The organism is Amycolatopsis echigonensis (assembly GCF_014174495.1).
GTDB classification, from domain to species: domain Bacteria; phylum Actinomycetota; class Actinomycetes; order Mycobacteriales; family Pseudonocardiaceae; genus Amycolatopsis; species Amycolatopsis echigonensis.
On the sequence record NZ_JACJHR010000017.1, the window covers coordinates 56,579 to 114,249 of the forward strand.

General features: G+C 70.9%; 41 protein-coding genes (2 of these 41 running past the window's edge). 16 read left to right on the top strand and 25 right to left on the bottom strand.

The window, feature by feature from the left end:
- Positions 1 to 1,035 carry the 5' portion of an epoxide hydrolase family protein gene (locus H5411_RS14430; protein WP_183124069.1) on the bottom strand. The gene continues 120 nt to the left of window position 1, outside the view, so only the first 1,035 of its 1,155 coding nucleotides appear in the window; the start codon lies at positions 1,033 to 1,035; its stop codon lies off the left edge, out of view.
- An 82-nt stretch (positions 1,036 to 1,117) separates the two neighbouring features.
- Between H5411_RS14430 and H5411_RS14435 the strand changes: the two genes are divergently transcribed.
- The 4 genes from H5411_RS14435 (at position 1,118) to H5411_RS14450 (ending at position 4,264) form a co-directional block, all read left to right on the top strand.
- Entirely contained in the window at positions 1,118 to 1,690 is a 573-nt protein-coding gene (locus H5411_RS14435; RefSeq protein WP_183124070.1) for a CGNR zinc finger domain-containing protein, read from the top strand.
- A 328-nt stretch (positions 1,691 to 2,018) separates the two neighbouring features.
- Positions 2,019 to 2,813, top strand: a complete 795-nt coding sequence (locus H5411_RS14440) for a helix-turn-helix transcriptional regulator (RefSeq protein WP_183124071.1) — start codon at positions 2,019 to 2,021, stop codon at positions 2,811 to 2,813.
- 33 nt (positions 2,814 to 2,846) lie between these two features.
- The gene (locus tag H5411_RS14445) at positions 2,847 to 3,962 is read left to right on the top strand and encodes a WD40/YVTN/BNR-like repeat-containing protein (RefSeq protein ID WP_183124072.1); all 1,116 of its coding nucleotides are present in this window, start codon (positions 2,847 to 2,849) and stop codon (positions 3,960 to 3,962) included.
- Positions 3,959 to 4,264: a MoaD/ThiS family protein gene (locus H5411_RS14450; RefSeq protein WP_101439031.1), complete on the top strand. Its 306-nt coding sequence runs from the start codon at positions 3,959 to 3,961 to the stop codon at positions 4,262 to 4,264. The genes H5411_RS14445 and H5411_RS14450 overlap by 4 nt, the downstream gene beginning before the upstream one ends.
- A gap of 629 nt (positions 4,265 to 4,893) precedes the next feature.
- Here the strand turns inward: H5411_RS14450 and H5411_RS14455 are convergent.
- Complete coding sequence (locus tag H5411_RS14455; RefSeq protein WP_101441225.1) at positions 4,894 to 5,238, bottom strand: DUF3140 domain-containing protein; 345 nt, start codon at positions 5,236 to 5,238, stop codon at positions 4,894 to 4,896.
- Positions 5,239 to 5,243: 5 nt separating this feature from the next.
- Positions 5,244 to 6,026: a FadR/GntR family transcriptional regulator gene (locus H5411_RS14460; RefSeq protein WP_101439030.1), complete on the bottom strand. Its 783-nt coding sequence runs from the start codon at positions 6,024 to 6,026 to the stop codon at positions 5,244 to 5,246.
- Between the two features lie 54 nt (positions 6,027 to 6,080).
- On the opposite strand from H5411_RS14460, the gene H5411_RS14465 reads away from it, so the two are divergent.
- Positions 6,081 to 8,864 (top strand): FAD-binding and (Fe-S)-binding domain-containing protein, encoded by a 2,784-nt coding sequence (locus tag H5411_RS14465; protein WP_183124073.1) that lies wholly within the window; start codon positions 6,081 to 6,083, stop codon positions 8,862 to 8,864.
- Between the two features lie 9 nt (positions 8,865 to 8,873).
- Here H5411_RS14465 and H5411_RS14470 read toward each other — a convergent pair whose 3' ends face one another.
- Positions 8,874 to 9,551: a GntR family transcriptional regulator gene (locus tag H5411_RS14470; RefSeq protein ID WP_183124074.1), complete on the bottom strand. Its 678-nt coding sequence runs from the start codon at positions 9,549 to 9,551 to the stop codon at positions 8,874 to 8,876.
- Between the two features lie 169 nt (positions 9,552 to 9,720).
- On the opposite strand from H5411_RS14470, the gene H5411_RS14475 reads away from it, so the two are divergent.
- From H5411_RS14475 to H5411_RS14485, 3 genes are all read left to right on the top strand, one after another.
- On the top strand, positions 9,721 to 10,533 hold the full coding sequence (locus H5411_RS14475; RefSeq protein ID WP_101439027.1) for an enoyl-CoA hydratase/isomerase family protein: 813 nt from the start codon (positions 9,721 to 9,723) through the stop codon (positions 10,531 to 10,533).
- Between the two features lie 81 nt (positions 10,534 to 10,614).
- Entirely contained in the window at positions 10,615 to 11,949 is a 1,335-nt protein-coding gene (locus tag H5411_RS14480) for an MFS transporter (RefSeq protein WP_183124075.1), read from the top strand.
- Between the two features lie 615 nt (positions 11,950 to 12,564).
- Complete coding sequence (locus H5411_RS14485; RefSeq protein WP_183124076.1) at positions 12,565 to 15,825, top strand: GH92 family glycosyl hydrolase; 3,261 nt, start codon at positions 12,565 to 12,567, stop codon at positions 15,823 to 15,825.
- A 70-nt stretch (positions 15,826 to 15,895) separates the two neighbouring features.
- On the opposite strand, the gene H5411_RS14490 is transcribed toward H5411_RS14485, so the two are convergent.
- Both H5411_RS14490 and H5411_RS14495 read right to left on the bottom strand, forming a co-directional pair.
- On the bottom strand, positions 15,896 to 17,911 hold the full coding sequence (locus H5411_RS14490) for a glycosyltransferase (protein WP_101439024.1): 2,016 nt from the start codon (positions 17,909 to 17,911) through the stop codon (positions 15,896 to 15,898).
- Entirely contained in the window at positions 17,908 to 18,528 is a 621-nt protein-coding gene (locus tag H5411_RS14495; RefSeq protein WP_244194820.1) for a DUF998 domain-containing protein, read from the bottom strand. The genes H5411_RS14490 and H5411_RS14495 overlap by 4 nt, the downstream gene beginning before the upstream one ends.
- 405 nt (positions 18,529 to 18,933) lie before the next feature.
- Here H5411_RS14495 and H5411_RS14500 point away from each other — a divergent pair, with 405 nt between their 5' ends.
- Together H5411_RS14500 and H5411_RS14505 are read left to right on the top strand one after the other, a co-directional pair.
- On the top strand, positions 18,934 to 19,497 hold the full coding sequence (locus H5411_RS14500; RefSeq protein WP_101439022.1) for an OmpA family protein: 564 nt from the start codon (positions 18,934 to 18,936) through the stop codon (positions 19,495 to 19,497).
- Positions 19,494 to 20,666, top strand: a complete 1,173-nt coding sequence (locus tag H5411_RS14505; RefSeq protein WP_101439021.1) for a polysaccharide pyruvyl transferase family protein — start codon at positions 19,494 to 19,496, stop codon at positions 20,664 to 20,666. Before H5411_RS14500 ends, H5411_RS14505 begins: the two co-directional genes overlap by 4 nt.
- Here H5411_RS14505 and H5411_RS14510 read toward each other — a convergent pair.
- Complete coding sequence (locus tag H5411_RS14510) at positions 20,659 to 21,975, bottom strand: MFS transporter (RefSeq protein ID WP_101439020.1); 1,317 nt, start codon at positions 21,973 to 21,975, stop codon at positions 20,659 to 20,661. The two genes, H5411_RS14505 and H5411_RS14510, sit on opposite strands and share 8 nt — an antisense overlap.
- A gap of 144 nt (positions 21,976 to 22,119) precedes the next feature.
- Entirely contained in the window at positions 22,120 to 22,860 is a 741-nt protein-coding gene (locus H5411_RS48935) for an IclR family transcriptional regulator (RefSeq protein WP_101439019.1), read from the bottom strand.
- Positions 22,861 to 22,987: 127 nt separating this feature from the next.
- Here H5411_RS48935 and H5411_RS14520 point away from each other — a divergent pair, with 127 nt between their 5' ends.
- Both H5411_RS14520 and H5411_RS14525 read left to right on the top strand, forming a co-directional pair.
- Entirely contained in the window at positions 22,988 to 24,169 is a 1,182-nt protein-coding gene (locus H5411_RS14520) for an acyl-CoA dehydrogenase family protein (RefSeq protein ID WP_220816941.1), read from the top strand.
- A complete protein-coding gene (locus H5411_RS14525) occupies positions 24,169 to 25,353 on the top strand; it encodes a CaiB/BaiF CoA transferase family protein (protein WP_101439018.1) in 1,185 nt (394 codons plus the stop codon). The genes H5411_RS14520 and H5411_RS14525 overlap by 1 nt, the downstream gene beginning before the upstream one ends.
- Before the next feature lie 53 nt (positions 25,354 to 25,406).
- Here H5411_RS14525 and H5411_RS14530 read toward each other — a convergent pair whose 3' ends face one another.
- From H5411_RS14530 to H5411_RS14540, 3 genes are all read right to left on the bottom strand, one after another.
- Positions 25,407 to 29,291, bottom strand: coding sequence for a Pls/PosA family non-ribosomal peptide synthetase (locus H5411_RS14530; RefSeq protein ID WP_183124077.1), 3,885 nt, complete (start codon positions 29,289 to 29,291; stop codon positions 25,407 to 25,409).
- A 271-nt stretch (positions 29,292 to 29,562) separates the two neighbouring features.
- Positions 29,563 to 30,996, bottom strand: a complete 1,434-nt coding sequence (locus H5411_RS14535) for an LCP family protein (RefSeq protein WP_101439016.1) — start codon at positions 30,994 to 30,996, stop codon at positions 29,563 to 29,565.
- A gap of 421 nt (positions 30,997 to 31,417) precedes the next feature.
- Positions 31,418 to 33,046, bottom strand: a complete 1,629-nt coding sequence (locus tag H5411_RS14540; protein ID WP_101439015.1) for an AMP-binding protein — start codon at positions 33,044 to 33,046, stop codon at positions 31,418 to 31,420.
- A gap of 254 nt (positions 33,047 to 33,300) precedes the next feature.
- On the opposite strand from H5411_RS14540, the gene H5411_RS14545 reads away from it, so the two are divergent.
- A complete protein-coding gene (locus tag H5411_RS14545) occupies positions 33,301 to 34,134 on the top strand; it encodes a helix-turn-helix transcriptional regulator (protein WP_312878256.1) in 834 nt (277 codons plus the stop codon).
- Here the strand turns inward: H5411_RS14545 and H5411_RS14550 are convergent.
- From H5411_RS14550 to H5411_RS14615, 14 genes are all read right to left on the bottom strand, one after another.
- Entirely contained in the window at positions 34,100 to 35,122 is a 1,023-nt protein-coding gene (locus H5411_RS14550; protein ID WP_183124079.1) for a 3-deoxy-7-phosphoheptulonate synthase, read from the bottom strand. The genes H5411_RS14545 and H5411_RS14550 overlap by 35 nt on opposite strands.
- On the bottom strand, positions 35,123 to 36,433 hold the full coding sequence (locus tag H5411_RS14555) for a DHA2 family efflux MFS transporter permease subunit (protein ID WP_183124103.1): 1,311 nt from the start codon (positions 36,431 to 36,433) through the stop codon (positions 35,123 to 35,125).
- 41 nt (positions 36,434 to 36,474) lie between these two features.
- Positions 36,475 to 46,323 carry a non-ribosomal peptide synthetase gene (locus tag H5411_RS14560; protein ID WP_183124080.1) on the bottom strand — a complete coding sequence of 3,283 codons (9,849 nt, stop codon included), beginning with the start codon at positions 46,321 to 46,323 and terminating at the stop codon, positions 36,475 to 36,477.
- A gap of 16 nt (positions 46,324 to 46,339) precedes the next feature.
- Positions 46,340 to 47,116: an ABC transporter ATP-binding protein gene (locus H5411_RS14565; RefSeq protein ID WP_183124081.1), complete on the bottom strand. Its 777-nt coding sequence runs from the start codon at positions 47,114 to 47,116 to the stop codon at positions 46,340 to 46,342.
- Complete coding sequence (locus H5411_RS14570) at positions 47,113 to 48,135, bottom strand: FecCD family ABC transporter permease (protein ID WP_101439010.1); 1,023 nt, start codon at positions 48,133 to 48,135, stop codon at positions 47,113 to 47,115. The genes H5411_RS14565 and H5411_RS14570 overlap by 4 nt, the downstream gene beginning before the upstream one ends.
- The gene (locus H5411_RS14575; RefSeq protein ID WP_183124082.1) at positions 48,132 to 49,115 is read right to left on the bottom strand and encodes a FecCD family ABC transporter permease; all 984 of its coding nucleotides are present in this window, start codon (positions 49,113 to 49,115) and stop codon (positions 48,132 to 48,134) included. Before H5411_RS14575 ends, H5411_RS14570 begins: the two co-directional genes overlap by 4 nt.
- On the bottom strand, positions 49,112 to 50,110 hold the full coding sequence (locus H5411_RS14580) for an ABC transporter substrate-binding protein (protein ID WP_183124083.1): 999 nt from the start codon (positions 50,108 to 50,110) through the stop codon (positions 49,112 to 49,114). The genes H5411_RS14575 and H5411_RS14580 overlap by 4 nt, the downstream gene beginning before the upstream one ends.
- 81 nt (positions 50,111 to 50,191) lie before the next feature.
- Positions 50,192 to 51,049 carry a siderophore-interacting protein gene (locus tag H5411_RS14585; RefSeq protein ID WP_183124084.1) on the bottom strand — a complete coding sequence of 286 codons (858 nt, stop codon included), beginning with the start codon at positions 51,047 to 51,049 and terminating at the stop codon, positions 50,192 to 50,194.
- The gene (locus tag H5411_RS14590) at positions 51,046 to 51,288 is read right to left on the bottom strand and encodes a phosphopantetheine-binding protein (RefSeq protein ID WP_183124085.1); all 243 of its coding nucleotides are present in this window, start codon (positions 51,286 to 51,288) and stop codon (positions 51,046 to 51,048) included. The genes H5411_RS14585 and H5411_RS14590 overlap by 4 nt, the downstream gene beginning before the upstream one ends.
- The gene (locus H5411_RS14595; protein WP_183124086.1) at positions 51,285 to 51,947 is read right to left on the bottom strand and encodes an isochorismatase family protein; all 663 of its coding nucleotides are present in this window, start codon (positions 51,945 to 51,947) and stop codon (positions 51,285 to 51,287) included. The genes H5411_RS14590 and H5411_RS14595 overlap by 4 nt, the downstream gene beginning before the upstream one ends.
- 3 nt (positions 51,948 to 51,950) lie before the next feature.
- Positions 51,951 to 53,549: a (2,3-dihydroxybenzoyl)adenylate synthase gene (locus H5411_RS14600; RefSeq protein ID WP_183124087.1), complete on the bottom strand. Its 1,599-nt coding sequence runs from the start codon at positions 53,547 to 53,549 to the stop codon at positions 51,951 to 51,953.
- A complete protein-coding gene (locus H5411_RS14605) occupies positions 53,546 to 54,769 on the bottom strand; it encodes an isochorismate synthase (RefSeq protein ID WP_183124088.1) in 1,224 nt (407 codons plus the stop codon). Before H5411_RS14605 ends, H5411_RS14600 begins: the two co-directional genes overlap by 4 nt.
- A 153-nt stretch (positions 54,770 to 54,922) precedes the next feature.
- Complete coding sequence (locus H5411_RS14610; protein ID WP_183124089.1) at positions 54,923 to 55,801, bottom strand: 2,3-dihydro-2,3-dihydroxybenzoate dehydrogenase; 879 nt, start codon at positions 55,799 to 55,801, stop codon at positions 54,923 to 54,925.
- A 253-nt stretch (positions 55,802 to 56,054) separates the two neighbouring features.
- Positions 56,055 to 56,270 (bottom strand): hypothetical protein, encoded by a 216-nt coding sequence (locus H5411_RS14615; RefSeq protein ID WP_183124090.1) that lies wholly within the window; start codon positions 56,268 to 56,270, stop codon positions 56,055 to 56,057.
- Positions 56,271 to 56,455: 185 nt separating this feature from the next.
- On the opposite strand from H5411_RS14615, the gene mftA reads away from it, so the two are divergent.
- The 3 genes in view from mftA to mftC are tightly spaced (each overlapping or abutting the next) and all read left to right on the top strand, a layout consistent with a single transcriptional unit that may run on beyond the window.
- Positions 56,456 to 56,560, top strand: a complete 105-nt coding sequence (gene mftA, locus H5411_RS14620) for a mycofactocin precursor MftA (protein ID WP_037355132.1) — start codon at positions 56,456 to 56,458, stop codon at positions 56,558 to 56,560.
- Positions 56,550 to 56,843: a mycofactocin biosynthesis chaperone MftB gene (mftB, locus tag H5411_RS14625; protein WP_043833371.1), complete on the top strand. Its 294-nt coding sequence runs from the start codon at positions 56,550 to 56,552 to the stop codon at positions 56,841 to 56,843. Before mftA ends, mftB begins: the two co-directional genes overlap by 11 nt.
- Positions 56,843 to 57,671 carry the 5' portion of a mycofactocin radical SAM maturase gene (gene mftC / locus H5411_RS14630; protein ID WP_183124091.1) on the top strand. Its footprint extends 344 nt past the window's final position, so the window shows 829 of its 1,173 coding nt (coding positions 1-829); its start codon is at positions 56,843 to 56,845; its stop codon lies off the right edge, out of view. Before mftB ends, mftC begins: the two co-directional genes overlap by 1 nt.

Below are 57,671 nucleotides of genomic sequence, written 5' to 3' on the forward strand. Positions count from 1 at the left end.
CCGCTCCCGCGCCCAGGGGCGAGGGGTCTTCTCCGTGTCGCGCGGATACATGCTGATCGCCGCCGGAACGTCCACCCGCAGCTCCGGGTCGAGCGAATTGTGGCTCTCGTAGTAAATCCGGGCCGCGGACGCCCCCGAGCGTGTCAGCCAGTACAACGTGACGTCGTCCAGAACACGATCGCGGGAAATAGTCTCGAAAGGACTGTCCTCGGTGTCCGACCACTCCGCGAACTTGTCCACGATCCAGGCAAGCAGCCCCACCGGCGAGTCGACGAGCGAGTACCCGATCGTCTGCGGCCGAGTCGCCTGCTGTTTCGCATACGCCGCGCGGTGCCGCCAGAAATGGCGGGTTTCCTCGGCCCACCTGCGCTCGTCCGCCGTCAGGCCGTCCGTCGGCAATCCGGGCGGCCCCTCCGCGAACAGCGTGTGGACCCCGAGAACCCGCTCCGGGAACCGGCCGGCGAGAACCGTGGTGATGTTCCCGCCCCAATCGCCGCCGTGGGCCAAGAACTTCCGGTATCCGAGCCGGTCCATCAATTCCGCCCACGCGGCCGCGATCTTTTCCGTCCCCCAACCCGTCGCGGCCGGTTTGTCGCTGTACCCGAAGCCCGGCAAGGACGGAGCCACCACATGAAACGCCGGCGCGCTCCGGTCTTCCGGGTCCGCCAATTCGTCCACGATGTCGACGAACTCCGCCACGCTGCCCGGCCATCCGTGCGTCAGGATCAGCGGCGCGGCGTCCCCGCGCGGGGAGCGGCGGTGCAGGAAGTGGATTCCCAGACCGTCGATGACCGTCCGGAACTGGCCGATCCGGTCGAGGCGCTCCTCGAACGGCCGCCAGTCGTACCCGGTGCGCCAGTAGTCCACGAGAGCGGCCAGATCGGCGAGCGGAACGCCCTGCTCCCATCGGCGGGGACCACGCACCGTCTCGGCCTCCGGAAGCCTCGCCGCGGCCAGCCGAGCCCACAGATCTTCGAGGTCAGCGTCTGTCGCGCGGGCGTGGAACGCCTCTACTTCGCTGGTCAGCGCGGTCATGAGTCCTCCTGGTCTGGGTGGAACCGGCTTAGACGGTTCTAGCAGCCGCCCGCGGCCGAGCGCAACCGGCTAAGCTGGTTCCATGCCTGCCGGTTTCCCTGATTTCCGCCTCGGCACGGTGCTCGCGACCAGCTTCACGGCGACGCTGACCGAACGCCGCGGCGATGCCGTCGAGCGCATTCCGACTCCGCAGCGGCTCGCCGATTGGCTGGCGGTGAGCGGCCTCGCGGTGGACTCCTGCACCGCTGAGCAGCTCGAACTCGCCCGGGAACTGCGGGAGTCGATCCACGCCGCCGCGACCGCGGCCGCGCTCCACGACCCGCTCCCCGAGGCTGCGGTCGAAATCATCAACGCCCGCAGCGCGCAGGGCCGCGCCGCGGCTGTCCTGACGCCCGACGGCAAACGGCGGTGGCAGCTCAGCTCGGCGACCGCCGTGGAAGACGCCCTCGGAGTGATCGCCGCCGACGCGATCAGCATCATCTCGGGCGAACGCGACGGAAAACTGGCCTTGTGCGCCTCGCCGACCTGCCAAGCCGCCTTCTTCGACACCAGCCAGAGCCGCACCCGCCGATGGTGCGAGATGAACACGTGCGGAAACCGGCACAAGAAGGCGCGCTTCAACGCGAACCACCGCAAGAACCGCGCCGCCGAGTGACCCGCGTTTAGCTCGGGTATTCGGTTTCCGGCCACGCGAGAACGGTCTTCAGCGGGGATCGGCCGCGCGCCGCTGGCTGGGCGACGCGTCTCCGGTGGCCGAGTACTCCGTGTGAGCCCCGAACCGGTGATGGCCGCGGGCCAGGCCGTGGTCACCGAACTGGGTGTGCGCCCGGCGACACAGTGCTCGTCGTGGAGTTGCCGACGGGTACGTGCTGGCCACTGTCAGCTGCCCTGTTCGGATGTCGTCGGCGGCGGGAAGACGGCTGACGCCCCGGAATTGTCGGTGCCCGGATTTACCATGGCGGCACATCCGAGGAGGTGTGCACATGCGGGACGCCGTGCTGGAGGCGGCGAGGTTCCTGGCCGCCGGCCGCACCCGGCAGCTCACGCTCGAGGACGTGGCCGACCACGTCCGGTACAGCCCGTTCCACCTGGCGCGCGCGTTCGAGCGGGAGATCGGCCTGCCTCCGGGGAAATTCCTTGCCGCGCAACGCTTCCAGCTCGCCAAGGAGCTGCTGCTGGACACCGGCGAGAAAGTGGTCGACATCTGCCACGAGGTCGGGTTCTCCGCACCGGGCACCTTCACCACGCGGTTCACCGCGGCGGTCGGGGTCAGCCCGCACCGGTTCCGGCAGCTGCCCGGCCTCCTCGCCGAGCACCCGCCGGAACCGGTGCGGGTGGCGGGCCCGGACTGCGCGGGCGGGGCCGTCTCCGGCCGCGCGCTGCTGAGCCCTGCCGCGGTCGCCGCGCTCGGCGGAGCCCCGGCGGTCTACGTCGGGCTGTTCGCGTCGTCGGCACGCGGCGTGCCGGTCAGCGGCTCGCTGCTCGGGCCGGACCTGGAGTTCACGCTCGTCGACGTGCCCGCCGGCACCTACCGGCTGCTGGCCTGCGCCCTGCCGTCGTCGGCCGGTCCGCGCGCGCAGCTCGTCCCGAGCGTGCAGGCGGTCGGCTCGGCCGCGCGGCCGGTGCGGATCCGGGCCGGCCCGGTGCCGCTGCGCCAGGACGTCCGGCTGGACGTCGCGCCCGCGTGGTCGCCTCCGGTGCTGGTCGCGCTGCCGCCGCTGGCGTCGGCGGGAGCGCAAGAATGGAGAGGCGGGTCGCGGCTGGCGAGATTAGGTTGAGCCAGGTCACAGGGCCGTTGTCAGGGAGAAGCCATGCCTGGAGTTCGAGTACTGGTCGGCACGCGCAAGGGCGCGTTCATCCTCACCTCGGACGAGGGCCGCACGCGCTGGGAGGTCGACGGTCCGCACTTCGGCGGCTGGGAGGTCTACCACCTCGCCGGCTCGCCCGCGGACCCGGACCGGCTGTACGCGTCGCAGTCCACGTCGTGGTTCGGCCAGCTGATCCAGCGGTCCGACGACGGCGGGAAGACCTGGAACCAGGTCGACCACGACTTCGCCTACGAGGGCGGGGCGGGCGAGCACCTCTGGTACGACGGAACGCCGAAGCCGTGGGAGTTCACCCGGATCTGGCACCTGGAACCGTCGCTGACCGACCCGGACACGGTGTACGCGGGCGCGCAGGACGCGGCGCTGTACCGCAGCACCGACGGCGGGAAGAGCTGGAAGGAGCTGACCGGGCTGCGCAAGCACACGTCCGGGCCGGGCTGGCAGCCGGGCGCGGGCGGGCTGTGCCTGCACACGATCATCCTCGACCCGCGGAACTCGCAGCGGATGTTCACCGCGATCTCGGCCGCGGGCGCGTTCCGCAGCGACGACAGCGGCGAAACCTGGCAGCCGATCAACCGCGGCCTGCACTCCGACGGCATCCCGGACCCGGACGCCGAGGTCGGGCACTGCGTGCACCGGATCGCGCTGCACCCGTCGCGGCCGGACGTGCTGTTCATGCAGAAGCACTGGGACGTGATGCGCTCGGACGACGCGGGCGAGCACTGGCGGGAGATCAGCGGCAACCTGCCGAGCGACTTCGGGTTCCCGATCGCGGTGCACCCGCACGAACCGGAAACGGTGTACGTGGTCCCGATCCACAGCGATTCCGAGCACTACCCGCCGGAGGGCAAGCTGCGCGTGTACCGCAGCCGCACCGGCGGCGACGAATGGGAGCCGCTCACCGCCGGCCTGCCGCAAGAGAACTGCTACGTGAACATCCTGCGCGACGCGATGGCCGTCGACTCCTGCGACGAGGCGGGCATCTACTTCGGCACCACCGGCGGCCAGGTCTATGCCTCGAACGACGCGGGCGACAGCTGGGCCCCGATCGTGCGCGACCTGCCCGCGGTGTGCTCGGTGGAGGTGCAGACCCTGCGATGACGACCGTCGTGCGCGTCAAGCTGCCCACGCACCTGCGCCGCCTGGCGAAGGTCGAGGGCGAGATCCAGCTGCCGGTCGAGGACCCGCCGACCCGGGACGCCCTGCTGGACGCGCTGGAACGCACCTACCCCCAGCTGCGCGGCACGGTCCGCGACACGACCACCGGCAAGCGCCGGGCGTTCGTCCGGTTCTTCGCCTGCGAGGAAGACCTGTCGAACACCGCCCCGGACACCGCGCTGCCCGCCCCGGTCCTGTCCGGAGCGGAGCCGTTCCTGATCATCGGAGCCATGGCAGGCGGCTGACCCACGAACCACCGGCCGAGGGGAAGAACCCCGGGCCTCGGTGCGTCCTGGGGGCGCACCGAGGCCGGGGGCTTGCGCAGCTCGACCGGGTTCCGGCGCCGGAGCGGCTTCCGCGGCGAGGTTCGCCACCCGAGCGAGCCTGCAGCGGGGTATTCGTATGCGGACCCGACACGCTCGCGCACGAGCGCGTTCGCGCCGGGGATCTCGGAGCGCTCATGCCTCCCCGCCGGGCACCGAACTCGATTCCGCTGGGCAGGACCCCCGCGACGCGTGGGATGCGTTCCACGCACCCACGCCACTCGGCTTTGCGCGGTGTGGCTGCGGGTGCATGCGGTGTGCTGCGGGTTGTATGTCGCGATTCTCGCCCAGTGCCAGCTAAGACGCGATGCCGAGCACATCCGCTCCCGCGGATATCCATAAAGGGAGCTTGAGGACCTCTGCATCCCTCACCGACCTCCGCATCGTGAGGCGAGCCCATCAGCTGGCGAGAAAACGCCCGGCTGTCCCCCACCGCTGAGAAGGCCTCTCATCGGGGCGTACCAGCACGCCGGGTCATCCTCGGCGATACGCCGAAGACTCTGTCCACCCCAGCTGGGCAAACCTGAGCAGTCCCGCAGAGCCCGGCCGGATCAGTCCCGGACCGGCTTCACCGGGTCGTGCCCCAGCGACATCAGGCCCTGCCGCCATCCCGCGTCGCCCGCCACGGGTTCCAGGTCGTCGCGGCGCGAGGCGTGCACGCGGTCGACCACGTCCCGCATCACCTCGACGTCGCTCTGGTTCACGTCCGACCTGCGCTTGCCCAGGATCGACAGCACCTTGCGGCCGGTCGCCGGGCCCGCCCGGTCCGGCAGCGGTTCGGTTTCCGGTCCGGCTTCCCGGGTGCGCAGCCAGTCGGCCAGCTCCCGCGAGGTCATGTTCACGACACGGTGGAATTCCGTCCACAGCTCGTCGTCCACGGTCTCGTGCGCGGCCATCTCGATCACCTCCCGGCGTCGTCGTCGGGATTCCGGTTACCCGGACGGCGGGCAGGCAAACCCGGCAGCGTCGAGTCCACATAGGACCGGGCGCGCGCGGCAATCCGAGCCAGCGCGGCACATCCCGGCTCCGGGTCGCCCGCCCGCACGGCCTCCGCGATCGCCCGGTGGTCCTCCCACGACCGGGCGAGGTCGCCGTGATCGGCGAGTTCCTGGAGGAGCCGGTCGGCCATCAGGCGGCGCAGCGGGAGGCGGATCGCGAGCATGCTGCGCAGCAGGATCCGGTTGTGCGCGGCCTCGGCCAGCGCGACGTGGAACTCCGCGTCCGCCTCCAGGAAACGGTCCCGGTCGGCGCGGGCGGCGGCCATCCGGTCGGCCAAGTCCGCCAGAACCGCCAGCTCGGCGGCGGTCCGGCGGCGGGCGGCCAAGGCGATGACGGTCGCCTCGATCGCCTCCCTCGCCTCGACCAGCTCCCGGTACTCCGCCACGTCCGAAGCGCCCAGCTGCCACGGCACGAAGCCGCCGGCCTCGGGTTCCAGCACGAACGTGCCGATCCCCTGGCGCGTCTCGACCCAGCCGCGCGCCTGCAGCGTCCGGACCGCTTCCCGGACGGTCAGCATCGACACCCCGGCCGAGGCCGCGAACTGCCGCAGCGACGGCAGCGCGGTCCCGGGAGGCCATTCGCCGCCGAGGATTTTCCGGGTCATCTCTTCGACCAGCGAGTCCACCACGCTCACGCGCCGCACCCGGGCCAGTCCCGGCGGCGGTCCCCTCCGTCCCGAGGTCATCGGGCCAGCGTACGGATTGACGGCACTGTTTCAAACACCTAGATTCGACCCGGGATGCCCACCGAAACCGACTTGCTCGCCGACCTTCGCGCGAACGTCCGCGGCGAGGTGCACGCCGACGTCCGCCGTCGCGCCGAGTACTCCGCTGACGCGTCCAATTACCGGGTCGTCCCGCAGGTCGTCGTGCTGCCGAAGGACACCGGCGACGTTCTCGCGACCCTCGAAATCGCCCGCCGCCACGGTGTTCCGCTGACCAGTCGCGGCGGGGGCACGTCGGTCGCGGGCAACGCGATCGGACCGGGCGTGGTGATCGACTTTTCGCGGCACCTCACCCGCATTGTCGACTTGGACCCCGAGGCGCGGACCGCGGTCGTGCAGCCCGGCGTCGTTCTCGCCGACCTGCAGCGCGCCGCCGCGCCGCACGGGCTGCGCTTCGGCCCCGACCCGTCCACGCACGCCCGCGCGACGCTCGGCGGCATGATCGGCAACAACGCTTGCGGGCCGCACGCGATCGCCTACGGCCGCACCGCGGACAACGTTCGCGAGCTCAGCGTCGTGGACGGCACCGGACGCCAGTTCACCGCGGGTCCGTCCAGCGCGGTACCGGGCCTCGCCGAGCTGATCGACACCCGGCTCAGCCTGGTGCGCACCGAATTCGGCCGGTTCAGCCGTCAGGTGTCCGGCTACTCGCTCGAACACCTGCTGCCGGAGAACGGCCGGTCGCTGGCCCGCGCGCTGGTCGGCACCGAAGGCACGCTGGCGGTCACGCTGGAAGCGACCGTCGATCTGGTCGACATCTCCCCCGCGCGGCTGCTGGTCGTGCTCGGCTACCCGGACATGGCGACGGCCGGCGACGTCGTGCCCGGGCTGCTGCCGCACCGGCCGCTGGCGGTCGAAGGGCTCGACGCCCGGCTGGTCGACCTGGTGCGCCACCATCGCGGCGCCGTGCCCGCGCTCCCGGACGGCGGCGGCTGGCTGATGATCGAGGTCGGCGGCGAGACGGAAGCGCAGGCCCGGCACAACGCCGAGCGTCTCGTCGCGGATTCCCAGGCGCTCGACCACGTCGTGCTCGCCCAAGGTGCCGCGGCCGCCGCGATGTGGCGGATCCGCGAGGACGGCGCCGGGTTGGCGGGCCGGACTCCGACCGGCGAGCAGGCGTGGCCCGGCTGGGAGGACGCCGCGGTCCCGCCCGAACGGCTCGGCGCGTATCTGCGGGACTTCGACGCGCTCCTCGACGAATTCGGCCTCGAAGGACTCCCCTACGGCCACTTCGGCGACGGCTGCGTGCACGTCCGGCTCGGCCTGCCCCTCGAACGCGACGCGTCGGTGTTCCGCGCGTTCATGACCGCGGCCGCGGAGCTGGTCGTCGGCTACGGCGGCTCGTTCTCCGGCGAGCACGGCGACGGCCGCGCGCGCGGCGAACTGCTGCCGCGGATGTACTCGGCCGAAACGATCGACCTGTTCGGCGCGGTCAAGAATCTCTTCGATCCCGACGACCTCCTCAACCCGGGCGTCCTCGTGCGGCCGCACCCGCTCGACGCCGATCTCCGCCGCCCGCAAGCACCTCCGCTCCCGGTCGTCGCGGGCGGATTCTCCTTCGCACACGACGGCGGCGACTTCACCCGCGCGGTGCACCGTTGCGTCGGCGTCGGGAAATGCCGCGCCGACAACCGTGCGTCCGGCGGATTCATGTGCCCGTCCTATCTCGCCACCCGCGACGAAAAGGACAGCACGCGCGGTCGCGCCCGGGTGCTGCAGGAGGTCGCGAACGGGTCGCTGGTCTCCGGGTGGGCGGACACCGCCGTGCACGAATCGCTTGATCTGTGCTTGTCCTGCAAGGCATGCGGCAGCGACTGTCCGGCCGGAGTGGACCTGGCGCAGTACAAATCCGAGGCCTTGCACCGGAAGTACCGGCACCGGATCCGTCCCGTCTCGCACTACACGCTGGGCCGGTTGCCGGACTGGATCCGCCTGCTGCACCGAGTCCCCGTGCTCGGCCCGCTCGTCGTCAACGCGCTGATGTCGTTCCGTCCGGTCGAGAAGGTCCTGTTAGCACTGTCCGGAGTGGACACTCGTCGCCGCGCACCGAGGTTTGCCCGCCGCCCGTTCACCCGGTCCCGGCGCAGGATCCGCGAGCAGGGTCCGGAGGTGGTGCTGTGGGCGGATTCCTTCTCGGACGGGATGGACACCGAGGTCGCCGAAGCTGTCGCCGCGGTGCTCTCGGACGCCGGATACCGCGTGCTGGTTCCGCCGCGCCGTCCGTGCTGCGGGCTCACCTGGATCACCACCGGCCAGCTCGACACCGCCCGCCGGAAGCTCCGCGATCTCGTGCACACGCTGCGTCCCTACGCGCAGGCCGGACTCCCGATCGTCGGCGTCGAACCGTCGTGCACCGCGGTGCTGCGGTCCGACCTGCTGGACCTGTTCCCCGACGATCCGGACGCCACAACGGTCTCCGCCGCGGTCACCACGCTCGCCGAACTCCTCGCCAAGACCGAAGGCTGGCAAGCGCCCGACCTGTCCGGCGTCACCGTGGTCGCGCAGCCGCACTGCCACCACCATTCGGTGATGGGCTTCGAAGCCGACCGAGCCCTGCTCGCCGCCACCGGCGCGGAAGTGCACACTCTCGCCGGATGCTGCGGCCTGGCCGGGAACTTCGGCATGGAACGCGGACACTACGACGTTTCCGTTGCCGTAGCGGAGAATGCGCTGCTTCCGGCCCTGCGCGACAATCCGGACGCCGTCTTCCTCGCGGACGGTTTCTCCTGCCGTACGCAAGCCGATCAGCTGGCCGGAGTGCGCGGTGTCCACTTGGCACAGTTGCTGAAGCGGCACTGACGCCCGGGGTCAGCTGTCCCAGAAGCCTTGTTTCTCCAGCAAGGCGACCGCGCGGTCTCCGCCGTCCGAGAAATGTTTCTCCACCATGGACCGTGCTCGCGAAGCCGAGCGGGCGCTGAGCGCGTTCAAGATCTTCCGGTGGTCTTCGTGCGCCTTGCCGGGCCAGTCCTCGTGCGCCTCGTAAAACCCGTGCGTGACCGTTTTCGCCAGGATGCCCAGAATCGAGACCAGCCGGCGGGAATCGGCGGCGTAGTTGATCCTGCGGTGGAACTCGAAGTTCAGCCGTTCCTGTTCGGCACGGTCCACTCCGGACTCCATCCGGTCCGCGAGATCGTGCAGCGCCTGCAGGCTTTCCGGAGACAGGTTTTTCGCCGCGCGCTCCGCGGCCAGGCCCGACACCAGGCCGAACACGCGGTAGTGGTCCCGGATGTCGTCGCGCGTCATCTGCGCCACGAACGCGCCCCGGCGGGCGATGTGCTCCACCACGCCCTCGTGGTCGAGGGTGATCAGCGCTTCCCGGATCGGCAGCTTGCTGATGCCGAGTTCGTCGGCCAGCGCCTCCTGGTCGATCTTCTCCCCGGCCCGCAGCTGACCGGAGAAGACCCGTCGCCGGATCTCGTGCGCCGCCAGCGCTTTCAGGTTCGCCGGACCGCCGCGGCGCGGTGCCGCGCCCGTGGTTTCGGGCATCGCCTCCCCCTCTGGCGAACGGAACAGGAGACAAAGTATCGCATAAGCCATGTTGCGCGAGTCCCGCTTGGCCTCGCCGTCGCACTCTTCGAGGACCCCTGACTCTGGCGGCAGCGTCCGAACCGATGGCATGGTGGCGCAGGTGATCCGGACGACGGAGGGAAGCTGAATGAGCCGCTACGCGCAGTTCGAGAACCTGCGGATCGACGGACCGGACGAGGACGGCGTCATCGAACTCGTCCTGGACGCCCCGAACCTCAACGCGGTCAGCGACGCCGCGCACGGTGAACTCGCCGACATCTGGCGCGAATTCGACCGCGACCCCGCGGTGAAAGCCGTCCTGCTGCGCGGCGAAGGCAAGGGGTTCTCCGCGGGCGGCTCATTCGACCTGGTCGAGAAGCTCGCGAACGACTTCGAGGCCCGTTCCCGCACCATGCGCGAGGCTCGCGACCTGGTCTACAACGTCATCGACTGCTCCAAACCGACCGTGTCCGCGATCCACGGCCCAGCCGTCGGGGCAGGGCTGGTCGCCGGGCTGCTGTCGGACATCTCCGTGGTCGCCGCCAATGCGAAGATCATCGACGGGCACACCCGGCTCGGCGTCGCGGCGGGCGACCACGCGGCGGTGTGCTGGCCGCTGCTGTGCGGGATGGCCAAAGCCAAGTACTACCTGATGACCTGCCGCCCGATGTCCGGAGCGGAGGCGGAACGGATCGGGCTCGTATCGCTGTGCGTCGAGGAGGAGGCCGACCTGCTGCCCACCGCCCGGGAAATCGCACACGAACTGGCCAATGGCGCGCCGAACGCGATCCGCTGGACCAAACAGAGCCTCAACCTCTGGTACCGGCAGCTCGCGGGCGCGATCTTCGATTCGTCACTGGCGCTGGAGTTCTACGGCTTCGCGGGTCCCGAGGTCCGCGAAGGCCTCGCCTCGCACCGCGAACACCGCAAGCCGGACTTCACCCGAGTGCACGAGTCCTAAGTAGACGGCCGGACTCCTGTTCCTCCCAGCGCATCTCATGCTTCGGCCCGCACCGAACGGTTTCCGCGTCACGCTGGACGCATGACTGCGACAACGCAACGACTCGCACTGATCGCGCTCTGCCTGCCGTTCTTCATCGTCCAACTCGACGCGACGGTGGTGAACGTCGCCGTCGAAGCGATCCGGCACGACCTCGGCGGCGGGCTGGGCGGTGAGCAATGGGCGATCGCCAGCTACACCATCGCGCTGGCCGCGGGCATGCTCACCGCGGGCTCGCTCGGCGACCGGTACGGCTCGCGGCGGGTCTGCGTGCTCGGGACCGTCGTGTTCGGGGTCGGGTCCGCGCTGTGCTCGCTGGCCCCGACGCTTCCGGTGCTGATCGTCGCGCGGACGCTGCAGGGCATCGGCGCGGCGGCGTTGCTGCCGTGTTCGCTCGCGCTGATCGTCCGGCAGTTCCCGGAGCCGCGGGCGCGGGCGCACGCGCTCGGCGTGTGGGGCGGCATCGCGGGCATCGGCCTCGCGACCGGCCCGGTGGCGGGCGGCGTGCTCGTCGCGCTGGTCGACTGGCGGGCGATCTTCTGGGTCAACCTTCCGTTCGCCGCCCTCGCCGTCGTGCTGACCCGCCGGTATGTCGTCGAATCGCCGTCGAGGGACCGCCGCCTCGATCCGTCCGGGTTCGTCCTCGGAACCCTCGCCTTGTCCGCGCTGGCCGGCGGGCTGATCCAGGTCGGCCGCTCCGGCTGGGCCCTCCCGCTGATCGCCGCCGGAGCGCTGACCGGGCTCGGGTTCGTCCTGGCCGAGCGACGCCGCCGCGATCCGATGCTGCCGTTGGCGATCTTCTCGTCGCGTCCGTTCTCCGCCGCGAGCACCGCGGGGCTGCTCTTCAATTTCTGCTTCTACGGCACCCTGCTGTGCCTCTCGCTGTTCCTCCAGGGCCCGCTGCACCAGTCCGCGTTCGCGACCGGCATGCTGACGCTGCCGCTCACCGTCGCGATCGGCATCGGAGCCACCGGCAGCGGACGACTCACCGCCCGCTTCGGCCCCCGCACCCCGATGCTGACCGGTTTCGGCCTCGCCGGTCTCGGCGCGATCCTGCTGGCCGCGGCGGATTCCCTGCCGCTGGTGATGGCAGGCGGCGTGGTGCTGTGCTGCTGCTCGATCGCGATGCCCGCGATGACGTCGGTCGCCATGTCGACGCCTCCCGAAGAGCACACCGGGCTGGCCAGCGGAGTGCTGAACACGGCCCGGCAGACCGGAGGCGCCCTGGGCACCGCGGTGCTCGGCACGCTGCTCACCGCGGGCTCGACGATGTCGCTGAGCGTCCCGATGACGGTGGTCGCCCTCGGCTACGCGGCGGCGGTCGGGTGCACTCTGCTGGCGACCCGCCGACCCGCACTGGTCTCGACGAGTGTGTGAAGGGAACCGCGGTGAGGGCACGAGCCGCGTCGCCAGGAACACGAAGGAGTACGGCTTCGGCACCAGCTTCAGGACCTCGAAATGCACCGCATACCAGGTGAAAGCCATCCCGCGAGGCCGCGGCGGCGGGCCACGGCGCGACGGCCGAGCGAGCGGCCCAGGCCGCCGAGCAGCACCATCGGGAGGCCGATCATGAGCAGGTTGCCGAGCGGGCTGGTGGCAACGCCAGAGGATGCGATCTAGAAGCTGCTGCCGAACAGCACCAGGGCCGATGTGTGGGCCGTCAGCGACCGGTGCCAGGCATCCGGAGAGGCGCGCGGGGCGGCAGCAGTGGTTCGGGTTGACGATCGCGATCTCGCTGCCGCTGGTGCTGGGCGCGAAGCTGGAAGTCGAGAAACCGGCCCGACGGCGAGGCCCTGGCGGTGCTTCGGCTGCCAGATCGGTCGGTACCGCGGCGTGGCCTTCCCGAACGCCGGGCCGGGAACGGCGGGCCGGAAGCTGTCCCGTTGTCGGCCTTCTCAAACCCGCGGCGGGATGACAAGCTGCTCAGCAGCCGGTCGCCTCCGCACCGGTTCGCACGATGACAACGTTGTCAGCCCTGGAGGTAGCGCGTCCATGTGGTCGCAGAAGAGACGGGCGGCCGCGATCGCGGCGGCGGGCTTCGTGGTGGCCGGGCTGGTGTCCGGCACCCCGGCGAGCGCGGCCGCGGCGGATCCGGTGTCGCTGGTCAATCCGTTCGTCGGCACGCAGAACTTCGGCAACACCTTCCCCGGAGCCAGCGCACCCTTCGGCATGGTGCAGGTCAGTCCCGACACCGGCGGCCAAGGCGGCTACGACTACCAGCAGAACTCGATCTACGGCTTCAGCCAGACGCACCTCTCCGGCGTCGGCTGCGGCGTGATGGGCGAGCTGCCGGTCATGCCGACCACCGGCGCCGTCGATTCCGTCGACAAGAACTCCTACAAATCCGAGTACAGCCACGACGACGAGAAGGCCGAACCCGGCTACTACCGTGTCGGGCTGAAGAAGTACGGCGTCAACGCCGAGCTGACCGCCACCCCGCGCACCGGCTGGCAGCGGTACACCTTCCCCTCGACCGGCCAGGCCAACGTGCTGTTCAACACCGGCCAGGCGAACCAGTCCGTGAAGGATTCCGAGATCCACGTCGTCGGCGACCGGACCCTCGAGGGTCGCGTGCGCGCGGGCGGCTTCTGCGCCGGGCACGACGAGCACACCGTCTACTTCACCGCCACTTTCGACCGTCCGTTCGCCTCGTACGGCACCTGGCGCGGCACCACCCGCACCGCGGGCAGCCGCGACGCCGCCGGCACCGGCGGCAACGGCGCGTGGGTCAGCTTCGACGCTGCCACTGACCACGATGTCGTCCTGAAAGTAGGCCTCTCGTACACCGGTCTCGCTGGTGCGCGGGACAATCTCGCGAAAGAAACCGGCGACAGCTACGACTTCGACGCCACCCGCGCCGCCCTGCGCAAGCAGTGGGCGGACCGGCTCGGCGCGATCAAGATCAGCGGCGGCACCGTCGAACGGCAGACCGCTTTCTACACCGCGCTCTACCACGCGCAGCTGCATCCGAACCTGGCTGGCGACCTCAGCGGCGACTACGCCGGTTTCGACGGCAAGGTTCACCGCGCTGACGGGTACACGCCGTATCAGAACTTCTCGCTGTGGGACACCTACCGTCCGCAGAACCAGTTGCTCGAAATGCTGGAACCGCAGGTGGCCCGAGACGTCGCGCTCTCGGTCGTAGCGATCGGCCGCGACGGCGGCTGGCTGCCGAGATGGGCGCTGGCGGGCAGCGAAACCAACATCATGACCGGCGACCCGGTGACGCCGTTCCTCGTCGAGGCCTGGTCGAAGGGTTTGCTGGCCGGCCACGAGGACGAGGCGTACGCGCTGCTCAAGAAGAACGCGACCACCACGCCGCCCGCCGATTCGCCGTACAACGGGCGCTCCGGCGTGAATTACTACAACGACCGCGGTTACATCCCGAGCGGACTCACGCTCGGCAAGGACTGCGCGGCCAAGGGCGGCGACAACGACTGCGAGCATCCGACCTCGGCGACCATGGAGTACTCCGCCGCCGACGCCGCGCTCGCGTTGATGGCCAAGGGATTGGGCCATCAGGAAGACGCGCGCATGTTCGCCGACCGCGGCCAGTGGTACCGCAACGTCTGGAACGCCGCGGACAAGCAGTTCCGCCCGCGCACCACTGACGGCACCTGGCTCACGCCGTACAACCCGGTCGACGCCGACCACCAGTTCCACGAAGGCGGCGCCTACCAGTACCAATGGCTCGTCCCGCAGGATCCGGCCGGGCTCGCCGACCTGATGGGCGGCAAGCAGGCGACCGAAAAACGGCTCGACTCCTTCTTCGCCTACGACAACCTGCTCAAGGACCCGGCGGGCACCACGCGCAACGACTGGATCGCCAGCCCGTACGACTACTACGCCAAGGCCACCTACAACCCCAACAACGAGCCCGACCTGCTGTCCCCGTACATGTACAACTGGGTCGGCGCGCCGGCGAAGACCGCGACCGTCGTCCGCGCGGCGATGACGCTGTTCACCACCGGCCCGGACGGCATGACCGGCAACGACGACCTCGGCACGATGTCCGCCTGGTACGTCTTCTCCTCGCTCGGTCTCTACCCGACGATGAGCGGCGCGAACTTCCTCGCGGTGTCCAGTCCCCAGTTCGACTCGGCGACCGTCCAGATCGGACAGTACGAGGGCAGGCAAGGCGGCACGCTCACCGTCACCGCGCCCGGCGCGAGCGACACGAACCGTTACGTACAAAGCGTTTCGCTCAACGGCCGGGACGTCCGGCAGACCTGGCTCGACTGGTCCGCAGTCTCGCACGGCGGCGAACTCGCCTACCAGGTCGGTGCGACACCGTCCTCCTGGGGCACCCAGCCGGGCACGGAACCGCCGTCGGTGAACAAGGCGACCGGCGATCTGCGCCGGCAGGTGGACGCGACGCTGCGGCCGAGTTCGGTCGTGCTGCCCCAGCAATCGGCGGCGCAGACTGTCCACTTGAACCTCGACGTGCTCGGCCAGAATCCCGGCGCCCAGCCGGTTTTCGTGACCTCGTCGGCACCGTCCGGCTGGCAGGTGCGGACCGAACCGCTGCAGCTGTTGTGGTCCTCCCAGCTGCCGACGCAGAAGACCGCGCCGGTCACGGTGACCGTTCCGGCCAATACCCCGGTCGGCACGTACTCGGTGCAGCTCAAGGCCTCCGGGCCGGGAGCGAATACTGTCACCCGCACCGCGAGCATCGAAGTCCGCGAACCGACGGTGTGTGCGACGACGTCCGGAACCCAGTGCGCGGTCGATCTCAGCCACGACCGCAACCACGACGGGACCGCGACCGTCGCGGCGTCCACGGAGGGCAACTTCGACGGCAGCGGCTGGAGTTACGACGCTGACCTGATGCCGCCAGCCGGACCTTTCGTCCACAATGGAGTCACCTACGCGGCGCCGGATCCCACTGGCACCGCGGTGAACTTCGTGGAAGCACGCGGGCAATCGCTGCTGCTGCCCGCCGGAAAGCACCAGGCGATGCAGCTGATCGGCTCGTCGCACAACGGCCCGGTGTCCACCTCGCTGACCGTGCACTACAGCGACGGCTCCAGCGCGGATCTTCCGGTGACGTTCGGCGACTGGGCCGGTTCGACGCCGTCCGGCACGACTGTCGTGCTCGACATGCCGCACCGCATCAAGGCGGGCAGCGGTATCGACGGCCCGCCGGTGCGGCTGTTCGGCCTCACCTCCACAGTGGACGGCGCCAAGACCGTCCAGTCGGTGAGCCTGCCGAACGACCCGCGCGTGCAGCTCTACGCGATCACCCTGGCCTGAGCCCGGCCGGGTTCGCCGGTTCCCTCCCCTGCGTCCGGCGAACCCGGCCACCCCCAGTCCCCCGCAAGCCTCAGGCGGCCGCGGGCACCGCCGCGACCCGGCCCATCGCCTCGCCGTAACACGCCTCGAACGAATCCAAACTGGACTCCAGCGCGTGCCCGGCGATCATCTTGCCGCTCGCTGCCCCCATCCGTGCCAACGTCGCCGGGTCGGCGACGACTGCGCGCAGCCGTTCGGCCAGCTCCTCCACGTTGCCCGGTTCGAACAGCCAGCCGTTGTAGCCCGGGCGGCACAAGTGCGGCAGCGCCATCGCGTCCGCGACCACCACCGGCTTCCCCGCCGCCATCGCCTCCATCGTCGCGAGGCTCTGCAGTTCGGCGATGCCCGGCATGCAGAAGACGTCCGCGGCCGCGTAGGCGTCCAGCAAGTCCTCTTCGGACACGAACCCGCGGAACCGCACCCGGTCGGCGATCCCCAGCTCGGCGGTCAGCTTTTCCCACTCCGCCCGGCACGAACCGTCACCGATGAGCTCCGCCCGCAAACCGGGCACGAGCGCGACCGCGCGCAACAGCTCGTCGACGCGCTTCTCTTCGTCGAGCCGACCGACGAACAACACCGTCGGATCGCCGGACGAGCGCGACACGGTACGCGACCGGTAGCGGTCGATGTCGATACCGCACGACACCGGGATCGCACGCTTCGGGAAACCGTTGTCGTGCAACAGTTCCACCGCACGCGGGGTCGGCGCGGTGACGACGCGGGCCGAAGAGAACACGCGCGTCAGGTCGCGCCACGCCCACCGCGAGGCCGCGCCGCGCAGCCATTCCGGCACTCGTACGTGGCCGAACAGGTTTTCCGGCATGAAGTGGTTCGTCGCCACCGCCGGGACGCCCATCGCGGCGGCGTGCTTCAGCACGTACCTGCCGACCACGAAATGCGCCTGGACGTGGACAAGGTCCGGCTGCAACTCCTCCAGCAGCGCAGCGACGTCCTTGCTCACCTCCCAGGGCAGGCCGATCCGGAAGGTCCGGTGGAACGGGGTGCGGTGCGACCGGACGCGGTGCACCACGACGTCGCCGTCTCTTTCGGTGCGCGCCGGGCCCTCCGGGTCGACGCTGATCACGTGGACCTCGTGGCCGCGGCCGGCGAGTCCGGCGGACAGCCGGTACGCGAACTGCGCCGCGCCGTTGACGTCCGGCGGATAGGTTTCGGCGGCGACCACGATGCGCAAAGCCCGGTCGTCGTTCACAGGGTGCTCCGATCTGGTGGAGTGAACAGGAGAAGAACTGCCGCGGCTCAGCACCGCGACGCCGCCGACCGCCAACACGGCCGCGGTCAGCGCGACCGCGGTCGCCATGGGGTCGAGATGGGTGGCTTCGCCGAGCACCCCGGCGCCGAGACCCACCGCGACCAGCGGGTCCACGACGGTCAAGCACGCGACGGCGAGATGCGGCGGGCCGCACCGGTAGGACAGCTGCACGAGCCAGCCGCCGACCACCAGCGCCGTCACCATCGCGGCGACGGACACCGCGGTGCTGAAGTCGACGGTGCCGTCGCGGACTTCGAGGGAAACCGCTCGCATCAATACCGAAACGAAGCCGTAGGCAGCGCCGCCGGCCGCGCCGAAACACAGTCCGCGGATCGACGGACGGGAAGCGAGCGCGCCGACCAGCGTCAGCAGCGCCACGACCCCCAGCACCAGCAATGCCGCCCGCGTTTGCGCGTCGGCGCCGACCGCGGTGCTCGTGGTGCTGCCCGCGGCGACGGTCACGAACGTCCCGACGCCGAGCATCGTGACCGCGACCGCGGGAAGATCCCGCCGCCTCCGGTCGAGAATCGCGGTGATCGCCACGGCGATCACCCCGACCGGCTGCACGACGGTCAGCGGAGCCATCCCCAGCGCGACCGCGTGGACGCCCGCCCCCGAACCGAGCAGGGCCAGCCCGCCGAGCCAGCGCGGCGCCCGGATCAGCTCCCCGAGCCGCGTGCGACCGGCCAGCCCGGTCACCACGCCGTGCTGCAGAAGTGCGCCGGAGGAAAAGAAAACCGCGCCGACCAGGGCAAGCGCAATGGCGAGAATCGTCATGAGGCCACCTCGGCTCGCGCCATCGCGGTGACGGCGAAAAGCTGTGCGTAGAGCAGGGCGTACAGCACTCGTTCGAACAACCCCAGGAATTCGGGCACGGACTGTTCCAGCAATGGCGCGTGCGCCAGCAGAAAGGCGAGCGAAGCGACACCGGAGGCCAGCGAAAGCCAGCGCACCGCCTTCGCTTCCGGCCGGCGGCGTGCCAGCAGCCATCCCGCCAGCGGCAGGCACACGAACATCGCCGCACCGGCATATCGGTGCACCGCACCGGAAAACGACGTCTCGACGCCGGTCGGATCAGTCGGGAAGAACGTCGCGACGACCAATCCGGCCGCCCACAACACGATCAGCACCGACTCCGGGCTGCGGCTCGGCAACCCCTGCTTGAGCAGTGCGTGCCGGACGGCCAGCGACGCGCCGGCCAACCCGAGCGAAGCCGCCGCCAGCAGCACTGCTCCGCCGGGCGGGAAAACGTAGTCGCTGATGACGTCGCGGACCGGGTCGACGACGCCCGCCGCGACCAGGTGCAACAGGAAGATCGGCACCAGCGAGAAAGCCAAGGCCGCGGTGGCGATCACCGGCACCGTCGCCCTGGCTTTCCGCGTTATGAGGGTCACATCGATCAGCATGCTGGCGGTCGTGACCGCCCGGCATCGGGGAACACCCTGAGATGCACCCCGGGAATCCGCAGCCGGTCCAGGGCCTCTCCCGGCCGGATCGGACCGGGCGCGCGCTTCGGGTTCGCCGTCGGCGAGGCCGGACAAACTGCCTCAAACGCGACCCGAATAGGACGTTATACACCGGCCGGCGCGGCGTGATCATACTGTCCTTTGTGGACTTTCGGGTCCCTCACCCGGGTGGATGTTGGTTCCACCGGGTGAGGCCGCGAGCCGCCGCCCTCGCCCTGCTGACGGCGCGAAACCGGGCGGTGGCACGCCGCGTTCGCCGGGCGCGGCGCGGTTGCCGGTGCCCGGGCCCCGTGTTCAGATCCCCGCGAACCCAGCCAAAGGAGCGCAATTCCCATGCAGAGGGCACTCGTCAAGGCGGTCGTCGGGGCCGCAGCCGTCATCGCGCTGGTCAGCGCGTGCGGGTCGGGCGGATCGAACACCTCGTCCGGATCCGGAGCGTCCGGGCAGAACACCGCCCAGTCCAGCGGAGCCGCACAGCCGAGCGGAGCCGCGCAGTCCGGCGAAGCCGGGCAGAACGGCGCGTCCGGCCAGAACGGAGCCCCCGGGCAGAACAGCCCGGCCGCACAAGCGGTCACCGCGGCGATCCAGCAGGCCTCGCAGGCCTCGCCGATCAAGTTCGAGCCGGAGAAGGCGGAACTGACCGGCCAGGCCAAGGAAGGCCTCGCCGCGATCGCGAAAGCCATGCAGGGCAACGACGTCAAGCTGAAGGTCGAGACCCACGCCGGCTACCCGGACGCGGAGAAGGCCAAGAAGCTGTCCGAGCAGCGCGCTGAGGCGATCACCTCCGCGCTCGAGGCCGACGGCGTCGCCAAGGACCGCGTGCAGGCCGAGCCGAGCGGAAGCGAAAAGGCGCAGGGCGACCAGGCGTTGGACACGCAGCTCAGCGTCGCTTCGTGACCCGTGCCCCGTCCCCCCGCCGGCATTACCTGGTCGGGCCGAGCGGCTATCCGAACTTCGGCGACGAACTGATCGCCGCCGCTTGGATCCGCCGCTTGGCCCGCACCGAACCGGACGCCGAAGTCTGGCTCGACACGCATTCTCCGGGACCGGCGCAGCATTTGTTCGGCGACCTGCACCCGCGTTTGCGCTGCACGGACACCTTGTGGCGGCTGTGCGGCGAAGCGCCGTCGGACGATCCGTGGGAAGTCGCGTCCTGGGTGCAGGCCGCGGTGCACGACCCCGGTCGGGCGCCGCGCTGGGACGCGGGCATCGAGCTGCTCGGCCGGCTCGACGTCGTGCACTTGATCGGCGGCGGCTATGTCAACGCGCTGTGGCCCCGGCACCTCGGACTGGTCGCCGGGGCCGCGGCGGCCGCGCAGCGTTCCGGTGCGCGCTCGGCGATGACCGGGCAGGGCTTCATCCCGTTCTCCGCAGGCGCGGCCGGGCTGTTGCGCACGCTCGCCGAGCGGTTCGACGTCGTCGACGTCCGCGACGATCCGTCCGGCGAACTCCTGCACGGCGTCCCGGGCGTCACCCGGACCTGCGACGACGTCTTCCTCGACCCGCATCCGCCGACGACGCCGACGACACGCGAGTTCGTGCTGTGCATGCAGTCGGACATCGGCGCCGAGCAGCCGTCCGTGCTCGCCGCGCAGGTGCTCGACCTGGTGCGCGCGTGGCGGCTCCCGCCGGCCGAACTCGCTGTGGTGGAAGGGATTCCTCGCGTCGACCGCGAGGTTTTCGCGTTGCTGGAGCACGAACTGCCCGGCGCGGAATTCCATCCGTTCCGCGACGTATGGCAGCGCGGCCTTCCGCTCGCGCCAGGGCAGACCTGGATCTCCAGCCGCTTCCACCTGCACCTGGTCGCCGCCGCGGCGGGCGCGACAGGCGTGGCCGTCGACGTTTCGCCGGAGTACTACACCACGAAACACCGGAGTCTCATCGAACTCGGTTCCGGGTGGACGCTCGTGGCCGCCGGCGCCGAGAAGCCGCCGGAACGCCCTTCCGGCACCGGATTTCCGGCGCACGTCCTGCATCACTGCGCGAATCTGAAGCGCTCGGTCGCCGAAGCCGTGTACGGCCCGGAATTGCCGAAGACCCGCACCCGGTGGCCGCGGCTCAGTTGAGCGCGCCGCGGCTCTGATCGGCGAGCGCGCCGAGCCCGATGCACACCGCACCGGCGAGGAACAGGAGCGAAACACCCCAGGTCGCGTGCGTCGCGGAGGCTTCCACGATCGCCAGCGCGGCGAGCGGCGCGAGCCCGCCGGACACCGCTCCCCCGACCTCGCGGCCGGTGCCGAGGCCGGTCGAGCGGACCTCCGCCGGGAACTGTTTGGCCAGGAACGCGCCCTGCGCCGACAGCATCGCCGGAACCACGATGCCGGTCGCCAGCACGAGACCGAGCCAGATGAACCAGCTGGTGCCGGTGTCGAGAAGCCAGAAGAACGGGAACGCCAGCAACCCGGTGGCCACCGCCCCGGCGACCACGACCTTCTTCGCCCCGACGCGGTCGCTGAGCCATCCGGCGATCGGCACCGTCACGATCGCCATCCCGCTCGCGATGCTGATGCCCAGCGCACCGATATTCGCCGGGACACCGCGGAAATTCGTCAGGTAGGCGAGCGAGAAGGTCTTGAACACATAGCTGACGCCGTTGTAGCCGATAGTGATCACCATGACCACCGTCAGCGCGCGCCAGTCGCTGCGGAACAGCTTCACCAGCGGCCGGTTCGCCCACCCGCGAGGGCGATTTTTCTTGCTGCGCACCAGGTTCTCGAACTCCGGGGTTTCCGGCACCCGGCGGCGCACCCACAGGCCGACGCCGACGAGCAGGAAGCTCGCCAGGAACGGGATCCGCCAGCCGAAGCCGTGCAGGAACTCTTTGTCCAAAGTGGTCAGTCCGGCGACGGCGAGCGAGGAGACGAGCAGCCCGACGTTCACGCCCAGCGCGGGCCACGAACCTTGCCGCCCGCGTTTCCGCGGATCAGCGTGCTCGTACGCGACCGCGATCGCGCCGCCGAATTCCGCGCCCGCACCGAGTCCTTGCAGCAGCCGCAGCACGACGAGCAGCACTGGCGCGACAAGGCCGGCGCTCGCGTAACTCGGCAGCAGGCCGATCCCCGCCGAGGAGACGCCCATCAGCACGAACGTCCACGACAGCACCTTTTTGCGGCCGATCCGGTCGCCGAGCGCGCCGAACACGATGCCGCCGACCGGCCGGGCCAGGAACCCGACGGCGAACGTCGCGACCGAGGCCATGGTCGCGGCCGCGTCGTTGCCGGGCGGGAAGAACACGTGGCCGAACACCAGCGCGGCCATCGACGCGTAGAGGTAGAAATCGAACCACTCGAGCGCGGAGCCGACGACCACCGCCGCCCCGACTCCGCGCGGGGCTTTCCGGATCGTTCCGACGCTGTCGTGCACAACACTGGGCATGGTCCTGCTCTCCGGAACTGGGGCACGGGCGAGCGGAAGCCAGCCGGCGCGCGCCGTTGCGTGCGTATTTGAGAACGCTTGATGCGTATATCCGGATGCTAAGAGACCGCGAACACACCGGTCAAGGGTCTTCGGGAATTCGGCTCAGCCCCGGCGCGAGGCTTCCCAGCGCTTCACGACCGCCGACGTGATGTCGGCCAGCGCGTCGCCGATCTCGGGCAGGCGGCCGGAAATCCGGGTGGTCGGGCCCGCGACCGCGATGGCCGCGACGACCTCTCCGTCGACCAGGATCGGCCGCGCCGCGGCGCTTACGTCGGGCAGGGTTTCGCCGCGGTTGAGCGCGACGCCCTTGGCGCGGACGGTGTCGAGTTCGTCCATCGCGGCCTGCACGCGATCCTCGTCCGGGAGCACCGACTTCAGGTACGCCTCACGCCGGCGCGCCGACCAGTACGCGAGGAAAATCTTGCCCGCACTCGGCGGGTACAGCGGCCGCCGGGTGCGCAGCGGCGCGGAGTAGCGGATCGGCTGCTCGGACTCGACGGCGTCCACGTAGATCAGCGAATCGCCGACCGCGGCGCCGAGCATCACCGTCTCGCCGAACCGGCGGCGCAGCTCCTCCAAGGCGGGCCGGGCCGCGGTCGCGATGCCGGGCAGGCCGCCGGTGAGCAGGTTCCCCAGCGCCGGGCCGAGCCGGTAGGTTCCGTCGGTCTCGACCAGATAGCCGGTCGACACCAGGCCTTTGACCAGGCCGAACACCGAGGATTTCGGCGCGTCGAGCGCGACGGCCAGCTCGTGCAGCCGCATCCCGGGCTGCCGTGCGACACACTCGAGGATGCTGGTGACGCGACCGACTGTGCGGTGCGCCTTGGCAGTCGATTCGGTCACGGCAGCCTCCCCTGCGTTCGCAGATACGAACCCTATCGCGGCCACCGCCCCGGACGGCGCTTGACCCGACGCGCGCGCCGTTCTACGTTGAACGTATATCCGAACTTAGCGTTCTCATATACGCACGATGGAGAGCAGCACCGTGGACTTCCAGCTGAGCCAAGACCAGGAGGACATCCGGCGCGCCGTGCGCGAGCTGGCCGCCCGGTTCCCCGACGAGTACTGGGCGCGGCACGACGAACGCGCGGAGTTCCCGCGCGAGTTCTACGACGCGTTCGCCGAGGCGGGCTGGCTCGGCATGGCGATCCCGGAGCAGTACGGCGGCGGCGGGCTCGGCATCCTCGAAGCCGCGCTGCTGCTGGAAGAAGTGGCCGCGTCCGGCGCAGGGATGAACGGGTGCAGCACGATGCACCTGACGATCTTCGGGCTGAACACGATCGTCAAGCACGGCAGCGAGGAAATGCGGCGGGAGATCCTGCCCGGCGCGGTCGACGGTTCGCTGCACGTCTGCTTCGGCGTGACCGAACCGGACGCGGGCACGGACACCACGCGGATCTCCACCTTCGCCCGGCGCGACGGCGATTCCTACATCGTGCACGGCCGGAAGGTCTGGATCACCAAGGCAGGCCAGTCGCAGAAAATGGTGCTGATCGCCCGCACCACGCCGCGCGACGAGGTCGAAAAGCCGACCGACGGCATGTCGCTGTTCGTCGTGGACATCGAGTCCGACGCGGTGCAATTGCGAGCGATCCCCAAGCTCGGACGCAACGCGGTGTCGTCCTACGAGGTGCTGATCGACGGCCTTCGGGTGCCGGAATCCGCGCGCGTCGGCGAGGAGGGCAAGGGCTTCCGGTACCTGCTCGACGGGCTCAACCCGGAGCGCATCCTGCTCGCGCACGAGGCGCTCGGCATCGGCCGGGCGGCACTGCGGCGGGCAGTTCGCTATGCCGGGGAACGGCAGGTGTTCGGCCGTCCGATCGGGCAGAACCAGGGGCTGGCGTTCCCGCTCGCCGAGGCCGCGACGCGGCTCGACGCGGCGGAGCTGATGGCGCGCAACGCCGCCTGGCGCTACGACCGCGGACTGTCCTGCGGCAAGGAGGCGAACATGGCGAAATGGCTGTGCGCGGACGCCGGGTTCCAGGCCGCCGACCAGGCGATCCAGACCCACGGCGGGATGGGGTACGCGCGGGAGTACCACGTCGAGCGTTACTTCCGGGAGGCACGGCTGCTGCGGCTCGCCCCGATCAGCCAGGAAATGGTGCTGAACTACGTGTCCCAGCACGTGCTCGGGCTGCCGAGGTCCTACTGATGGGCGCGCTCGACGGGCTGCGGGTGCTGGACCTTTCGCGGGTGCTGGCCGGGCCGTACTGCACGCAGATGCTGGCCGACCACGGAGCCGAGGTGATCAAGGTCGAATCGCCCTCGGGCGACGAGACGCGCGGGTGGGGGCCGCCGTTCCTCGCCGAGGGGACCAGCGCTTACTACGCGAATCTCAACCGGGGCAAGAAGAACATCGTGCTCGATCTGTCCGGTCCGGACGGTCGCGAACTGCTCGGCACGCTGCTGGCCGGCGCGGACGTGGTGGTGGAGAACTTCAAGGCGGGCACGCTCGCGCGCTGGGGCTGGCCGGACGAGACGATCCGGTCGGCGTATCCGGCACTGATCCATTGCCGGATCACGGGATTCGGCACGGACGGGCCACTCGGCGGACTGCCTGGGTACGACGCGGTGTTGCAGGCTTACGGCGGGCTGATGAGCGTGAACGGCGAAGCTGACGGGCCGCCGCTGCGCATCGGGGTGCCGGTGGTCGACGTCGTGACCGGGGTGCTCGGGTTTTCCGGGATCCTGCTGGCGCTGCACGAACGGGAGCGGTCCGGGCTCGGGCAGCTGGTGGACTGTTCGTTGCTGGACACTGTGATCAGCTTGCTGCATCCACATTCCGCGGCTTGGCTCGCCGACGGCGCGGTGCCGCGGCGGACCGGTTCGGCGCATCCGTCGATCGCGCCGTACGAGACTTTTCCGACTGCGGACGGGCTGTTCTTCGTCGGCGCGGGGAACGACCGGCAGTTCGCCGCGCTGGTCGACGTGCTCGGCGCGCCTGAGCTGGCTTCCGATCCGCGGTTCGCTTCCAATGCCGGCCGGGTCGGCAATGTCACTGCGCTGCGGGCCGAGCTGACTGTCTTGATCGGACAGTACAAACGGGACGCTTTGGCTGAGTTGCTGCTGGCCAAGGGAGTTCCGGCGTCTCCGGTGCACGATATCGCGGAGGCGATGAACGCCCCGCAGGTGCGGCATCGGGAGATGGTGGTGGAGCGGGACGGGTATCGCGGGGTCGGAGTGCCGGTGAAGCTCGGCCGCACGCCGGGCCGCGCCGCCGATTCGCCCCGCCTTCCGGGGGCGGACACGAGGGAAGTTCTTGCGGCGGCTGGCCTGTCTGGCGAAGAGGTGGAGAGGGCGCTGGCGAAGGGGGCGGCGTACACCAGGCTTGCGTAGGTGGCTTGTGAGTGTTTATCCCGGTTCTAACCGGGATAAACACTCACAAGCCCTCACTGCCAGGGACGGACCGGCGTTCCCCGCCACCGGGTGCGCTCCGGGAGCGTCTCCCCCGCCATCACCAGCGAACCCGACCCGACGGTCGCGCCGTCGGAAACCCCGCTGCCCGGCAGCTGGAACGCGCGCGGGCCGAGGGTCGCGCCGGCACCGAGGCGGACCGGGTCGAGCCGCATGACGCGGTCGTGGAACAGGTGCGTCTGCAGCACGCAGCCGCGGTTCACCACGGCGCCGTCGCCGAGGCGGACGAGGTCCGTTTCCGGCAGCCAGTAGCTCTCGCACCAGACACCGCGACCGATCCGGGCGCCGAGGGTCCGCAGCCACCAGTTCAGCACCGGCGTGCCAAGGAACGATCCGGCGAACCACGGAACGGCGAGCGTCTCGACGAACGTGTCGTACAGCTCGTTCCGCCACACGAACGCGCTCCACAGTGGATGGCGTCCCGGCCGGAAGCGGCCCACCAGTGTCCATTTCACCAGCGTCGTGAGCAGCGCGGCGAAGAGACCGGCCGAGACGAACACCGCGGGCGCGAGGGCGGCGGCGACCCAGAAGCCGTCCGCGATGTCCACTCCGGTGAGTACCGCGGTGACCGCGAGTCCGAGCAGGCCCGCGATGAGCAGCGGTGCGATCCGGCAGGACTCGACCAACGCGCGGGCCAGCTTCAACCGGTGCGGCGGCGCGAAAGTGCGGGCCGGGTCGACGGCATCGGCAGTCCGGCGCAGCTCCAACGCCGGCCGGCCGAGCCAGGACGTGCCGTCGGGGACCTCCGTCGGGGTGTCGGACAGAACGCCGACCAGCGAGCCCGAGCCGAGCTTCCTTTCCGGACCGACGACCGCGGAGTTGCCGACGAACGCGCGTTCGCCGACCTCCGAAACGCCCAGCCGGACCCAGCCGCGGTCGAGTTCGTACGGGGCGGCGAGGACGTCGTCGGCGAGGAACGCGCCGTCCCGTACGCGCAGCAGCGACGGCAGACTGAGCACAGTGGACAGTTCGACGTCGCGGCCGATCCGCGCGCCCAGCAGGCGCATCCAGGCCGGAGTCGCGAGCGCGGCGTAGAGCGGGAACAGCTGCCGCCGCGCGATTTCCAGCAGTTCGTGCACGAACCAGGCCGCCCAGCCCGCCCGGCTCAGCACCGGATAAACGCCCGGCCGGACGGCCCGGCCGGCCAGCCGCACGAGCAGGACGATCGTCAAGGCGTACACCACGATTCCGGCGAAGACGAGCAGCGGCGTCCACGGCAGGATCGCCAGCGCGGCGCCGCGCGGATCGTCCGCCGCCGGGATCAGCAGGAGCGCGACCAGCATCAGCGGAACCGCGGACACGACCAGGAACACCGACCGCAGCGTCCCGCCCAGCGCGAACGCCAGCGAGTACCGCTTCGCCCGCGGGGCCGCCTCGGCCGGCCGCGACGGACGTTCGCCCGACGGCCCGGCCGGGGATCCGCCCCAGACCGCGCCGTCCGGCACGCGGGTGTCGAGCGTCGAACCGGGCAGCAGTACCGAGCCGGTGCCGAGATCCGTGCCCGGCAGCAGCGTGCTGCGACCGCCGACCCGGCCGCCGGCCCCGACCCGGACGCGGCCGATCCGCAGCACCGAGCCGTCCAGCCACCACCCGGCGAGGTCCGCCTCGGGCTCGATCGCGCATCCGTCGCCGAAGTCCGCGAGACCGCTCACCGGCGGCGGCGAGTGCAGGTCCACGCCCCGGCCGACCCGATTGCCGAGCAACCGGGCGTACGGCGCGGCGAGCGGCGTACCGGCGACTCCGGGCGGGCCGACCACGGCCGCGAACCGTTCCGCCGTCCACAGTCGCAGGTGGACGATGCCGCCGCGGCGGTACTCCCCTGGCTCGAGCTTTCCGCGCAGTACCCGCACGCCTCCCGCGGCGAGCAGCATCCGGCCCGGCGGGCTCAGCAGCACCAGCCACGCGGGCACGAGGATCCACCACGACATCCGCGGCAGCCACTGCAACGGCAGCACCAGCGAAACCAGCGAGCCGAGCAGCGACACCGAAAGCAGCCACCGCATTCCGGACAAGGCCAGCAAAACCAGCTGCACCCCGGCCTGCCACCACCCGGCGCCGCGCGCCGCGGCGACCCGCGGCTCTTCCGCCGCGGCAGTTTCGACCGGCGCTCCGGCGAGGCGTTCGTACAGCTCGCGCGGCGTCGGGCAGGAGTACACATCGGACACTGCCGCGTTCGGATACCGTTCGCGCAGCACGGAAACGAGCCGCGCGGCGGTCACACTCGATCCGCCGAGATCGAAGAAGTCGTCGTCCGGACCGGCCGCGGTCCCGAGGTGTTCGCTCCAGACCCGCGACAACCACGCCAGTTTCGGATCGGACGGCACCACCGGCGCGGCGACCGGTTCCTCCAGCGGCCACGGCAACGCGTCGCGGTCGAGCTTGCCCGACGCGCGCACCGGCAGGTCCGGCACCAAGGCCAGCCGCGGCACCAAGGCGGCCGGGAGCCGGTCCCGGAGGCGGCTGCGCGCGGCGGCGCGGTCGAGGCCATCGCCCTCCGGCACCACGTAGCCGACCAGCACCTGCGCACCGCTGTCCGTGCGACGCACTACCGTCGCGGCCGCGGCGACACCCGGCAGGGCCCGCAACGCGGCGTCGATCTCGCCCAGCTCGACGCGCCGTCCGCCGATCTTGACCTGTCCGTCCGCGCGGCCGACGAACTCCAGTCCCTCCGGCACCGCGCGCACGAGGTCGCCGCTGCGGTACCCACGGCTCCAGCCCAGCCCCGGCAGCGGCACGAACTTCTGCGCGTCCTTCGCCGCGTCGAGGTACCGGGCGAGCCCGGCGCCGCCGATGACCAGCTCGCCGCTGCGGCCCCACGGCACCGGGATGCCCGCCGGGTCCTCCGGGTCGACGACCGCGAGTTCCCACCCGTCGAGCGGCAGCCCGATCCGCACCGGTTCGCCCGCGCGCAGGCGCTGGGCGCACGCGACGACGGTGGTTTCCGTGGGGCCGTAAGTGTTCCAGATTTCCCGTTTGCCGTCGTCGAAACGCGTCACGACCTCCGGCGGGCACGCTTCGCCGCCGAGGATGAGCAACCGGACGCTGGCCAGCGTGTCCACTGGCCAGAGCGCGGCGAGCGTCGGCACCGTCGACACGACTGTGACGCCGCGCTCGACCAGCCACGGCCCGAGGTCCGCCCCCGCGCGGACGAGCGAGCGCGGAGCCGGGACGAGGCACGCGCCGTGCCGCCACGCCAGCCACATTTCCTCGCACGACGCGTCGAACGCGACACTCAGCCCCGCCAGCACGCGATCGCCCGGACCGAGCGGCCGCGAGGTGCAGAACAACCGCGCTTCAGCGTCCACAAAGGCCGCGGCCGCGCGATGCGTGACGGCGACGCCCTTGGGCTTGCCGGTGGAACCGGAGGTGAAGATGATCCACGCGTCGTCCTGCGGCTGCGGACGGACCCGCGGCCACCGCGGTCCGCGCGCAGGCGGCAATCCCGCATCGCTCAGGACCAGGCTCACTTGTGCTTCGGCCCACACTGTCTCGGCGCGGTCGGCCGGATCGTCTGCGTCGACCGGGACGTAGGCCGCTCCGGTGGAAAGAACGGCGAGAATGCCGCGGTACAGCGCCGCGGTGCCGGAAGTCATCCGGATGCCTACCCGGTCGCCCGGCAGGACCCCGGCGGCACGGAGGCGTCCGGCGAGCTCTTCGACCTGCGCGGCGAACTCGCGGTACGTCGCCCGCTCGGTTCCGTCGTCCAGCGCGAGCGAATCCGGGTGCTTGCGCACCGTTTCGGCGAAAATGTCGTAAAGCGTGCGCGCGGCGGGCGCCGGACCCGCCTGGTAAACCGCCGTCGCCCCATCGGCGAGCCTCTCGGGCGCGACTGTGCGCACCCGATCCGCGTCCAGCGTCACAGGAAAACCTCTTTCCAGGAGAACAGGAGTCACGAAACCGGCCGGACACCACTCAACAATGGGCGGCGTGAGGCCGGGCTGAAGCAGCAGCGCGGTACCCGGGCACTGAAATCGGAACAAGAACAGATATCGGGCAATCCCCCAGCCGCGGCTGTGCGGCTCGTCACTCGGGTCCGGACATTAGCGGACGCAGTGCCGCCCAGGTCACTCAGAAGAGTTAATTTCGGAATTCGTTCTCAACGGGTTCACAGGAACGTTGTGCTTCTCCCGTTCACCGCACGCAGGGCACCCCGCCTCCGGACAATTCGTCGGCGGGCGAAACCGGGGAGACCGGCACCGGGTCCACCTGGTCGGCCTTTTCCCGGAAGTCGGTGCCCAGCACCAGTTTGAGCTCCCCCGCGGCCAGCGCGCCGTCGTAGTCCACGGCGTACCCGCCGCCGAGCGCGGCCACGAGCTTCGCCGCCGACGCGGAATCCCCGCTCCCGTACCGGACCACGGTGCGGTGCGTGTGCCGCGCGCTGGACGTGCGCCCGGTGCGGTATCCCCGCGACGGAAGCGTCTTCAGCACCCGGGCGGCCGCGCCCTCGCGGCCGCTCGCGTTCACCACGTCCACCACCGGCCCGGCAGTCGCGGCGGGCGGCGGCGGGACCGTCCGCCCGAGCAACCGGGCCGCGGCGGCGCGGATTTTCACCGGATCGACAATGTTGACGTCCTCGCCCCGGGCGTCTTTTTCGAACCGTTCGACCGGAAGCGAGGCCAAGGTCAGATCCCCGCCGGCGAACGATTCCGCCTGCCGCGCCAGCGCGTTGAGGTCGAGGCCGGAATCGATCGCGACATTCTCCTTGGCGACCGACACCAGCTGTCCGAGTTTCACCGGGTCACCGAACACCCGGCCTTCGTTCAGCTGATGCGCCAGCGATACGAGAAACGCCTGCTGCCGCCGTTCCCCGTCCAGCTCGGTGAACTCGTGCCGCGGATCGCGCCGCTGCCGCACGAACGCGAGCGCCTGCGCCGCGGAAATCCGCTGCTGCCCGCTCGGGAAATCCGCTCCGGAATAACTGTCCTGCGTGGCGTCGGTCAAACACACCGTGATCGGCTGCACGACCTGGGCCAGCTGGTAGAACGCGACAAGGGTGACTTCGACGAAATGGTCCACCGCGACCCCTCCGAGGAACTGGCGCACCGTCGCGACCACCGCCGCGCGGCCGGCGTCCCGGGACCTCTGTTCGCGAGCCGCCTTCTCGGTGACGCCTTGCGCGGTCAGACGTTTGGACTCCGCGGCGAACGCGTACCCGTAAGCCTCCTTGATCTTGCCCTTGCACACCCCGTCCGGGCAGCCGGCGAGATCGGTGTAGTCGTCGCGCGGGATCGAGATGACCGTCGGATGCCCGCCGTCGGCCGGGACGTGCAGCAGCATCAGGACGTCGGTGTTGTAGCCCCCGACGTGCTGGTCTCCCGCGTGCAGCTGTTCGTACAGGTCGGCGGGCAGCGGTTCGCCCCGCTCGTCGAGCCGCGAATCGAGTCCCATGACGAGGATGTTCGTGTCCCCGCCCGGCCGGGCCTGCCCGCCGAGCGCGGTGGAGGTCGTCACCCCGGACAGCAGCGCGCGCAGCTCGGCCCAGCCGTAGGCGGCCCCGCCCAGCAGGACCGCGACCAGCACGACCACGCCGATCCGCTCGGCCCAGTGCCCGTTCGCGCGCTCCATCGATCACCGCTCCTCCCTCCGGCGCATCCGGGTGTACTCCGGGGTTCCTGTGAGAGCGATGAGAAAGGTGGCCGTCCGGGCAGTCCGCCGAGGTCAGACGGGCTGTCGCGGGCGAAACGGCACACTTTGGAGGGTCGGCGCGCGGAGTCCCGAATCGCCAACGGCAGCAGGAAATGCGACGTGCCCAGACGCGTCTCCGCGCCCAGCGGGAGAACCCGGCGTCGAGGTCGTGCTCCAGCCCACCGGACCGCCCTTGAGCCGCGCCGCCCCAGATGTCGTTGACCGGCAAGCGAAGCCGACCGTATTCGGACCGGACGGAAGACGCCACCCTGCCCGGCCGGGTCGCCCCCGCAACGCGAGGGCGACCCGGCCGGGCAGAGCAGGCGGCACCGGGCCAACGGGGTACCGCCCGCCGGAAGACTCAGCTCGAAGCGGTGCTCAGCTCCCGGCTCCGCAGCGCGAATCGCTGGATCTTGCCGCTCGGCGTCTTCGGCAGTTCCGCCACGAAGTGGATCCGCCGCGGGTAAACGTGGGCGGCCAGGCGGGTTTTGACCGTCTGCTTCAGCTCGTCGACCAGCTCGTCCGATCCCTCGGCGCCGGGGTTCAGCACGACGTAGGCCACCACCAGCTCGCCGCGCAGCTCGTCCGGCGCGCCGATCACCGCGGCTTCCGCGACGGCCTCGTGCTGCGTCAGCGCGCTTTCCACCTCGAACGGGCCGATCCGGTAGCCCGCCATGAGGATGACGTCGTCGTCGCGGGAGCCGAAGGTCAGGTAGCCGTCCCGGTCCCGGGCGGCGATGTCGCCGGTGTAGTACCAGCGGCCGTCGGCGCTGAAGCGTTCCGCGGTCCGTTCGGGGGCGTCGCGGTAGCCGGAGAACGGCATCAGCGGGCTGGCGGACACGTCGATCGCGACGCGGCCGGTCTCGCCGACCTCCGCGATCTCGTCGCTGCCCGCCTTCAGGACCTCGACGGCGAACCCGGGCAGCGGCCGCCCCATCGACCCGGTCTTGACCGGCGCGATGAGGTGCGGATGCCAGGCGTTGCCGACGACCATGCCGGTTTCGGTCTGGCCGTAGTGGTCGCGCACCGGGCAGCCGAGCACCTCCTCGGCCCAGGTCACGACGTCCGGCGTCAGCGGCTCCCCCGCCGACGAGCAGTGCCGCAGCCGCAGGCCGGACGGCACCGGCAGGCCCGAGCTGCGCAGCGCGCGGTACACGGTGGGACCGGCGGTGAAGTTGGTGACGCCGAAGCGTTCGAGGACCTGCCAGGTCAGTTCCGGGCTGAACCCGGCGTGCAGCAGGAGGCTGCGCCGTCCGGTCGCGAGCGGGCCGAGCAACGCGAAGTACAGCCCGTACGCCCAGCCGGGGTCGGCGGCGTTCCAGAAGACGTCCTCGTCGGTCTGGTCGAGGCCGAACTCCTGGTAGGAGTGGATTCCGGCGAGTCCGCGCAGCGGCACCGGCACCGCCTTCGGGGTGCCGGTCGTGCCGGAGGTGAAGATCTCGACCAGCGTGCCGTCGCCGCCGACCGCGACCGGGTCGGACAGCGGGTGCGGCTCGTCCAGCAGCGCCTCGAACGACAGGTCGCCGCCGGACGCCTCGCCGGTCGTCACGATGATCCGCGACGGGTCGGCGGGCAGGTCCTCGCTGGGGTCGAGCTTCGCGCGCTGACCGGCGTCGACCACGACCACGCGCGTGCCGTTGCCGACGATCCGCTGCGCGATCGCGGGCGGCGCGAACGCGGTGAAGAGCGGCACGTGGACCGCGCCGAGCCGCCAGATCGCGAGCAGCGCGGTGACCAGTTCGGCGGACTTGCCCATGAGCGTCGCGACCCGGTCGCCGGGACGCACGCCATGCGCGGCCAGCGCGGCGGCGAACCGGGCGGAAGCGGCCTCGAGCTGGCCGAACGTGAGGTCGCGGCTGCTGAGGTCGGCCTCGACGAGGGTGAACGCGACGGCGTCGGCGGGATGCCGTCCGCACAGCAGATGAGTCGCGTCCGCGTCCGGCGCGGCGTAGGTCTGCAACAGGTCGAACAGGGTGCGTTCAGGGCTCACGGGGCTGCTCCACGGTCATCGTCGGCCGGTGTCGGCACATCGTCGCCGCAGGTCAGCCGGCCGGCCACCCCCGAAGAGGGGTAGTCGGCCCCGGCGGCGCCGAGGAGGCGGCGTCCTGGCGGGCGAGGCCGACCCGCTTCCGAAACCCGCGCTGACCTGGAGGTTCGCCCGGGAGGCGACGACAGCCGCTGCGCGGCTGGGTAGAATCACCCCTCCTGCCGGAGCCTCCGTGCCGCCGAAGTGGGGTGCCTGCCGTGACGACCTCCGAGACCGCCGCCGAAGTCCGCCGCGCCCTGGCCAAGCTCCGCGGCGCGGCGGGCGTGCCGCTGTCGTTCGGCGGGGAGGTCGTGGACGGCAAACGGCTGCGGATGACCGAACTGCTCGGCAACACCACCACGTCGCTGCTCGGCCTCGTCGTCGCGGAGGGCAAGGGCCTGGGCGGCCGCGCGATCGGCGTGCGGAAACCGGTGGTGCTGCCGGACTACTACACCAGCGACGCGATCAGCCACCATTTCGACCGAGCGGTCCAGGCCGAGGGCGTGCGGTCGGTGATGGCGGTGCCGGTGATCGTGCACCGGACCGTCCGCGCGGTGCTGTACGGAGCGGTCCGCGAGCACGTCCGTTTCGGCGACCGGTCGGTGACCGCGATGGTCGAGGTGGCGCGGGACCTGGAGCAAGAGCTGGCTGTCCGTGCGGAAGTGCGCCGGCGGCTGGACCTGCTCGCCCCGGAGCCGGGAGCCGCGCCGTCGGGGAAACCGGCCGACCTGGAAGCGGTCCGGGAAAGCCACGCGGAGCTTCGCCGTATCGCCGCCGCTATCGAGGACCCTAGCCTGCGCGCCCGTATCGACGCGGTGTGCCAGTCCCTGACCGGCGAGGCGGCGCGCGGGCCGCGACCGTCCCTCTCGGCGCGCGAACTGGACGTCCTCGAGGGCGCAGCCGCCGGACAGACCAACGCCGACATCGCGGAGGCGCTCGGATTGGGCCCGGAAACGGTGAAAAGCTACTTGCGCAACGCGATGCGGAAGCTGGACGCGAAGACCCGCCTCCAAGCCGTCAACGCCGCCCGCCGAGCCAACCTCCTGCCTTAGCCCGCTCCCGGCTGGCGACAGCCAGTGCCTCCAGCAACGGCACGGTCCGCTCCCAGCCGAGACAAGGATCCGTCCGGCTCACCGCCCGGTCAGCCGGCACCCGCTCCGGATCCTGTGCCCCGTCCCGCAAATACGACTCGATCATCACCCCGGCCACCGCCGCTCCGCCGCGAATCTGCTCCGCCACGTCAGCGACCACCTCCGGTTGCCGGTTGTGGTCCTTTCCGCTGTTCCCGTGCGAGGCGTCGACCACCGCTCTTCGAGGCAGCCCCGCCTCCCCGAGCATCTTCATCGCCTCCGCGACCGACGCCGCGTCGTAATTCGGCGCCGGACCCCCGCGCAGAACCAGGTGCGCGTCCGGGTTTCCGCTGCTGCGCAAGGTTTTCATCCGCCCGTCCGCGCCGAGCCCGGGAAACGCGTGCGCGGCCCCGGCCGCGCGGATCGCGTCCACCGCGGGCCCCAGCCGTCCGGACACGCAGTTCTTCATCCCGACCGGCATCGGCAACCACGACGCCAGCTGCCGGTGCGGCTGGCTGGCCACCGTCCGCGCCCCGATCGCGCCCCAGCTCACCGTGTCCGCGACGTACGGCGCCAGCACCGGATCCACGAACTCGTACGCCAGCGGCAGCCCGGTCGCCGCCGCGTCGAGCAGGAACCGCCTGCCCAGCCGAACTCCGGCGGCGAGATCGCCTTTGCCGTCCAGCGTCGGGTCCGGCAGGAACCCGGTCCACCCGGTCACCGACCGCGGTTTCTCCAGGTACGCCCGCAAAACCACCACCAGGTCGCCGGAGTACCGGGCCGCCGCACCGGCCAGCAGTGCGGCGTAGTCCAGCGCCGCCGCGGGATCGTGCACCGAGCACGGCCCGACGATCACGAGCAACCGCGGATCGCGCCGGGCCAGCACCGCGGAGACCGTTTCGCGGTGCCGCGCGACGTCGGGCGCGGCGCCCGCCGTCACCTCCACCGGGCTGGGCAACGTGTCCTGCATCTACCGGCTCCTTTCCTTAGGCAGCTTCGCCGCCCCGGCAGCCGCCACGACGACCAGTCCGAGCACCCACCAGAACGTGTCCGCGAAGGCCGCCGCGACCTCGGTGCCCCGTGCGGCCAACCGGTTTTGCAACACCAGAGCGAGCACCGCGGTTCCCACCGAACCGCCCAGCGTGTTCAGCAAATTCAGCGCGCCGGCCGCTTTCGGCAGCTGGGTTTTCTCCAGGCTGCGGTACACCAGTGCCAGCACCGGCGCACTGATCATCGCCGCCCCGAATCCCCGCAGCAGCAACGAAATGGCCAACACGGCGTCCGGAAGTTCCGGACCCAGCTGAGTGAACGCCGCGGTTCCGAGCGCTACCAAGCCGATTCCGGACACCACCAGCGTCCGCGGAGCGATCCGATCCACCAGGCGATGCACCAGCACCGACCCCGCGGCCGCGCCGATTCCTTGGGGCACCAGCAACAATCCGGTGTCCCATGCGCCCAAACCGGCACCGCGCCGCAGATACAACGGCAGCAGAAACATCGTGCCGAATACCGAAGCGCCCAGCACGACCAGCGCCAACGCCGCAGCACCGAATGGCGGCCGAGTGAACAATCGCGGGTCGAGCAACGGTGCCCGCGCCTTCAATCCGTGGCGGACGAACGCCGTCAGCATCAACAAGCCCACCACGACAGCCGCCGAGGAAAGCCATTTCGGATATCCGTCGGAGAATCCGGTCAGCCCGAACACCACCGCGGCGAGCCCCGGCGAAAGCAAAGCCGCACCCCGGAAATCGAACGGTTCGCGCGGGTCTGCTGGCTGGTCCGCCGCGACATACCGCAGAGCGAGAAGTACCGCGACCATCCCGACCGGCAGGTTGACGTAAAACAGCCACGGCCAGTCCGCGACGGTGAGAATCGCCCCGCTCGCCAGCGGTCCCAGCACCGGCGACAGCAACGGCACCACGCCGACGACGCTGATCAGCCGTCCGATCCGCTCCGGCCCGGCGGCCCGCGCCAGCAACGCCTGTCCCGTCGGCGGCAGCAAACCGCCCGCCAGCCCCTGCAGCACCCGGAACGCGACCAGCATCGGCAACGAACTCGCCAGCCCGCACAACAGCGACGCCAGCACGAACCCGGCCACCGCGGTCAGCCAGGTCCGCCGCCCGCCGAACCGCGCGGCGAGCCAGCCGGACGCGGGCACGGCGGTCACCACCGCGAGCAGATACGCCGTGGTGACCCACTGGACCTCGGTGACGGGCGCGTCGAACCGCCGCGCCAGCGTTTCCACGCCGACCGAGACGATCGTGCTGTCGAGCGTCGCCATGAACGTGCCCAGCACGAGCACGAACGCGGTCCGCCACAGGTTCACCGCGGCCTCGCGAACTCACCCGCGTCGTCGTCCAACCGGGACGGAAGCTCGCCGAGGAACCGCAGCAGGTCCGCGACCAGCGACCGGGCCTCCGCGGGCGTCAGGATCCCGGCCTGATAGCCGAACACGCCCGACCAGCCGCCCGCGAGTTCGGGCACCACCGTGACCGTCATCGGATAGTGCGTGCGCTCGCGGAACCTTGTTCCGGTGATCGTCAGCCCAGGGGCCGGTTCGCGCAGCTTCGCCGGGTCCACCGGGTAGTTCTCGAACACGACCAGGCTGTCGAACAACCGGTCCCGCCCGGTCAAGGCAGCTAGTTCAGCGAGGCCGACGTGCTGGTGCGGGAGCAGTTCCTGGTGCCGGGCCTGGGTTTTCCGCAGCGTCTCCGCCACGGTTCCGGCAAACCGGACCCGCACCGGAACCGTAGTGGCGAGCAATCCGAGGATCTCCTCGACACCGTCCACTTCGGACGTCCGGCCGGAAACCATCGTCCCGAACACTACGTCGGCGACCCCGGCCCGGGCCGCGAGCACCGCCGCCCACGCTCCCTGCAGCAACGTCCCCGCCGTGATCCCGTGGCGGGCACCGGCTCGAGTCAGCTCGGCGACGAGCGGAGCGTCCACAGTGAACAGTTCCGGCTCGGCGGCCGCGGGTTGTCCGCCCAGGAGTTCCCGCGGCGGCAGATCAGCCAGTTCGGTTCGCCACGCATGCCCGCTGACCGCGTGGTCCCGCGCCGCGAGCCAGCGCGTGTACCGCGACACCGGCACCGCGTCTGGCAGCGATTCCCCGGAGTACCCGGCGAACAGTTCAGCCAGGATCCGCGGAGCCGACCAGCCGTCCGACAGCAGGTGATGGCTGGTGAGCACCAAGTCGTGCCGGTCAGGGCCGTACCGGAGCACGGTGACCCGCAGCAACGGCCCCGCACCGGGGTCGAACGGCTCGGCGAGGTCTTCCGCGAGCAGCCGCTCGACGTCCCCGGACACCTCGCGCACGCGGAAGCCGACCTGCGGATCCGTCGGCAGCACCTGCACCTCGTGCCCGGCCGGGAAGACCGCGCCCAGGTTCGGGTGCCGCCGCACCAACGCGTTCGCCGCGGCCTCCAACGCGGCCAGATCCAGCGCTCCGACCAGCGAAAACGCCGCCTGCACCGGGTACGGATCCTCGTCCGCGGCCCGCGATTCGCGCAGGATCAGCTCCTGCAGCGGGGTCAACGGCAGCAGTTCGCCTGCCGGCATCGCGGCGGCCAGCGCGGTGAGTTCCTCCTGGAACGCCGCTCCCAGCGCCGCGACTTCGTCCGCGCTGAACTCCGAGGACGGCCAGGTGAACCGCGCGGCCAGCCGATCGTCGCGCACCATCGCGTTCACCATCAGCGCGTGGGCGAGCGGTGCTCCGGCTGAGCCGAGCGGATCGGCGTCCGGCGGCCGCTGCCACGGCGTCTCCTGCCGCGGTGCCGCCTCGAACCGGCCGAGATAGTTCCAGCTGACGTCTGCTCCGGTCGACGTCCCGCCGAGGATCCCGAACCCGAGCCCGTCGCCGGCAGCGCGAAGCTGATCGCGGACCGCGGCAATAGCGGTCTCGTCGGAAGGCGGCGTGATCCGCGCCGGGTACATCGCGGTGAACCAGCCGACCGTACGGGACAGATCGACGGCTCCGGCGAAGTCCGGCGTGTGGTCCGGACGGCCGTGGCTTTCCAACGCGACCAGCAGGTCCGCGCCGCGCCAAGCACGGTAAGCGCGGGAGAAAGCGGTGAGCAGCACAGCGTCCGGACCGGTCCGATAAGCGCCCGGCAACGTCGTCAGCACTGCGTGCGTGATCTCTTCCGACACCTCGATCTCGTGGTGCCGCGCAGTTCCACTGATTGGACGGGCCGATGCGGCAATCCGTTGCCAATGCGGCTTTTCCACCTGCCGCGCGGGCTTGGCCGCGACCAACGCACGTGCCCAGCCGAGGAACGACGGCCCGCGCTCCGGCAGCTTGCGGCCGAGATAAGCCTGCTCGAGGTCGTCGAGGAGGATCCGCCACGACACGGCGTCCACGACGAGATGGTGCGCGACCAGCCCGAGCCGCCCTGGACGCGCGGGCCCGGCGTCCACCCAGACCGCACGCAGCATCGGCCCCGTCCGCGGGTCCATGGCGGACCGGACGGCCGTGATCTGGTCGTCCAGCAGCACCCGCAGATCCGCGTCCTCGCCCGCCGGGACGACCATCAGCACGTCCGCGCCGGTCACCGCACCAGGCTCGGGAACGCGCAGCACGTCGCCCGCCAAGTGAGAACGCAGCACATCGTGCCGTTCGAGGACCGCGTCAAGCGCCGCCCGCCACCTCGACACGTCACCGCCGGACGGGACGCACACCTCGACCCACTGACAGAACCCGTCCGCGTCCGAACCGGCGCGTTCCAGCAGCTCCCGCATGACGGGCGTCAGCGGCGCGTCCCCGACAGCGGGTGTGAGGTCCGGTGCCACCACCGCGGTCTGGTCGCTGCAGCGGGCCGCGACCCCGGCGATCGTGCCGCCTTCGAAAACGTCCCGCGCGGTCAGGTGCAGACCCTCCCGCCGAGCACGCGCGACCAGCCGGAGCGACGCGATGCTGTCGCCGCCAGCGTCGAGGAATCCGTCGTCGATCGTGACGTCCGGGCCAAGCAGCTCCCGAACCACTTGCAGCAGCACCGTTTCCGCTTCCGTCGCCGGTTGCCGAGCCGCGGCGACGTTGCGCGGCCCAGGCGCGGGCAGCGCCGCGCGGTCGAGCTTGCCGCTGGGCCCGAGCGGCAGCCGCTCCAGCACGAGCACTGCCGACGGCACCATGTGCGCAGGCAGCTCAGCGGCCAGATACTCGCGCAGCGCAACGGGATCCGGGTCCGCACCGTCGACCGGCACGACGTAACCGACCAGCCTCCGGCCCCCCGGCCGGTCCTCGCGCACCAGGACGACCGCGGCGCGCACGTCCGGATGCCGGGCCAGCGCCGACTCGATCTCGCCCGGTTCGATCCGGAACCCGCGCAGTTTCACCTGGTGGTCGGCGCGGCCGAGGAACACCAGCTGCCCGTCCGGCCGCCAGCGCACCAGGTCGCCGGTGCGGTACATCCGGTCGCCGGGCGCGCCGAACGGGTCGGCCACGAACCGCTCCGCGGTCTGCCCCGGCCGGTTCACGTACCCGCGCGCGAGCTTCGGCCCGGCGAGATACAGCTCGCCGGTGACGCCGGCCCCGACCGGTCGCAACCCCGCGTCGAGGACGTAGGCCCGCACCTGCGGGTCCGGCCGGCCGATCGGCAGCGGACCGGGATCGTCGGCGGAGTACGCCCAGGTAACGGAGTTGATCGTGACCTCGGTCGGGCCGTAGGCGTTGAACAGCGCGCGCCGGTCGCCCCAGCGGTGCGCCAGCTCCGGGTCGAGCCGTTCAGCGCCGACCACGAAGAACACCTCCGGGTCCACCGTCGCGTCGTCCGGCATCGCGGACAGGAACGACGGCAGCAGGTTCAGCCCGGTGACGCGGTGCTCGGCGGCGTAGGCGAGCAGGTCGTCGCCGGACCCGCGGACCTCCTCCGGCGCGATCACCGAGGTGCCGCCGGACAGCAGCGGCAGGAAGAACTGCCAGTACGACACGTCGAAACTCGTGGACGCGAAGTGCAGGTACCGCTCGCCGTGCCGGATCCCGACGACGTCCTCCTGCAGCGCGACCAGGCTCGGGAGGCCGCGATGGGTGATCGCGACGCCCTTCGGCTTTCCGGTGGTACCGGACGTGTAGATCACGTACGCGAGCGAGTCCGGCGACGGGACCACGTCGTCCCAAGCAGACGGTCCATTCAGGACAAGCGGGTCGATCACCGGAATGCCGAAGCCAGGGTCCGAAGTGGACACTACCGCGGCGGGAGCGCTGTCCTTCACCAGATGCGTCAAGCGTTCCGCCGGATAGGTCGGGTCCATCGGCACGTGCACCGCACCGGCTTTGAGTACGCCGAACAGTGCGACCACCAGCTCGATGTCCCGTTCCAGCAGCACCGCGACCGGGTCCTGCTCCCGCACCCCGGCCGCGCGCAGCGCGTGCGCGAGCTGGTTTGCCTTCCGGTCCAGTTCCGCGTAGGTCAGGCTGCGGTCCCGGCACACGACGGCTTCGGCGTCCGGACTTTCCCGCACCCAGCGGGCGAATTCCTCCAGGCAAGTACCGGCTTCCCGCCGTGGCTCGGGCCCGGTTCCTTGCCGCAGCAGGGCTGCTTCCTCTTCGGTGCCCAGAGAACGCAGGCGAGCGACCGGTTGCTGCGGGTCGGCCACGATCTCGTGCAGCAGCGTCGTCAGCCAGCGGCCGTAAGCCTGCACGGTCGATTCGTCGAAGGCCTGCGGCTGGTAGCCGAGGCCGATCGAGATCTCGTCGCCGGGCAGCACGATCACGGTCAGCGGGTAATGGGTCGCGTCGGTGATGTCGACGCCCGCGAGATCGAGTCCGGGCGCGAGCGGTTCGCGTTCGCGGCTGGAGAGCGGGAAGTTCTCCATCACCAGCATCGTGTCGAAGAGATCGCCGACGCCCGCGGCGCGCTGGATGTCCGGCAGGCCGAGGTGATGGTGCTCGGTGAGCCGCGCGTTCTCGTCCTGCACCCGCGCCAGCACCGCCGACGCCGGGTCGGACGGGGCGAACGCCACGCGCACCGGAATGGTCGTGCCGAGCTGCCCGATCATCGCTTCCACGCCCGGAACGTCGGACGGACGGCCGGACACCGGACAGCCGAACACCACGTCCTGCCGTCCGGTGAGCCGTGCCAGCAGGACGCCCCACGCGGTCTGGAACACCGCCGTCGACGTCACGCCGCGTTCCCGGGCGAAGCCGCGCAGCCGTTCGCTGAACTCCGCGCCGAGTCCGACCCAGATCCGTTGTGGACGGTCCACAGCGGACTCAGTGGTCGCCGGCGCGAGCTGGGTTCCTTCTTCCAGCCCGGCCAAAGCCTTCTGCCAGGCCTCGACCGCCGCGTCGTGATCGCGGGCGGCCAGCACCCGGTGGTACTCGGCCAACGGCGGCGCGACCGGAGCGGCCGGTCCGCCGTCCAGCTCGGCGTAGGTGGCCAGCAGGGCGCGGCCGACGAGCGGCATCGACCACCCGTCGAGCAGCGCGTGGTGGATCGTCAGCACCAGCCGGTGTTCGGCCGGGCCGAGAGTGAGCAGCAGGAACCGGATCAGCGGCGGAACCGCCGGGTCGAACGGCCGGGCCAGTTCGGCGGCGCACTCGTCGTCGGCGCCCTCCGGATGCTCGACGTGCCGCCAGTCCAGGTGCACGTCGGCGGGCACGACCTGCACCACCTCGCCCGCCGCTGTCGTGTGCAGGTGGACGCGCAGCGCCGGGTGCCGGCGCAGCAGCTCCTCGGCGGCGGCTCGCATCCGCGCGGGAGCAAGCTTGCCCTCCAACCGGGTCACCGCCTGCACGGTGTAGACGTCCGGTCCGCCACGGGTCAGCGTGTGGAACGACAGCCCGGCCTGCAACGGCGTCGCGGGCAGGACGTCGGCGATCGGACCCTGCTGTTCGAGGACGGCAATGTCGTCCTGAGTGAGCGTGACCAGCGGAAGGTCCGACGGAGTGAGCCCACCGGCGGCCTCCCGCGCGTGAGCGGCGAGCGCGGCCAGCGCCGCCGCCCACGCTTCCTGCAGGCGTTCGACCTCCTCCGGCGGCAGAACCCGGCTGGCGGCGGTCCATTCGACAGCGATCCGCGGCACGCCTTCCTCGCGGACAAAGCAATTCAACGCCAGGACCTGCTCCAACGCCTTCGCGGGCGGCTCGATCACGGCGAACGGATCCTCGTCCGGCAGCTGCCAGCCGCCGGACAGCGGGGTGAACCGGCCGAGATAATTGAGCAGGACGTCCGGCATTTCCGGCGTGAACTCCACACCGGGATCGAGATACCGGAGGACGCCGAACCCGACCCCGCCGTCCGGTACCGCGCGCCGTGCTTCCTTGACGGAGCGCAGCAGCCGATCGAGAGTGTCCACACCAGACAGTTCGAGGTGGACCGGATACTCGGCGGTGAACCAGCCGACGGTTCGGGCGAAATCCAGTCCTTCGCGGCCGTGCCCCTCCATCGTGACCGTCAGCGCGTCTTCGTCCCCGCGCAGTGTCAGCACGAGCGCGGCGAGCAGCACCTCGTCCACGCCTGCGCGATAAGCCGCCGGCAGGGTCGTGAGAATCGCCGTGCTTTCCTCTTCGGTGGCGACGGTGACCGAACGATGTGCGGTGGCAACGGTGTCGCGCGTCGGTTCGAGCTTGCTCTTTCGCGGCGACCGCCAATACTCGAGCTCGCCGCGCCGCGCACCACTCGCGCCCTGCTCGGCGAGCACCAAGGCGTGCCGTCGCCAGGAATTGCGCACGGGTTCGAGCACCCCGCCCTCACAGGCAGTCTGCAAATCAGGCAGCAAGATGCGCCACGAAACCCCGTCGATCGCCAAGTGGTGCACGACAATCACCAGCTGGTCCCCGAGCCGCGCGACCCGCAGCATCGCTCCGGCGCGCGGGTCCAATTCGGACGCCAGCCGCTTCGCCGCTTCAGCCGGAGATCCCGTCGCCTCGCTGACCACCGTTGCCGCGTCGACCGCGCCACGCGGCCGGATCACCAATCCGTGGGGTTCGACGCGAAGGCGCAACACGTCGTGGTGGTCGAGAATCGTCTGGACGCCTTCGAGCAAACCGGGCACCGGACCGTCCACCCGGAGCACTGTCCACTGTGCATAGCCGGCAATCGCGTCCAGATCCGGATTGAGATCGAACAACGTCCGCACGATCGGCGGTGCCGGAACCTCGCCGATCGGCTCGTCCGGCGCACTGTCCGGTTCGGACAGATCCCGGCTCGCCGCCGCCAAGGCCGCGAAACTGCGCCGCGCCAGCAAATCCCGCGGCCGGAAGTCCAGTCCGTGCGCCCGCAACCGGCTGCTCACACTGATCGCGGTGATGCTGTCGCCGCCGAGGGCGAAGAAATCGTCGTCGACGGCGACCCGCTCCACGCCGATGACCTCGGCGATCGCGGCGCACAGCAACCGTTCCCGCTCGGTCCGCGGTTCCCGTCCGCCATCTGCGGCCACGGGCGCGGGCAGCGCGGCACGGTCGAGTTTTCCGTTGCTGGTCACCGGAAGTTCGTCCAGCACCACGACCGCCGCCGGGACCATCGCCTCCGGCAACCGCTGCGCGAGCGTCGCCCGAACGTCTTCCGCCACCAGTCCGGTGCCGACGACATATCCGATCAACCGCGGCCCGCGCACCGCCGCCGCGGCGGCCCGAACGCCGGGAAGCGCGCCGAGCGCAGACTCGACCTCGGCCAATTCCACGCGGTGCCCGCGAATCTTGACCTGGCCGTCGCGTCGGCCGAGGTATTCCAGCCCACGCCCGGGGACCCAGCGCACGACGTCGCCGGTCCGGTACATCCGCTCCCCCGGCGGTCCGAACGGATCGGCGACGAACCGCTCCGCCGTCCCGCCCGGGCGGCCGAGATAACCGCGAGCCAGATGCGGCCCAGCGAGATACAACTCTCCGCGACTGCCCGGCGGCACCGGTCGCAGCGCGGCATCGAGCACGTACGCCCGAGTCCCGGGAACCGCGAACCCGATCACCGGTTCGCCACCGGTGATCGGCGCGCTCGCACCGTCCACAGTGGTCTCGGTCGGGCCGTAAATGTTGCGTGCCCGGACACCGGACGAAGCGATCCGCTGCCACAACGCGGGAGGCGTCGCCTCGCCGCCGAGCACCAGCAACGCCGGATCGAGCGACCCCGCGTCCAGCAACGGCGCCGCCATCGACGGCGTCGTGTCGATGACGTCGATCCGGTCCCGCACGAAAACGGCGTGCAGCGCATCGACGTCGCGCGCGGTTTCTGTGTCGTAGACGTGCAATTCGTGCCCGCACAGCATCCACAGCAGCTGCTCGATCGCCGAGTCGAAGGCGAACGAGTACGTGTGGGCGACGCGGAGCCGCCGCCCCTGCGCGGTCTCGGCGACCGTGGTCGCGCGGTGGTTCCGCAGCAACGTCTCCAGCCCGCCGGACCGGACCAGCACGCCCTTGGGCTGCCCGGTGGAACCCGAGGTGAAGATGACGTACGCGAGATGTTCCGGATGACGGTCCACATCGGACAACTCGGCGGCAGAATGCGCGGCGATCTCCTCCCGTACCGCCGGGTCGTCCAACCGGAGCTGCGGTACGTCCGGCAGCAGGTCCGAATCCGTCACGGCGAGCTTCGGGCTCACCTCGGCGGCCAGCGAACGCAGCCGTTCCGCCGGATGGGCGAGGTCCAGCGGCAGGAACGCCGCGCCCGCGTCGAGAACCGCCAGCAGCGCCACCACCAGATCGACCGAGCGGGGCAATGCCAGCGCCACCACGTCGTCCGCGCCGACGCCCCGCGCCCGCAACGCCCGCGCCAGCCGGTGCACCCGGTCCCGCACCTGGTCGCCGGTGAGCCGATCAGCGCCGCACACCAGCGCGGTCTGACCACCGAGTCCCGCAAGGAGTCCTTCGCCCGCCGAGGACACCGCGGGGGTCGACCATTCGGCGAGCAAAGCAGCGACGTCCGGCACCAGATCCGCACCGCCGACCACCGGCGCATCCGCCCCGGTGAACGCGGAGATCAACGCCTTCAACGCGGTGAGTTGCGCATCGACGCCCGCCTGGTCCTGAGACCGCGCATCGACCTCGAACCCGAGCAACAGCCCGCCGCCAGCGGTCGGCAGCACGCTGAGTCCCATGTCTTCCGGCGGCCCGCCCGCGACGTTCCGCATCGTCCCGCGCGCCTCGCCGAACGCCAGCTCCAGGTCGAACGCCTTCAGGTTGATCCCGCGGCCGTGCAGCAACGCGCCCGCGCCGGGCACCGCCAAGTCCTGCGGCAGGTTCTCTCCCCGGTACCGCTGATGCGCGCGCATTTCCCGCAGTGCCTGCGCGACCCGCGCGGTCAGCTCTTCCGGCCGGTCGCCTGGCTGCACGCGAACCCGCAACGGCAGCACGTTGACCGCCATCGCCGGAGTACGCAACGCCACCCCCGCCCGGCACATCAACGGCACCGCGAACACGACGTCCGACGTCCCGAGCACCCGGTGCAGGAACGCCGCGTAGCACGCGATCAGAGCGTCGCCCCAGGTCGTCCCCGCGCGCTTTCCCAGTTCGCCAAGCGCGGCGACCTCGTCCGCGGTGAGTTCGGCGCGCGCGGTGCACGTCGCTTCCGGCGGCCCGGCCGCGCTCGCGTCCTCGGCCAGCTCCGGCATCGGGGTGAACCGGTCGCACCAATACTCGCGGTCCCGCGCGAACCGTTCGCTCATCCGGTACGCGCGGTCGGCCTCGACGAGGTCGGCGAACCGCCCGAAGGCCGACGGCGGCACGTCTTCGCCCCGCACCGCCGCGGTGTACCGGGCAGCGGTGCGCCGGGCGAGCATCGCCGCGGTGTACCCGTCGAACACCAGGTGGTGGCCGAGCTGCGTGAACCACACTTCGGCATCGGAAAGCCGGAGGATCAGGTGCGAGAACAACGCCCGGTCCAGCATCCCGCGGCACGCCTCGGCCACCCGCTGCCGCTCCGCCGCGACCCTGGCGTGCGCCGCCGCGCGCGGGTCCGGTTCCCCTTGCAGGTCAACGACTTCCGGCAACGGCACCGGCTCGGCGGACACCACTTGCCGCGGCCCGTCCGGAGTGTCGAGCACCCGCAGCCGCAGGCTTTCGGCCTCTTCGGTCGTGGCCCGGATCGCCTCGGCCAGCGCCGCGACGTCGACCGGATCGCCGCCGGAAATCTCGACTACATCGCCGACCAGGTAGTACGGCGAATCCGGTTCCAGCCGCTGCGCGTTCCAGATGCCCAGCTGGGCGCTGGTCAGCTCAAGCGTGGCAAGTGCGGTGCTCAACTGGTGACTCCCAAGGTCAGAGCGACGGCACGACCATCGGCGTCCCGGTGACCGGATCGGGCACCACGACGCTCGGCAGGTCGAAGACTTCCTTGATCAGCGCGGCGTCCACGACGTCGCCGGGCACGCCCTGCGCCACGACCCGCCCGTCGCGCATGGCGACGACGTGGTCGGCGTAACGGCAAGCCTGGTTGATGTCGTGCAGGACCGCGATCACCGTGCGGCCCTCGTCGCGCAGCCGCTTCAGCAGCTCCAGCACCTGGTACTGGTGCGCGATGTCGAGGAACGACGTCGGCTCGTCGAGCAGCAGGTACGGCGTGCGCTGCGCGAGCACGACCGCGATCCACACGCGCTGCCGCTGTCCGCCGGACAGCTCCTGCACCGGACGGTCGGCCAGCCCGGCGACCCCGGCCGCGGTCATCGCGCTGACGACCGCGCTCTCGTCCTCCTCGGACCACGACGACAGCAGCGACTGATGCGGGAATCGCCCGCGCGCGACCAGCTGCCGGACGCGGACGTCCTCCGGCGCGGACGGATCCTGCGGCAGGAAGCCGAGTTCGCGCGCCAGCGCCTTGGCCGGATACGCTCCGACCTCGCGGCCGTCGAAGGTCACGCCGCCCTCGGCCGGACGCAGCAGCCGGACGAACGCGCGCAGCAATGTCGATTTGCCGCACGCGTTCGGGCCGACCACCGCGGTGAACGCGCGGTCGGGCACGTCGAGCCGCAACCGCGTCGACACGATGCGGTCGCCGTAGCGCAGGGTGAGGTCCCGCGCGGTCAAGCGGGCGGTCACTTCCGCCGCACCTCCTTGGTGAGCAGCCAGATCAGGTAGCAGCCGCCGATCGCCGTGCTGATCACGCCGACCGGCAGCGACACCGGGGCGAGCAGCATCTGCGCGACGAGGTCGGCCCCGGCGAGCAACGCCGCGCCGGTCAGCGCGGCGGGCAGCAGCGGAATGCCGGGCGCGCGGGCGAGCCTGCGGCCGATCTGCGGGGCGGCGAGCGCGACGAACGCGATCGGCCCGGCCACCGCGGTGACCGTCGCCGTGCAGCCGACGCCGAGGACGATCAGCTGCAGCCGCAGGGATTCGTGCCGGACCCCGGTTGTCACCGCGAGTTCCGTGCCGAGCGCCGACTGGTGCAGCGCGGGCGCCCGGGTCAGCAGCACCGCGAACAGCACGGCCAGCACTCCGAACGGCACCGCGACGTCGCTCCAGCCGATGCCGTTGAGCGAACCGGCGCTCCAGCCGACCGCGGCGATCGCCACTTCCAGGTCGGCCCGCAGCACGATCCAGGAGTTCAACGCGGTCAGCATCGCGTTGATCGCGATCCCGATGACGATCAGCCGCAACCCGGACCGGCTGCCGCCCATCGACAGCAGATAGACCGCAGCCGCGGTGACCAGCCCACCGACCACGGACGCGAAGGTCAGCTGTGTGGGCGAGCCGGACAGCACCGTCATCGCGACCAGCGCGCCGGTGTAGGCGCCGGAGTCGAGACCGATCACGTCCGGGCTGCCGAGCGGATTCCGCGTGACGTTCTGGAAAATCGCGCCGGCCAGTCCGAGCGCGGCACCGAACACGAGCCCGGCCGCCACGCGCGGCAGCCGCCATTCGCGAATCACCACGCCCGGTCCGCCGCCCGCCCCGCCGAGCGCGGCGAACACCCGCGCCGGACTCGCCCACGCCGCGCCGTAGCACAGCCCCAGCAGCGCGAGACCGGCGAGAACGACGCCGAGCACGGCGACGAGAACGGCCGTACGGCGCTCGACCCGCAGCGAAACCCGCCCTCGGCGGAACACGAACGCGGTCACAGCGCAGCCGTCCCGTACTTGCGGACCGCCCAGATCAGCACCGGGCCGCCGACGAACGCCGTCACGATCGCGACCGGCACCTCGCCAGTCGGCAGGAGCACGCGCGAGCCGATGTCCGACACCAGCAGGAGAATCGGCCCCAGCACCACCGCGAATGCCGTCAGCCACGGCACCGACGCCCCCGCCGCGCGCCGCGCGAGATGCGGCACGATCAATCCGACGAACAGGATCGGCCCGGCCACCGCGGTCGCGGCTCCGGCCAGCAAGGTGATCAGCACCAGCGTCACCGCGCGAATCCGGGCCACACGTGCGCCGAGAGTGTGCGCGACGGTGTCGCCCAGCGCGAGCGCGTTCAGCTGACGGCTCAACAGAAACGCCGCGACCACGCTCACCGCGATCACGACCAGCGGAACCGTCAGCGGGGCCTGTTCCCGTCCGGCCAGCGAACCGACCGCCCAGAACCGGTACCGGTCGAAGGTGTCCGGCAGCAGCAGCCGCAGCCCGAGCGAAACGCCGCTGAGCACGAACGTCAGCGCGGTGCCGGTCAGCACCATCCGCAACGGCGACCGCCGGCCGACCGCGTAGACCAGCAGGGTCGCCAGCACCGCGCCGAGCACCGCGAACAGCAGCTCCCCCGACGCGGAAACGGCGATGCCCAGCGCGGAACCGATCGTGATGGCGAACCCGGCACCGGCCGTCACGCCGAGCACGCCGGGTTCGGCCAGCGGATTGCGCGACAACACCTGGACGAGCACCCCGGCCACCGCCAGCGCAGCGCCAACGCCGACCGCCAGCAGCGCACGCGGCGCCCGGACATCGCGCACCACCGCCTGATCGGCCGGATCGCCGTTTCCGAAAATGGCCCGGAGCACCTCCGCCGGCGCGATGCCGTGCGCGCCGACACCCACGCTGACCACGGCCACCGCCGCCAGCAGGACGACGGCGGCGGCCAGCAGCGCGGTCCGGCTGCGCGCGGTCACTTCTTCAGCAGCGGCGCGAACGCCTGGTCCACCGCGTCCAGCGTCTTCATCGCCGCCCGGTAGGTGGCCGCTTCGGTGTAGCGGAAGGCGAACGTCTTGCCCGCCTTCACCGCGGGAAGTTCCTTCCACAGCGGCGAATCGAGCACGTACTTCACCGCGGGCGGCACCGAGCCGTCCGGCTTCACCGAGTAGGTGATCGCGTCCGCCTGCGCGAACGCGGTCGGCAGCTCCTCGATCGACGGGTACTCGCTGACGTCCTTCGAGCCGCCGCCCTTGACCTTCACCTGGCCGAAGTAGTTCGCGCCGATGTCCTGTGCGACGTTGGTGCCCCAGGAATCCTTGAACTCGCGCTGGAAGTTGCCCTTCGCGACCTCGCCGTACGCACCGACGTGGCCCAGTTTCAGCTGCGGCAGAACGGCTTTGTACTTGTCCGCGAGCTGCTTCGCCTTCGCCTCGTACTCCTGGCGCGCGGCGTCGAACCCGGCCAGCGCGCCCGCCGCGTCGGACTGCTTGCGCGAAAGCTCCCGCCACGCCGACGGCACCGAGGGCCCGATCGCCACGACCGGCGCGATCTCCTGCAGCCGCTTGACGTCGATGTCCGCGAGCACCGGCTTCGGCACGCCGATCACGATCAGGTCCGGATCGGCCTGCGCAATCGCTTCGTAGTTCGTCTCGGCGGCCTGCTCGCCCGCGACCTTCGGCAGTTCGTCGTACTTCGTGCGGTCCTCGGTCGTCATCATCGGCAGGCCGCGCTTCCACGTCGAGATCCCGACCAGCGGCGCTTTCGCTTCGAGCAGCGCGGGGACGGCGTAGCCGGTCGCGATCACGCGCTTGGGCTTGACCGGGATCTTGATCTGGCCGTTGTCGGCGGCGAACACGCGGGTCGGGCCGTCGCTCGCGCCGCTCTGCGCGTCGCCGGAACCGCAGCCGGCGACGACGGTGAGGGCGGCCGCGAGGGCAGCGGCGGCGAGACGGGTGGTTCTGGTGACGGTCATGCGAGGGGTCCTCAGGTAGTGCGGATCGGGGGGTCGTGAGTGTTTATGCCGGTTAGAACCGGCATAAACACTCACGAGGTGTTAGTGGTCGTGCTCGTCGTCGAAGTCCACGACGCCGCGTTTCCAGTAGCCGGTCACGTCGTAGTCCTCGCGGGCGAGCCCGAGGTCGTCGCGCAGCCAGCGGCGCAGCGGCTTGATCGCGCCCGCTTCTCCGGCGACCCACGCGTAAAGCCGTTCGCCGTCGGGCACCTTGACTTCACGGACGGCGTCGGCGAGAAGCTCGACGCTGCCGGGCGGGTTGCCGGGACCGCGGTGCAGCCACTGGACTTCGACGCCGTCCGGTGCGTCGAGCTCGATCTCCTCGCTCGTGTCGGCGACCTCGGCGAACGCCCAGCCCTTCGCGGTGCGCGGCAGTTCCTCCAGCCAGCGCGCCAACGCGGGCAGCGCCGTGATGTCGCCGGCGAGCAGGTAGCGGTCGTAGTTGTGCGGCACGATCAGCCCGCCCGGCGGGCCCGCGACGTGCACGGTCTCGCCCGGCCGCACCGCGCGTGCCCAGTCCGAACCGAGACCGCCGTCGTGCAGGGCGACGTCGAGATCCAGCTCGCCAGACACCGCGTCGTAGCGGCGGACGGTGTACTCACGCGAGATCGGCGAAGGCTTCGGCCAGCGGAGGAGGTCGCCGTTCGGCTCTGGCAGCCGGAGCTGGCCATCCGCGTCCGGGAAGAGGATCTTCACGTGTTCGTCCGGCGAATGCGCCTCGAACCCGGCCGTGCCCGGCCCGCCGAGGGTGACGCGCAACAGTCCGGTGCCGACTGCCCTGGTCCGCACGACCTCCGCACGACGGATCCGGATGGGGTACGGCACTTTCTCGGCTTTGCGGCCCGCGCGGACCTCGGCGATCCGGGCCGTGTGACGGTGCCGGTGCGCGTCCCGGCTCACTGCGAACCGCCGGTGAGCAGCTTCGTCCAGTGCCCGAGCCGCGGGTCTTCGGCGAGATCGGCGAACTCCAGCTGCGCCGCGCCCGCGCCGCGCCACTTCTCGACCAGGCTCATGATCCGCATCGAATCGAGGCCGAGGTCGGCGAGATCGGTGTCCGGGGTCAGCTCGTCGAGGCCGCAGCCGAGCAGTTCGGCGACATCGGCGTTGACCTGCTCGGCCGTCAGTCCGGGAGTGCTCATCGAGGGGCTCCTGCGGGAATCGGCGCCGACAGCGCGGCGAGCGCGTCGGCGGTGGTGGTGACGACGCCGCAGCGTTGCGCGACGTACTCGCACGCCTGGTCGTGCCGGGAGCGGTCGAAGTCCGCGACCGCGTCGCTGATCAGGAACGGCCGGACGTCGCGCATGAACGCCTCGACCGCCGTGGTCTGGCAGCCGATGTGCGCGTAGACGCCGGTGATCAGCAACTGGTCGCGGTCGCCGAGCTGCTCGCGGAAAGTGCTGCGCTGGAAGGCGCTGTAACGCCATTTGTCCAGCACGATGTCGCCCGGCCGAGGGGCCAGCTCGTCGACGATGTCCGCGGCGCGCGGGTCGTCGCCGATCACCGCGCCGATGCCGTCGCCCCAGAACTCGGCGAGCAGGCCGCGATCGGCGGCGGGCTGCTTGCCCGGCTGCGCGGTGTAGAACACCGGCATGCCCCAGCTTCGGGCCTTCTCCGCCAGTTCCGCGATGTTCGCCACCATCTCCGGAATCGGCGAACCCTCATACGGAGCAAGGAAATACCGCTGGACGTCGTGCACGAGCAGAGCCGCCCGCGCCGGGTCGGGCCGCCACTGCACCCGCCCCGCGGGCAGGTCCGCCGCCGTCGGCAGCGGGTACGCCCGGATCTTCGGCAGGGACACGCCTCACCTCTCCTTCGCCAGGGCGGCCAGCGCCGCCCGCAGTTCGCGTTTGCTGGTCTTGCCCACGCCGGTGACCGGGAACTCCCCGACCACCTTCACCAGGTCCGGCACCTTGAACGCGGCCACGCCGCGCCCGCGCACGAACCGGCGCAGTTCCGAAGCGCTCGGCTGTTTCCCGTCCACCGGAACGACGTACGCGCAGGTCCGCTCGCCGAGGTACTCGTCGGGCACCGCGACGACGGCGGCGTCGAGCACGCCCGGATGCGCCATCAGGTGGTTCTCGACCTCTTCCGCCGCGACCTTCTCGCCGCCGCGGTTGATCTGCTCCTTCGCCCGCCCGACGACTTCGAGATGCCCGGATTCCCTTCGCCGCACCAAATCGCCGGTGCGGTAGAAGCCGTCCTCGGTGAACGCGGTCTTGTTGTGCTCGGCGGCGTTGTAGTAGCCGCGGATCGTGTACGGCCCGCGCGTGAGCAGCGCACCGATTTCGCCCGGCTCGACGAGATCGTCCGACGTCGCCAGCGGATCGTCCGGATTCACGACGCGCACCTCGTCGTCCGGCGAAATCGGGCGGCCCTGCGTGCTCAGGACGAGGTCTTCCGGATCGTCCAGCCGGGTGTAGCAGACGAGTCCCTCGGCCATGCCGAACACCTGCTGCAACCGGCAGCCGAGCGCCGGTCCGATGCGTTCCGCGAGCTCCCGGCCGCACTTCGCCCCGCCGACCAGCAGAACGTCCAAAGAGGACAGATCCCGTCCGGTCCGCGCCGCCGCCTGCACCCAGGCCGCCGCCAACGGCGGAACGACCCCGCTGATGGTGACGCCTTCGGCCTCGATCAGCCGGAACGCCGTGTCGGCGTCCGGTCGCGGCGCCAGCACTGTGGCCGCGCCCGCATGCAACGCGCCGAGCAGCCCCGGCGAGCTGAGCGGGAAGTTGTGCGCGACCGGCAAGGCCGCGAGATACACGCTTTCCTTCTTGAGCCCGCAGATCCGCGCGCTCTCCCGAACGCTGTACAGATAATCGTCATGCGTACGCGGAATCAGCTTCGGCAACCCCGTGCTTCCGCCGGACAGCTGGAGAAACGCCATGCTCTCCGGATCCGGCTCGGGCAACTCGCGCGGCGCGGCCGCCGTCAACTCCGCGAACTCCGGCTCGCCGACGACGAAGACCTTCCGGTGCTGTCCGATCTCGCGCGCCATCTTCGCGTGGTCGTGCCCAGCGTGCTCGCCGACGGTGAGAATCGCTTTCGCTTCGCTCTGCTCGACGAAGTGCCGCAATTCGCTGTCGCGATGCGCCGGCAACGCGAACACCGGCACCGCACCGGCCCGCCACAGCCCGAAGACGACCGATACGAACTCCGGAATGTTCGGCAACTGCACGACCACCCGGTCGCCCTGCCCGATCCCGTTCGCGGCGAACCCGGCCGCCAGCCGATGCGCCCGCTCGTCCAACTCGGCGAACGTCCAGCGCTGCTCCTCGCCGACGACCGCCGTCCGGTCCGCGTACGCCTCCTTGAGCAATGTCAGCAGAGCCCCGAAGGTCTGCCCCCGCCAATACCCGCTGGCCCGATACCTGGCCGCGGTCTCTTCCGGCCACAGGCTCACGCGACCCCCTCCGCACCCAGCGCGCGCAGCAGCGTGCCGAACTTCGCGCTGGTCTCAGCCAATTCCGCCGCCGGGTCCGACCCCGCGACGACGCCCGCCCCCGCGAACAGCCGCGCAGTCTTGTCGGACACCTCGGCGCACCGGATCGTGACGACCCATTCGCCGTCCCCCGCGAGGTCGGTCCAGCCGACGAGTCCCGCGTAATACCCGCGGTCCTCGGGCTCGAGCCGCGCGATCGTGTCGCGCGCCAGATCGACCGGCACCCCGCACACCGCAGGCGTCGGATGCAACGCCTCAGCCAGCTCCAACGACGACGGCCCACCTGGCCCGACCCGTCCGGTGATCCGGGTCGAAAGGTGCCACATCGCGGGCGTGCCCATCACTTCCGGTTTTTCGGGAACTTCCAGTTCGGTGCAGTACCGGCCCAGCACCTCCGCGACCTGCGCGGCGACGAGGGCGTGCTCGTTGAGGTCCTTTTCGGACACTCGCAACTCGGCAATCGCTTGCGCGTCCCGTGCCGGGTCCCCCGTCCGCCGCCGCGACCCAGCAAGCGGATTCGCCGTCACGACGTTTCCCTTGCGAGACACCAGCAACTCCGGACTGGCCCCGACGAGCGTCCGCGGCGCCGGATCCCCCGGCTCGCTGACGTCGACGGCGAAGGCATGCGCCGCGGGGTCTCTCACGACAAGGTCGCGGAGCAGTTCTCGCACGGAAACGCTGTGCTCCCCCACGAGATCCAGCGCCCGGGCGAGGACGACCTTGCGGAGCTCCCCGTCGGCGATGAGGTCGACCGCCTCGCGGACACTCTCGGCGTAGACCTCGGGGGCTGGGCGAGGAACTACGGCCCAGGGGTTTTGGTTGACGGGCCGTGGTGTTTCCTCTCGGCCCGGCCGCGGGTCGCCGTCAGTCCAGGAGTCGCCGCCCGGCGCCTCCGCCCGGCGCACCACCGCGGGCACGATCAAACTGCTCCCGGAGTCCGGCCGGAACCCGATCGCGCCCACCACCACGGGATTCGCGACCCCCGCCAGCACCGCGGCTTCCAACGCCTCGGCAGCCGCCGCGGCCCGGTTGCCGGACGCGCCGCGGACGTGCGCATGCACCCCGTCGGCGAGCAGCACCCCGCGGGCCGACGAGTAGTAGAACGACCCCGGCAGGTACGCGGCCAGGAGATCCGCCGCCCGGTGGACCGGCCGCGGACGGGCCGGAGCAGGTGAGGACACGAGGTGAATTCCCTTTCGCACACGCGCAGGCGGCCGAGCCGCCCCGTCCGTTCCTCGCACAAGGTCCGGACCTTGACTGTTCGGTTAGCCTAACCTAATGGACACTAACGTACCCGGACGAAAAGGAAAAGCCGCCCGGCGGGTCGAACCGGGTCACGCGCGAAGCGTGGCGCCGCCGTCGACGTAGAGGTTCTGCATCGTGATATGCCGCGCCCGGTCGGACACGAGGAACAGCACCGCGTCCGCGATGTCCGCCGGATCGGCGATCCGCCCGAGCGGAATCCCGACGCGGAACTGTTCCGGATTTCCCGCGATCACCCGGTTTTCTCCGGCCTCGTCCGTCCACAGTAGACGTTGCATGTCGGTGTCGGTCGACCCCGGCGAGACGATGTTGCACCGGATCCCCGAACCGGCGAGCTCCAGCCCGAGGCAGCGGGTGAGCATGGTCGCCGCCGCCTTCGAAGCCGCGTAGGCAGCCATCCCGGTACGCGGGACACCGGCCGCGTTCGACCCGACAGTGACGAGCGCCCCGCTCCCCCGCGGCTGCATCCGCCGGGAGATTTCGCGCAGCACAGTGAAAACCCCGGTCGAGTTGACCGCGAACGTCGCCGCCCAGTCCTCGTCGCTGGTCTCCCCCACCGACCCGGGCCGCAACACCCCCGCGACAGACACCCCGATCCCGATCGGGCCCAGCTCCCGCTCGACGTCCGCCACGACCCGCGCGACCGACCCCGGATCCCCGACATCCGCCACGAACGGCACCACCCGTCCAACCGGCACCTGGGCATTGCGGCTCGGGCGACCCCGCGCCGCATCGCCGCCCGAGAAATCCCTCGCTGACGCTCTTCCCGACGGTTGCACGCCGTAGTCCCGCGCGGCGACCTCCCGCAACCCGTCCTCGTCGATGTCCACCGCGGCCACCACGGCACCGGCCCGGGCGAGCGCCTCCACGATGGCCGCCCCGATTCCGCGCGCACCGCCGGTCACCAGCGCGATCCGCCCCTCGATCCCGGCTCCCGCGTCCCCCGTCACCGCGCACCTCACCCTCTGTCGCCGACTGATTAGGCAAACCTAACCTAATAGAGTGAGCGTCGGCCAGGGTGATCCCGCCCACCCCGGGCACGACCGCACAGCCACCGCATCCGAGACCCCGCCCCGCAACACACGCCAACGGATCACCAGCCGAGGTCTCCGGAAGTCCAGGTGACAGAAGAGACCGACGGCATCGCCCAGTCCAAAAAGGACCGCCGAGCGGCGATGTGCGCCCCGGCAGGCAGTGACCGCGTCAGCCCGGCGGCGGAAAGAAACCGTAAACCCGCGGCGATCCACGGAGCCATGCCCGGACCGCAGCCGTCTCCAGCGCGCCGCGGACCTCGCCGTTGTGCTGGTTGACGAACACCCCGGCGCAGAAGTGCGACCGCAACACCAACGGACGGATCGCCGCCCATCCGGTCGCCGAGGCCCGTCCAGCGCGTGGCTCCTCGTCGATGACGACGGCCATCCCGCTCGCATAGTCCCGCCCCGAGGAGTCGGACCGGCGGAGCGCCCGGGTTCCCGGCCGAGGCGCACGCCCATTCGGGTGCCCCTCGTCAGCGAAGCATTGCTTCTGGCACAGGGTGACAGTATTGTCCTCCTCACATTCGACACCAAGTGTCAAATATCGCCGTACGAGACAAGGGAGTCACGATGAGCGAGACGACAGCCGCTGCCGAGACGAAGGCCGAAGAGGTCGTAGCCGACGAGTTGCTCGTCGAAGAGGTCTCGATCGACGGAATGTGCGGTGTCTACTGATCGCAGCGCCGCGGCGTTCGATCTGGACGGTGCTTGGGAATTGGACAGCCGGGTCTCCATCCGGCCGGAGCGGTTCGGCGCGCTGCTGTACCACTTCGGCACCCGCCGGCTGTCCTTTCTCAAGAGCCGCACCATGCTCGCCGCGGTGCAGGCGCTGACCGACCATCCCTCCGCCCGCGCCGCGTGCGCGCAGGCCGGGGTCGCGCAGGCGGAACTGCCCCGCTACCGCGCCGCCCTCGCCGCCCTCGCCGCGTCGGACATGATCCATCCGAGGAGCGTGTGATGCCGCTTGTCGACGAATTCCAGTTCGGGCTCGACGCGCCGATCTGCCTCACCTGGGAACTCACCTACGCCTGCAACCTGTCGTGCGTGCACTGCCTTTCCTCGTCCGGCCGGCGCGATCCGCGCGAGCTGAGCACCGAGGAGTGCAAGGCGCTGATCGACGAGTTCGAGCGCATGCAGGTGTTCTACGTGAACATCGGCGGCGGCGAACCGACCGTCCGGTCCGATTTCTGGGAGCTGGTCGACTACGCGACCGAGCACCACGTCGGCGTCAAATTCTCCACCAACGGCATCAAGATCACCGAGGACGTCGCGAAACGGCTCGCCGGCAGCGATTACGTCGACGTCCAGATCTCCCTCGACGGCGCCACCGAGGAGGTCAACGACCACGTCCGCGGCCCCGGCTCCTACCGCACCGCGATCCGGGCGATGGAGAACCTCGCCGCCGCCGGGTTCGGGAACTTCAAGATTTCTGTCGTGGTGACCCGGCAGAACGCGGGGCAGCTCGACGACTTCAAAGCGATCGCCGACCGCTACGGCGCCCAGCTGCGGCTCACCCGGCTCCGCCCGTCCGGCCGCGGCGCGGACGTCTGGGACGAGCTGCATCCCACCGCCGCCCAGCAGCGGGAACTGTACGACTGGCTGGTCAAGCACGGAGAAAACGTGCTCACCGGCGACTCGTTCTTCCACCTCGCCGGGTACGGCGACGGCGGCCTGCCCGGGCTCAACCTGTGCGGCGCCGGCCGGGTCGTGTGCCTGGTCGACCCGGTCGGCGACGTCTACGCGTGCCCGTTCGCCATCCACGACACCTTCCTCGCCGGGAACATCC

What these genes read in the sequence shown, in the direction of transcription:
- H5411_RS14470 (WP_183124074.1), bottom strand. Translation starts at nt 9,551, where the DNA reads ATGCCCGAAACCACGGGCGCGGCACCGCGCCGCGGCGGTCCGGCGAAC.
- H5411_RS14490 (WP_101439024.1), bottom strand. Translation starts at nt 17,911, where the DNA reads ATGACGATTCTCGCCATTGCGCTTGCCCTGGTCGGCGCGGTTTTCTTT.
- H5411_RS14440 (WP_183124071.1), top strand. Translation starts at nt 2,019, where the DNA reads ATGCGGGACGCCGTGCTGGAGGCGGCGAGGTTCCTGGCCGCCGGCCGC.
- H5411_RS14555 (WP_183124103.1), bottom strand. Translation starts at nt 36,433, where the DNA reads ATGGCGACGCTCGACAGCACGATCGTCTCGGTCGGCGTGGAAACGCTG.
- H5411_RS14590 (WP_183124085.1), bottom strand. Translation starts at nt 51,288, where the DNA reads ATGAGCACTCCCGGACTGACGGCCGAGCAGGTCAACGCCGATGTCGCC.
- H5411_RS14535 (WP_101439016.1), bottom strand. Translation starts at nt 30,996, where the DNA reads ATGGAGCGCGCGAACGGGCACTGGGCCGAGCGGATCGGCGTGGTCGTG.
- H5411_RS14445 (WP_183124072.1), top strand. Translation starts at nt 2,847, where the DNA reads ATGCCTGGAGTTCGAGTACTGGTCGGCACGCGCAAGGGCGCGTTCATC.
- H5411_RS14580 (WP_183124083.1), bottom strand. Translation starts at nt 50,110, where the DNA reads ATGACCGTCACCAGAACCACCCGTCTCGCCGCCGCTGCCCTCGCGGCC.
- H5411_RS14485 (WP_183124076.1), top strand. Translation starts at nt 12,565, where the DNA reads ATGTGGTCGCAGAAGAGACGGGCGGCCGCGATCGCGGCGGCGGGCTTC.
- H5411_RS14460 (WP_101439030.1), bottom strand. Translation starts at nt 6,026, where the DNA reads ATGACCTCGGGACGGAGGGGACCGCCGCCGGGACTGGCCCGGGTGCGG.
- H5411_RS14500 (WP_101439022.1), top strand. Translation starts at nt 18,934, where the DNA reads ATGCAGAGGGCACTCGTCAAGGCGGTCGTCGGGGCCGCAGCCGTCATC.
- mftA (WP_037355132.1), top strand. Translation starts at nt 56,456, where the DNA reads ATGAGCGAGACGACAGCCGCTGCCGAGACGAAGGCCGAAGAGGTCGTA.
- H5411_RS14520 (WP_220816941.1), top strand. Translation starts at nt 22,988, where the DNA reads ATGGAGAGCAGCACCGTGGACTTCCAGCTGAGCCAAGACCAGGAGGAC.
- H5411_RS14550 (WP_183124079.1), bottom strand. Translation starts at nt 35,122, where the DNA reads ATGCAGGACACGTTGCCCAGCCCGGTGGAGGTGACGGCGGGCGCCGCG.
- H5411_RS14480 (WP_183124075.1), top strand. Translation starts at nt 10,615, where the DNA reads ATGACTGCGACAACGCAACGACTCGCACTGATCGCGCTCTGCCTGCCG.
- H5411_RS14465 (WP_183124073.1), top strand. Translation starts at nt 6,081, where the DNA reads ATGCCCACCGAAACCGACTTGCTCGCCGACCTTCGCGCGAACGTCCGC.
- H5411_RS14615 (WP_183124090.1), bottom strand. Translation starts at nt 56,270, where the DNA reads ATGGCCGTCGTCATCGACGAGGAGCCACGCGCTGGACGGGCCTCGGCG.
- H5411_RS14450 (WP_101439031.1), top strand. Translation starts at nt 3,959, where the DNA reads ATGACGACCGTCGTGCGCGTCAAGCTGCCCACGCACCTGCGCCGCCTG.
- H5411_RS14510 (WP_101439020.1), bottom strand. Translation starts at nt 21,975, where the DNA reads ATGCCCAGTGTTGTGCACGACAGCGTCGGAACGATCCGGAAAGCCCCG.
- H5411_RS14525 (WP_101439018.1), top strand. Translation starts at nt 24,169, where the DNA reads ATGGGCGCGCTCGACGGGCTGCGGGTGCTGGACCTTTCGCGGGTGCTG.
- H5411_RS14455 (WP_101441225.1), bottom strand. Translation starts at nt 5,238, where the DNA reads ATGGCCGCGCACGAGACCGTGGACGACGAGCTGTGGACGGAATTCCAC.
- H5411_RS14435 (WP_183124070.1), top strand. Translation starts at nt 1,118, where the DNA reads ATGCCTGCCGGTTTCCCTGATTTCCGCCTCGGCACGGTGCTCGCGACC.
- H5411_RS14475 (WP_101439027.1), top strand. Translation starts at nt 9,721, where the DNA reads ATGAGCCGCTACGCGCAGTTCGAGAACCTGCGGATCGACGGACCGGAC.